A 40,911-nucleotide genomic window follows, 5' to 3' on the forward strand; every position below is an offset into this window, starting at 1 on the left:
AATGCGTGGCGGCGCGCAACCCTTCAAGCAACCCGGCCTGGGCCAGCAAAAATGTGCCGCTGCACACTGAAGCGGTGCGTTTGGCCCTGACCGCCGCCTGCCGCAGCCAGTCCACCAGCGCGACGCCGTCAATCATGGCCTGGCGAATGTTCGGCGCGCCCGGCACGATCAGCGTATCCACCTCGCTCTCGTTGAATTCGTGCAGGGACGTGGTGTGCACCGACAAACCTTCGGCGGTCGCGATCAACCCGCCATCAAGACTCGCGGTGTGCAATTCGTAGCCCGGCAGACCGCGCTCGGCCATGGCTTTGGACGCCGCCCAGAACACGGTTTGTGCACCGGTCAGGTCCAGCAACCCCATTTGCGGATATGCAAGAAACACCACGGTGCGCGGTTTAGAGAGCGCTTCGGTGGGGCGGTGGGTCTCGAAAACGATCGAATTCATGGGCGGTGTAAGGCTCGGTTAGCGCCAGGCGCTGGCGCTGTAAGGAGGGCACTGACGTAAGGTGGAATAAGCCCACATGAAAAGCTTGTCAAGTTGTCGCGACAGGCGTGTCAGCGGCAGGCCACGCAAAAGTAAGGGGTAATGTGGGAACCGTAATCGCTGGCGTACCCGCTGTCGGCAACGCGATTCTGTTTCAGGTGATCGGAACCGTCCGACGCCAGTTGCCGTTCTTTCAGACGATCAGCACCGCCTTCAGCGACGCGATTCTGTTTCAGGTGATCGGAACCGTCCGACGCCAGTTGCCGTTCTTTCAGGCGATCGGCACCGCCTTCGGCAACGCGATTCTGTTTCAGGTGATCGGAACCGTCCGACGCCAGTTGCCGTTCTTTCAGGCGATCAGCACCGCCTTCGGCGACGTGCTGGTCCTTGGGTTTATCGGAGGCGTGTTGCACCAGCGGCGCAGTGGCATCCCGATCGCCGTCTGCTCGACCGCCGCTACGCACCTCGGCGGCGTAAGCCGATGCGGTTGTAAAACTGATTGAAGTCATCAGGGCAATTCCGAGTACAAAGCAGGGCGTTTTCATCGCGTTCACCTTTTATGATCAGGGATGTTCAAACCTCAGTCCTGATCTTAAGGGAACCGTCAAGCACGTCACTTATGCCTAGGTTTTCTACGCGGATATATAGGTATGAGGGGCTTATCCTCAGGTATACCTTGCAAAAACCAGGCTTTCTGAAAAGCTGGCCCGCGCAAGACCATTCAAACCAGTCGCCTTCACTTTGCAACGGAATCAGCATGCGGTATCGACGTCTCGACCTTAACCTTTTGGTGGCCCTGGATGCCTTGCTGAGCGAGTGCAGCGTGAGCAGGGCAGCCGAACGTTTGTGCCTGGGCCAGTCTGCGACGAGTTCCGCGCTGGGTCGGTTGCGCGAGCATTTCAATGACCCACTGCTGGTTCAGGTCGGACGGCGTCTGGAGCCGACTGCCTTGGGCCTGGAGCTACTCCCCAAAGTGCGTGAAGCGTTGGATCTGACGCGGGAGATCGTCGATTCACCGGCGGGTTTCGAGCCGGCATCCTGTACCCGGCAATTCACCTTGGTGGCGTCGGATTACGTGGTCGGGGTGCTCATGCCGGCGGTCAGTCTGGAACTCGCTCGCGTCGCTCCCGGCGTGCGTTTGCGCCTGCGCGACATGCCTGCCTCGCGGGACGGTGAAGTCGTCAGCGAAGCGCTCGACTATCGTCGCAGTGATTGCGTGATCGTGCCGCAGCGTCGTCTGAACCCCGATTACCCCCACGTACCGTTATTCAGCGATCACTTGTGTTGCATCGTCTGCACCCAACAGACGCAATTTGCCGAGGGCTTGAGCCTCGCCAGTTACTGTGCGGCCGAGCATGTGGTACGCGAGTTCTCCGACGGTCGAAACCTGGCAATGGATGCCGTGCATCTGCTTGAATCGGGTATTCAACGGCGGGTGGCGGTGGCGGTTGAAAGCTTTGCGCTCATCCCCGAATTTATCGTCGACAGCGCGCGCGTCGCCACCGTGTTTCGCCGCCAGGCGCAGCGTTTTGCCCAGCGTTATCCGCTGCGCATTCACCCCGCACCCTTGGCATTTCCGGAGGCCGTTCAAGTGCTGCAATGGCATCCCTATCAAGAGCACGATCCGGCGATGCGATGGTTTCGCGGCCTCTTGCTGGAGCAGGCCGCAATGCTCGATCAGCCCGGCAGCTGATCACCGTTATCGGCCACCAGCCCAACCTGCTCGATGGCCTGCATGGCACAGCGTTCATCATTGTCGGAGGTGTCGCCGCTGATGCCGATGGCCCCGAGAATCTGCCCCCGCGCATTTCGAATCAGCACACCTCCCGCCACGGGAATCACTTCGCCGCCGGTCAGGCTGTTGATCGCGTCAAAAAACGCTGGCATCGCTTGCGCGCGCCGCGCCAGTTCACGTCCGCCGAAACCCATGCCCAGGCAGCCGCGGGCTTTGCCGGTGGCGATCTGCGGTCGCAGGAAACTGGCGTGTTCGTCGCGCAGGATGGCCAACGGATGACCCGCGGCATCGAGCACCGCAGCCGCCAGGGGTTTAGCGCCTGTATCCCGGGCGATTTGCAGAGCGCTGCTGGCGAGGGTAGTGGCGGTCAGGATATCGAGTGGCTGCATGGCGTCAGTCCTCACACAGACCACTTGCCCAGTTGGGCAACGCGGTCGCGGGTATAGAGGTCGGTCCATTTCAGCGAGTTGAAATCGGACACTTGCTTGGGGTTGTAGGGGCTGCGCTCCATGCGCACAGGCTGACCGGCCTTGTACACGGCTTTGAAGCGCGAGCGGTCTTGCAGCAGGCGGATGTCCTGCAACGGCGAGCCATCGAGTAACAGCAAGTCAGCTTGCTTGCCCACTTCCAGAGTGCCGAGGGTTTCACCGCGCGGCATGCAACGCGCGCCGACTGCAGTGGCGGCGTACAAGGCTTCGGCGGGAGTGAAGCCGAGGCGGGTGACCAGCAGTTCCAGCTCGCGGGCGTGCCACTCGCCGTAGGGCGTGACCGCAAAGCCGCTGTCACTGCCGCAGGCAAACGGCACGCCGGCGGCCTTGGCGCGTTTGAGGACCGCCGAACCGACGTCGAGCGTGCGTGCGCAATAGGCGGCGTAGCCGGTAGTGATGGCCGGATCGTGGGGTTGGCAGAAGTCCACGGTGTTTTGCGGAAAGGTCATGGTTGGCGCAAGAATACTGCCCGCTTCAAGCAAGGCTTCGATGCACGCGTCGTCCATGTAAAAGGCATGGAACACCAGATCTACGCCAGCCTGCGCCGCGTACATGACCGCTTCGCGACCATAGGCGTGGGTGGCTACTTTACAGCCCAGGCGATGGGCTTCTTCCACCATCTCGCGGGTTTCTTCGGCCGTGAACGCGGCGACTATTTCACCGTTGGGACGGCGGTGGGTGCCGTCCATGGCAATTTTGATCAAGTCGACGCCGTCCTTGGCTTGCTTGCGGATTTCCGCCAGGGCTTCGCTGCGGCTGGTGACGAGTTTCGCGGTGAAATACTCCGGGGCGCCGACGCGGCTCGGGAACCAGTCGTTGAGGCTTTGCCGATTGGTGATGACCCGACTGCTGGCGGCAATCCGCGGACCTTCGAACAGGCCGGCAGCGATGGCATTGCGTACGGCGATGCTGAGTTGGCCGCTGTCGCCGGGGCAGACCATGCTGGTCACACCCGCTGCCAGTACATGCTGTGCGAAGAACATGCCGCGCAAGGCGCGAAATTCGTCACTGGTCCAGATATCAATGTCTTCTTCGCTTTGTGCGTTGCCGAATGCCAGGTGGGTGTGCACGTCCACCAGACCTGGCATGACGAAGTTGTCGCCCGCGTCCACCTCGGTGTCACCCGGTTGAGGGCGGGGCGCTGATGCGGTGGGGCCGACATAAGTCAGGAGGCCGTTCTCGATCACCAGGGTTTGTTGTTGACGGGTTTCCAGGCCGGTGCCGTCGAACAGGGTTTGGCATTTCAAGTGCAGGGCATTCATGGCGATTTCGCTTTGGCTGATTGTTATGCGAAATGAGGTTAGGGGTTGGGGGTTGGTGCGACTAACAGATTGCATCGATGGCGGGGTATTGATGGTGTCGATGGTGTTTGGTTGGAATGCGATGTGTCGGGGGCGGGGTGTATATCCGTTTCTGCGGTAACGGCGGCTATTGGTTTCGCCCTTACGGCGAGTCACTTTGAAAAGCGCAAAGTAACCCAACGCTCTTGCCCCACCACTCGGCACCTCGCCTGGGCTCGGTGTGCCCTCACTCCGGCATTGCTCCGCGGGTCGCCGCGAAGGGCCATCCCTGGCCCTGCGCGGCTAAACCGGCATCCTTGCCGGTTTACCCGCTGCGCAATACCTGCGTTCGGCCAGCGTGGTTTTATGGGGCGCTCAGATCAAAATCAAAATCAAACCGCGGCGGCCTTCGGGCCGACCGTGGCATCAAGCGGGCGCGCTTCGCTGGTTTGATCATGCACAACCTCTGGGCCGAGCAAATTCCCTGTGGGAGCGAGCTTGCTCGCGATGGCGGCGTGTCAGTCGCCATCAATGTTGAATGTCAGTCCGCTATCGCGAGCAAGCTCGCTCCCACAGTGGGAAATTTGCTAGGCGTGGTATTGGAGTTCACTACCGATGACCTGATCGAACTCACCGTCAGGTCGGCTATCAGGCCGCCTCGGTTAGATTTTGATCTCAGGCGCCCCGTTAACCACGCTGCCCTCACTCCGGCATTGCTCCGCGGGTCGCCGCGATGGGCCATCCCTGGCCCAGCGCGGCTAAACCGGCATCCTTGCCGGTTTACCCGCTGCGCAATACCTGCGTTCGGCCAGCGTGGTTTAACGGGGCGCCTCAGATCAAAATCAAAATCAGAACCGCGGCGGCCTTCGGGCCGACCGTGGCATCAAGCGGGCGCGCTTCGCTGGTTTGATCATGCACAACCTCTGGGCCGAGCAAATTCCCTGTGGGAGCGAGCTTGCTCGCGATGGCGATTTATTATCCAGCATCGATGTCGGCTGACCCTCCGCTATCGCGAGCAAGCTCGCTCCCACAGGTGATTGTTGTTGGCCACGGTATTGGTGTTCAGCGCCGATGATTTGGTCGAACTACCCGTCAGGTCGGCCCGAAGGCCGCCTCGGTTTTGATTTTGATCCAGGCGCCCCGTTAACCACGCTGGCCGAACGCAGGCATTGCGTAGCGGGGAAACCGGCAAGGATGCCGGTTTAGCCGCGCTGGGCCAGGGATGGCCCATCGCGGCGACCCGCGGAGCAATGCCTGCGTTCGGGCACACCGAGCCAGAGCGAGGTGCCGAGTGGTGGGGCAAGAGCCCTTGGTTACTTGGGGCTTTTCCAAGTGACTCGCCGTAAGGGCGAAACCATTAGCGGCCGTGTCCGCAGGAATGGATATGTACGCCCTCAAAAAAACCACCGCCTGACACAAAGCCTTCGCGAGCAGGCTCGCTCCCACAAGAAGGTCGGGTTACATCCGCAAAATCAGCCCCGTGGTGAACGCCATCACGCCGTACGCCCACCCAGCGTTTCCGCAACCCAGTCGGCAATGTACTGGCCCGCATTGATGCTGTTATCAAAGCTGGAGTGCTGCACGCCGCCTTCGCGTTCAGTGAAAATTTTCAGCTCGCGCTGAGGGCTGTTGACCAGTTGCTCAAAGGTGCGATGCGCCCACTTCAGCGGGATCTGCGAATCCTTTTCACCGTGGGTCACCAGAAACGGCACCTTGATCCGGTCGAGCACGCCATCCAGATGCACGTTCTCGGCGATGCTCATAAACTCATCGACATCCTTTGCTCCCCACACCCAGCACACGTGCGCCCAATAATGCGGCACCGGGAAACTGCCTTCTTTTTCCAGTCGACGCTTTTGCACGTCACGCCAGTCATGGTTCGCACCCCATACCACACCGCAGGCAAAACGCGGCTCGAACGCCACTGCGCGCGGACAGTAATAGCCGCCGAGTGAAACGCCTTCCAGGCCGATACGCCTGGCATCCACATCGCTTCGGGTCTCCAACCAGTCGACCACACGACTCGCCCAGTGCTCGCTGTCATAACGGGCGATCAGGTCATGCAGACGCAACGCTTCACCCGTGCCCGGTTGATCGATAATCAACGATGAGATTCCGCGCCTGGCCAACCATGCCGGCAGGCCGACGCGGTATTTCATCTCCTTCGTCGAATCCAGTCCATTGACCTGCACCAGAATCGGCGCCGGCCCTGTCACGCCCTCGGCCCGTACCAGCAAGCCGGAAATGTGCTTGCCTTCGTAAGGGATTTCGACCCGCTCACAGTTCTCCTGCGACAGTTCGATGCCGCGCTTGAAGGTCTGCAAGAAACGCTGATACAGCTCGGTGCGGCCGGGTGCGCCATGGGCCTGGAGGCGCTCGCAGGTCAGGTAATACGTGGCGGCACGGTTGTACTTTTCGCCCGCGGACAAACGCCGGCCATTGCCTTCGTCTTCCTCGGCGAGGCCGCAGAGTTTGTCGGCCATTTTCGCCCAGGTCTCGCGGAACGCTTTGGTACCGGCAGCGTCAGGTTGTTTGGCCGCCTCTTGCAGTGGCGCGCACATCTCTTCGATTTCGCCGATGCGGGCACCCATCTCGATGGCCAGGTCGACAGAAAGATTCCACACGTAGTTGGTCGGGAAGTAGCGGAACATGATTATTGTTGTCCTTGTGGTTGCCTTGGCGATTGCAAGGCACGTTAAGGACGGCCCGCCTATTTGGCCAATCGCGACGCGGGATGGGAGGTATCGCGAGCGGCGATAGGAACCTGTTCCAGATGCTGGATGAATTCGCTGATACGCTCGCGCAGCCAGCGGTGCATGGGGTCGCCGTCGACGCTGCGGTGCCAGAGCATCACCTCGCGCATCACCGGGATTTTGACCGGCGGTGGCAGGATGCGCAGCGGCAGGTGTTCAGCGTACAGGCGCGCCAGGCGCTGGTGCATGGTCGCAATGCGCTGAGTGCCGACGATCAATTGCGGCAGGGTATTGAAGTCGTTGGTAATGACTTCGAGACGGCGATTGAAGCCGTACTGGGTCATGAACCATTCTTCAATGCTCATGTGCCGGCTGCGCCCGAAGCCGACGGAGACATGACCCATTTCCATGTACTGCTCAAGGGTCAGTGTGTCGCCGACTTGCGTGTTGCCTTGCCACACCACGCAGACGTGTTCCTCTTCGAACAGCAGTTTGGAGGGGTGACCTTCCAGGGTGTATCGCTCCGGAACGATCATCAGATCGACCTCGCCGCGAACCAGCAACTCGCCGGAATTATCGCTGGGGCCCAGCATCTCGAAGGTGATGTTGGGGGCTTCCTGGTGGATTTTCTGAATCACCTGGGCAAACAGCACACTGATCAGGTAGTCGGAGGTGACCAGCCGGAAGTGGCGCTTGCTGGTGGCGGGGTCGAACACCGGTTTGGCGGTGATCGATGACTGGATCGTCAGCAGCACTTCGCGCACTGGTTTCGCCAGCTCCAGGGCGTAATTGGTGGGCTGCATCTTGCGCCCGACCTGGACCAGCAATTCGTCTTCGAAGTAAGTGCGCAGTCGTGCCAATACGCCGCTGGTAGCGGATTGCGTCATGTGCAGGCGTTCGGCGGCGCGGGTGATGTTCTGCTCTTCAAGCAGCACGTCGAGCGCCACCAGCAGGTTCAAGTCCAGGTGATTGAAACGCATCAGGCAGGTCCATCGTTATATTTATTTTGGCGATACATTCGGACGAATACAGTGCCGCGTCAACCCCGCTCGATGACCGAATTCCGCCGACATCAGGTATCGCGTTTGCCGATAGGTCGCATCCCGACACGCGATTAGTCAACTGCTCAACGCCCGGTCAATCTTCGCCGCAGTCGGGCTTACTGCCGACACCACCACCGGGTTCACAGTCTGGCTGAGCCTCAAGTCGAGCGTTCAGCTGCGGTTCCCGGATCACAATTCTAATGGAGTGGTAGCCATGAACATCATTGGCCTTGATGCCCTGATCTTTGGCGTCGATGACATCCAAGCCTGTACCGATTGCCTGCGTGATTACGGCCTTGCGCCTGTTGCCGTCGACAGCAATGGCGGGCGTTTCGAAGCCCTGGACGGTACCGCCGTGATTATTCGCCGCGCCGACGATCCGAATCTGCCAGCGGCCATCGGCCCGGCGCCGTCGATTCGCGAAACCGTCTACGGCGTCGCCAGCACCGCTGACCTCGACGCGATCGAAGACGAACTGGCCCGGGATCGTCAGGTCAGCCGTGACCACGATGGCGTGCTGCACAGCGTCGACGACATGGGATTTGCGATCGCGTTCCAGGTCACGGTGCGCAGGGCCTACAGCGCACCGGACGACCTGACCAACGCCGCCGGCCACGCGCCGCAACGTCCGCTGAACCAGCCGGGGATCACCCTCGACATGAGCGCCACGCCCAGAACCCTGTCGCATGTGGTGTATTTCGTTCCGGACGCGGCCAGGGCCGAGGCGTTCTACGCCGGTCGGCTGGGTTTCAAAACCACCGACACGTTCGTTGGCGCCGGGCCTTTCATGCGCCCGGCGGGTTCCGATGATCACCACTGCCTGTTCATGATCCAGACCCCGCCGCACATGAAGGGCTGCGAGCATTTCACCTTCCACATGGGCAGCGGCACCGAAGTGCTGTTGGCTGGTACGCGCTTCGAGCAAAAAGGCTGGACCAGTTTCTGGGGGCCGGGCCGTCACCTGTTTGGCTCCAACTGGTTCTGGTACTTCAACAGCCCGTTGGGTTGCCACATCGAATACGACGCCGACATGGACAAGCACGATGACGCCTGGGAGGCGCGCCGTGCGCCGCTGTCGGCGGATAACTCGCAGTTGTTCCTGTTCACCTCGAAAGAGAAATGGGCCCCCGGCGGCCCGCCACCGAAGCTGGGTTGAGCCATGAGGGACAGCGAAGTCTTGCTGTGCAGGGCGGATCAACTGGTGGAAGGGCAGGCCCGCGGATTCGATCCTTCGCGGCGGGGAAAAGACACTGTGTTTGCCGTGCGGCACCAAGGTCAGGTGCGGGTTTATCGCAACAGTTGTCCGCACCTGGACGTGCGCATGGAGTATCGCAAAGACCGGTTTCTGTCTGCCGACGGCCAGTTGATCGTGTGTTACGCCCACGGTGCGCAATTTCTTCCAGACACCGGCGAATGCGTCTACGGGCCGTGTCTGGGCCAAAGGCTCGAGGCCTTGCCGTGGTGCCTGGAGGAGGGCTGGCTGGTGCTGAAAATGCCCGGCTCGATGCCGTTGCAGGGACAGATCGAGGTATCGCGAACGGCGATACATCGCATCCCTACTCGCGATTAGTCAAATCCCTGCTTTGCCGGGAAGCTGGACCCAACGACGCAGTGCCCGACGCTGCATCGAATCACAAGAATAAAAAGAGAGAATGCCATGAGTGCAGTGAACAACGTTCTGATCGTGGGCGGTGGGATTGGTGGTTTGTGTGCGGCCATCGCGCTGCGACGCAAAGGGATTAACGTCGATTTGATTGAACTCAAATCCGAGTGGACGGTGTACGGCGTCGGGATCATCCAGCAGAGCAACGTGGTCCGCGAGATGGCCAAACTGGGCGTGCTCGACGGTTACCTCGACGCCGCCTACGCCTTCGAGGACGTCGCTATCTATGGCCCGGCCGGGCAGCAACTGGCGCGTATTCCGGGTCAGCGACTGGCGGGGCCGGAGTACCCGGCGAACGTCGGTATCTCGCGTCTGGCACTGCATAAAGTCCTCAGTGAAACCGCCCTCGAACTCGGTGCTCATGTGCGCCTGGGACTGAGCGTCGAAGCCCTGGACGACCAGGGCGAGCATGTTGACGTGCTGTTTACCGATGGCAGCCGCGGGCAGTACGACCTGGTGGTCGGTGCCGATGGTTTGTTCTCCAAAGTGCGCGACCTGCTGTTCGGCGACACCTACACCCCGCACTTCACCGGCCAGTCAGTGTGGCGCTACAACTTTGCGCGCGATCCGCGGATCGATCATCTCGCCAACTACCAGAGCGCCGACGGCAACGCGGGGCTGGTGCCGCTGGCCGGCGACCTGATGTACCTGTTTCTGACCTCTCACGAGCCATCCAACCCCTGGATGGATCCCGCCACCATGGCCGAACAAATGCGCGAGCGCTTGCAGGGCTTTAGCGGCCTGATCGGCGAACTGCGCGAACAGATCACCGACAGCAGCCAGGTGGTTTACAAGCCCATGGAAGTGGTCTTCGTCAACGAGCCCTGGTATCGCGGTCGCGTGTTGCTGATCGGCGATGCCGCCCACGCGACCACACCGCACCTGGGCCAGGGTGCGGGCATGGCCATCGAAGATGCCATCGTTCTCAGTGAGGAACTGACCGGCCCCGCAGGCGTCGAGCAGCAGCTCCAGCGCTTTATGGAACGCCGTTTCGAACGCTGCAAATACATCAGTGAAAGCTCGGTGTTGGCCGGCGACAAAGAGATGCAGCACGACCGCGATTTCGATCGCATCGGACTGGTCAAGCAGATGCTCGCCCGCACGGCCGAGCCGATCTGATCGAGCCTGCAACTCTCCCACAGCAGTTACCACTATAAAAACAAGAGGTTAACGCGATGGTTAGCTCTACGACTGCGGCGCTCGCGCGCCGCCCGGTCAGCTCGTCTGCACCCTTTGCTTTCAGTCTTGCCGCGGTTTTGGTGCTGTGCAGTCAGGCAGCGCATGCTTTTCAGGTGGACACCGGCAACCCGGATTTCAAATTGCGTTGGGACAACACGGTCAAATACAGCGCCGCCTGGCGTACCCAGGATCCCAGCAGCAAACTGACCCAGGGGCAGGTGGCGCTCAATCAGGACGATGGCGACCGGGCGTTCAAAAAAGGCCTGATCTCCAATCGGACAGACATCCTTTCCGAACTGGATATGTCCTTCCAGAACGTCGGTGCGCGTTTGAGTGGCGCGGCGTGGTACGACACCGAATACCAGAATGACAACGATAACGACGACCCGACGCGCGCCAACCAGCGTTCGGTGGCCTACAACGAGTTCACCGACGACACGCGCCACTTGCACGGCGGTGACGGCGAATTGCTCGACGCATTTGTCTACTGGAACGGCGAGGTCGGCGAGCGCGCCACCTCCGTGCGCGCCGGCCGCCACGGTCTGATCTGGGGCGAAAGCCTGTTCTTTGGTGCCAACGGCATTGCCGGCGGTATGGCGCCGGTCGACGTGGTGAAAGCGCAGTCCGTCCCCAACACTCAGTTCAAGGAAATCACCCGCCCGGTCAATCAACTGTCGGGGACTTTCCAGCTGACCGACGACGTCTCGCTGGGCGCGTACTACCAGCTCGAATGGGAGGAGACGCGCCTGCCCGGCGCCGGCAGTTATTTCTCCACCAGCGACACGATTGGTGAAGGCAACGAACGGCTGATCGTCGGCGCACCGTTTCCGGCCTTTCTGGGCGGTAACCCGAGCAGTCCGGCGGCGTTCTACCACGGCAACGACAAGGAAGCGCGGAGTTCGGGGCAGGGCGGCCTGCAACTGAAATACAGCGCCGAGACCGTCGAATACGGGCTCTACGCCATTCAGTATCACGATAAAACACCGAAGCTTTATCTCAAGCCATCCAGCGGCGCGCCGAATTTCAGCACCGGACAAATCGGCGAGTACTACTGGGTCTATCCGGAAGATATCCGCGCCGTCGGGGCGAGTTTTTCCACCACGATGGACGAGTACAGTTTCGCCGGTGAAGCGTCGATGCGCTGGAACATGCCGCTGGTGTCCAACGGGCAAACCGTGTTGCCCGGCGTGGTCGCCGACAACGATGACGACGCGCTCTACGCTGTCGGCCGCACGGCTCACGTCAACCTCAACGTACTGGCGTCCTTCGGGCCGAACTTCCTGGCCAGAGAGTCGGGGTTTGTCGGGGAGATCGCCTGGAACCGTTTGCTCAATGTCACGAAAAACCGTGCCGCACTTGACCCGAATGCCACCGATGACGGCCTCGGTTTCAAGATGGTTTACACCCCCACCTACCGTCAGTTCTTTTCCGGGATCGACATCAGCATTCCGCTCGGCCTTAGCTATTTTCCGCTGGGCAAGTCGGCCGTGGTCAGCTCGTTTGGCCCGGACAACGGCGGCGATATCAACATCGGTATTACCGCCACCTACCTGGACCGTGTCACTGCGGGCCTGACCTACACGCACTACTACGGCGCCGAGGACACCAACCTCAACGCGCTGAGCCAGTTCAATTACAAGCAATCGCTGAAGGATCGGGATTACCTGGCCTTCTCCGTCAAGACCACGTTTTAAGAGGACTTGCGCATGACTCCCAATAAAAACAATCCGGCATTCAAGCTCAAGGCACTCTGCTTCGCGCTGCTCGGCACCCTGGCCATCGGCAGCCAGTGGGCAGTGGGCGCCACGGCTGATGAAGCCGCCAAACTGTCGACAAGCCTGACCCCTATGGGGGCTGAACGCGCCGGCAATGCCGACGGCACCATCCCGGCCTGGGACGGCGGTTACACCAAGGTCGATCCTTCGTTCAAACCTGGCGGAAAGCGCACCGATCCGTTTGCCGCGGACAAGCCAGTGTTCAGCATCACCTCGAAAAACCTCGCGCAATACGCCGGCAAACTCACCGACGGCACCCGGGAAATGTTCAAGCGTTTTCCGGATACCTACCGCATCGATGTCTACCCGACTCGCCGCTCGGCCGCAGCGCCGCAGTGGGTGTATGACAACACGCTGAAAAACGCCACCCGCGCCAAACTCGTGGACAGCAGCGCCGGCCCGGTGCCCGAAGGCGCGTATGGCGGGATCCCGTTTCCAGTTCCCCACAACGGCGCCGAAGCCATGTGGAATCACATCCTGAACTGGCGGGGCACGTCCCTGGCGATGCATTTTCGTCACTACTTGATGACGGCCGATGGCAAGCAGGTGATGACCACCGACGGCCAGGCGATCCAGGAGATGCCGTATTACTACCAGGACGGTTCACCGGAAACCTTTGCCGGAGACTATTGGCTGTTCCGACTGCTCAACGTCGGCCCGCCGTTGCGCGCTGGCGAGCAGATCATGGGCCGCACCAACATCAATGGCGACAAGTCCCAGGCCCACGTTTACCTGACCGGCCAACGACGGGTGCGCAAGCTGCCTAACGCCTGTTGCGATACGCCGACGCCAGCGACTGCCGGAGTGATGTCGTTCGATGAACTGAGCGTGTTTCAGGGCCGCATCGACCGCTTCGACTGGAAGCTGATCGGCAAGCAGGAGATGTACATCCCCTACAACACCAACAAAGTGCAAACCACCGGAAAACCCGAAGACCTGTTTCTCGCCCACCACATGAACCCCGACTACGTGCGCTGGGAATTGCACCGGGTGTGGGTGGTCGAGGCCGATCTGGCACCGGGTAAGCGTCACCAATTGCCCAAGGGTCGTTACTACCTCGACGAAGACACCTGGCAAGCGATGTTGGGCGACCGCTGGGATGCCAACGGCCAACTGGCCAAGACCTTGTGGTCGTTGCCGGCCGTGCTCCCGGACCTGCCGGCACAAGCGCAATTGTCCTCAGGCTTTTACGACCTGACCTCCGGCGCCTGGTTTATCCAGAACGTCTACACCGGACTGCCTGAGCAGTACGGCGTGGTGGATCGCTACAAGGCTTCCGAGTTTTCGCCAGCGGCGATGGCGGGTGCCGGGGTTCGCTGAGTCGGGCCGGATCACGGTGTGTTGAGCGTGATCCGGTTTCACAGGTTTTTCGAGGTCGCAAATGAACAGAATCTGTCGGCTGATAGGCCTTGCGGCACTGCCATGGATGGGGTGTTTGAGTCTGGCGCAGGCCGCTGCGGTGGGCGACACGCTGAGCACCCCGGCCGTGCGCGCGCCGCAAGCGCAACACGCGGTGTTGCTGGACCTGGCTCGGGCGGGGGCGCGATTGGTGGCGGTAGGTGAGCGCGGCATTGTGCTGCTCTCCGACGACAACGGCACAAACTGGCGTCAAGCCGAGGTGCCGGTATCGGTCAGCCTGACCGCAGTGCAGTTCGTCGATGCCAATAACGGTTGGGCGGTCGGGCATGCGGGTGTCGTGCTGGTGACGCATGACGGCGGTGAACACTGGGCCCTTCAACTGGATGGTCGCCGTGCTGCGCAACTCGAATTGCAAGCTGCCCGGGAACAGCAGCCTGCCGCGAGCGATAAGGACGCAGCGGCGGCGCGCGTGCAGACGGCTGAACGGATGGTCAGTGACGGTCCGGACAAGCCCTTCCTTGCACTCACGTTTGTCGATGATCGACACGGTCTGATCGTCGGCGCCTATGGCCTGGCCTTTGCGACCGACGATGGCGGTCGGAGCTGGCAGTCAGTGATGGGTCAGATCGACAATCCAATGGGTGCGCACCTTTACGCCATCGCGCGGCAGGGCGAGCACTGGTTTGTGGCCGGCGAGCAGGGATTCCTGGCTCGATCAGACGATGGCGGGCAATCATTCGCGGCGCTCGACAGTCCTTACCCCGGCAGTTTTTTCACCCTGCAAATGCGTGAAGATGGCACGTTGCTGGCGGCGGGTTTGAAGGGCAATGCGTTTGTCTCCACCGACCTGGGCAACAGCTTTCAGCCGGTACCCGTGCCGATGCCGATTTCCTTCAGCGATGCGATCCGCACCGATGACGGCCAGTTGCTGCTGGTGAACCAGGGCGGCGCGCTGTTTCGAACCGATCGTCAGTCCGGGGCGCGGCTCGAACCCTATGGCAAACCACTGGGCAAGCCCGTCGCCAGTGTGATTCAGGCGGTGGACGGCAGTCTGGTGCTGGCGGGTTTCACCGGTTTGACGCGCGTCTCGCCGCCAACCGCTATTGCTTCGGAGTGAGGTTATGAAGTCATTCGACAACGCCACGGCCAGCCTGGCGAATTTCGATCCACGCTCGGGCTCGGTGGTGGAGCGTACCCTGTTCAACCATCGGCTGTGGGTACTGCTGGTGTGCGTCTTGACCACTTTGGTGCTGGGGTATCAAGCGACGCGCATCGAGTTGAACGCCAGTTTCGAAAAGATGATCCCGACGCAGCAACCGTACATTGCCAATTATCTTCAACATCAGCAGCAGCTCAGCGGTTTGGGCAATGCCCTGCGCATTGTCGTGGCGAACCGGCAGGGCGATATCTACGATGCCGAGTATCTGAAAACCCTGCAGGCTATCAGCGACAAGCTTTACCTGCTGCCGGGTGTCGACCGCGCGTACATGAAGTCGTTGTGGACGCCGGCCACTCGTTGGGTTGCGGTCACCGAAGACGGCCTCGACGGTGGGCCGGTGATTCCCGATGACTACAGCGGCACCCAGGCCAACCTCGAAGCGTTGCGGCGCAATGTGCAGCGCTCCAACGAACTCGGGCAGTTGGTGGCGCTGGATCAGACGTCCAGCATCATTTACGTGCCCTTGCTGGCCAATACCACCGATGGACAAGCGCTGAATTACTCGACCCTGTCCGATCAACTGGAATCGCTGCGCAGCACCTATCAAAGCGACAGGGTCGACATTCACATCACCGGTTTCGCGAAAAAAGTCGGCGATCTGATTGCCGGTTTGAAACAGATTCTGCTGTTCTTCGCCGTGGCGATCCTGATCACCACGGCGGTGCTGTTCTGGTATACCCGCTGCCTGCGCAGCACCCTGCTGGTGGTGTTTTGTTCGCTGGTGGCGGTGGTGTGGCAGCTCGGTTTGTTGCCGTTGCTGAACTACCAGCTGGACCCGTATTCGGTGCTGGTGCCGTTCTTGGTGTTTGCCATCGGCATGAGCCACGGCGCGCAGAAAATGAACGGGATCATGCAGGACATCGGCCGCGGCATGCACCGGGAAGTCGCCGCGCGGTTCACCTTTCGACGCCTGTTCCTGGCCGGGCTGACGGCACTGCTGTGTGATGCCGTGGGTTTTGCGGTGCTGATGCTGATCGAGATTCAGGTGATCCAGGACCTCGCCGTGATCGCGAGTATCGGCGTGGCGGTGCTGATCTTTACCAACCTGATTCTGTTGCCGGTGCTGCTGTCCTATGTCGGGGTCACACCGCGGGCGGCGCAACTTAGCCTGAAGAGCGAACAAACCGAGCAGGCCGGGCAGCGCCGCCATGCCTTCTGGCGTTTTCTCGATCTGTTCACCCGGCGCCGCTGGGCCAGCTTGTGCATCGCCATCAGCCTGGCGCTGGCGGCACTCGGTTTTCTGGTCAGCCTGCAACTCAAAATCGGCGACCTCGACGCCGGTGCGCCGGAGCTGCGGGCGGATTCGCGCTACAACCAGGACGACGCCTTTCTCACCCGGCATTACGGGGCCAGTAGCGACCTGTTCGCCGTGATGGTGAAAACCCCCGGCGGCCAGTGTGCGCGCTACGACATCCTCGCCAAGGTCGATGCCCTGGACTGGCAACTGCGCGCGTTGCCGGGAGTGGATTCGACCAACTCGCTGGCACTGCTCAACCGCCGCATGCTGGTAGGTCTGAGCGAAGGCAGCCCGAAGTGGTACGAACTGCAAAATAACCAGGCGATGCTCAACATGATCACCGCCAGTGCGCCCCGCGGTTTGTATAACGAAGACTGCAGCCTGCTTACCTTGTACGCGTACCTCACTGATCACAAAGCCGAAACGCTGACTCGCCTGGTCGAACATGTGGAGACGTTTGCCGCCGCCAACAACACCGACGAGGTGCAGTTCTTGCTCGCGGCGGGTAACGCCGGTATCGAGGCCGCCACCAACATCGTGGTCAAACAGGCCAACCGCGAGATGCTGTTCTGGGTGTACGGCGCGGTGATCGTGTTGTGCCTGATTACCTTCCGGTCCTGGCGCGCAACGTTGTGCGCGGTGATTCCGCTGATGGTCACCTCGATTCTGTGTGAAGCGCTGATGGTCTGGCTGAACATCGGCGTGAAGGTCGCGACGCTGCCGGTCATCGCGTTGGGTGTCGGCATCGGCGTCGACTATGCGTTGTACGTGATGAGCATTCTGCTGGGCCATCTTCGTCAGGGCGCAAGCCTGTCCGAGGCCTATTACCGGGCGCTGGTGTCCACCGGCAAGGTGGTGATGCTGACCGGCATCACCCTGGCGATCGGCGTGGCGACGTGGATCTTTTCACCGATCAAGTTCCAGGCCGACATGGGCGTGCTGCTGGCCTTCATGTTCGTCTGGAACATGGTCGGCGCCCTGGTGCTGCTGCCGGCGCTGGCGCACTTCCTGTTACCCGCGCGCCGCCCCGTGGCAGACGTTGTCGCGTCGGTAGCGCCGGTTGTCCCAGCGGCCGTTACTGACGTCCATCACTTGCGCATCAAGGAGAGCTGCCATGGCCGCTGAAGCTTTTGTAGAGAACACCGGTCGACAGGCCGGCCTGGCGCAATCGCTATTGCTGCTGGTGGGCAGCTGTTTACCGGTGCTGGGCGCCGTGTTGCTGGCGCCGGTGTTGCCACGGATGCAGGCGCATTTTGCCGAGGTGCCGGGCAGCGCGGTGCTGGTGCCGATCGTGCTGACGTTGCCGGCGTTGGTCATCGCGCTGTTGGCGCCGTTCGCCGGATTGATTGCTGACCGTCTGGGGCGCAAGCCGTTGCTGTTGGCGAGCATGGCGTTGTACGTGCTATGCGGCGTGCTGCCGCTGTGGCTCGACTCGCTGCCCGCCATCGTCGCCAGCCGTGCCGGTATCGGTTTGGCCGAGGCGGGGATCATGACCTGCTGCACCACATTGATGGGCGACTATTACAGCGGCGCCAGGCGTGAACGTCTGTTCGCCTTGCAGATGGTCGCGACTTCACTGTCCGCTGCGGTGTTCATCGCGTTGGGCGGGTTTCTCGGGCAGAACGATTGGCGCACGCCGTTTGCGCTGTACGCCGTGGGTTTGATTTTCTTGCCGCTGATGGCCTGGAAACTCTGGGAACCGCAACCCCGTGCACGCAACGAGCAAGCAGTGCCGACCATTGCCGCCGGCAAATTCCCATGGCGTGCCCTGACTCCCATGTATGCGCTGGCGCTGCTGGCGGGCCTGAGCCTGTTTATCGTGCCGGTCCAGGCGGGTTATCTGCTCAATCTGCTGCACGTCGATGCCCCGCAACAGATCGGCATGACCATGGGCGCCAATCAACTGGGCGTGCTGGTCGGTGCCTTGAGTTTTCGTCTGTTCCGCGGGATGCGCGGCCAGCACATGCTGCTGATCGCTTACGTGCTGGCAGGCGCCGGCGGGTTGTTGATGGCTGACGCCGTCAGCCATGTGCAGGTGGTGGTCGCGGTGACGATCAATGGCCTGGGCATCGGACTGATGCTGCCGACGCTGATCACCTGGATCATGGCGCAAGTCGATTTTCAGCAGCGTGGGCGGGCGGCGGGGTGTTTTACCGCCGCCATCTTCGCTGGCGAATTTATCAGCCCCTTGGCGGTTCTCGGCATGACCAGTGGGGTTTCCACCGCGCTGCCCCATGCATTGGCCATCATCGGTGGGCTGCAATTACTGGTGGCGCTGTCTTGTCTGGCCGTGCCCCGGATCGGTGGTCTGTCGGCCCATGCGAATGTTGTTGTCGGTGGCACCACCATCGGCGACGGAAACTGAACGAGGATTGTCCATGCAAGCGCTTCCTGAATTCAAAAGAGTGGTCACTGGCCACAATTTCCAGGGCCAAGCCATCGTGGCCAGCAACGGACCAACACCCAATGTTTTTCCGTTACTGGCGGTGCCCGGTACCGTGTTTCATGAACTCTGGAACAGCAGCGCCAGCCCGGCGTTGCTGGATAACGCCAGCGATCCAACGAGCAAACCGTTGCAACTCAGCCCCGGCCCTCAGGGCAGTGTGATTCGCGTGGTGGATATCCCGCCGGACAGCGTGCAGAACCAGGTCAGCGCTGAGCAGGCCGCCGCGGTTTTCGCCGAAATCGGCGAATCCCGGGCCGGCACCGGCCAGGCCAACGCCCGGCACAAACTGATGCACCGCACCGAAACCCTCGACTACGGCATCGTCACCGAAGGCGAGGTGTGGCTGGTGCTCGATGAGGAAGAAGTGCACCTCAAACGCGGCGACGTGGTGGTGCAACGCGGTACTAACCATGCCTGGAGCAATCGCACCGATGCGATGGCACGCATGGTCTTCATTCTTCTCGACGGGCGCTTTGTTGCTGAGCCAGGAGCATTGACATGAAACTCGCAACCTTGAAAAACGGCAGCCGCGACGGCCGACTGATGGTGGTCTCGCGGGACCATCAATGGGCGCTGGACGCCAGCCCCGTAGCACTGACTTTGCAACAGGCGATCGAAAACTGGAGCACGGTCGAACCGCGTTTGCAGGCGCTGGCCAGCCGGCTCGACGGCGGCGATGTGGCCGACGCCATAGCCTTCGACCCGGGGCAGGCCATGGCACCGTTGCCGCGGGCTTTTCAATGGTGCGACGGCTCGGCGTTCCTCAGCCACGGCGCACTGATGCAGAAGGCGTTCAATCTTGATCCCATCGACGGCGCCGAACATACCCCGTTGATGTACCAGGGCGCCGGTGATGATTTTATCGGCGGGCGCGACGACATTCCCTTGCCAAGCGAAAGTCAGGGGATCGATTTCGAAGGCGAGTTCGTGGTGCTGGTGGACGACGTGCCAATGGGTTGCGGGGCCGAACAGGCGTTGCAGCACATCAAACTGATTCTGCAGATCAACGATGTCAGCCTGCGCGCCCTGGCGCCTCGGGAAATGCGCACCGGCTTTGGTTTCTTGCAGGCCAAACCTTCATCGAGCTTCGCGCCGCTCGCCATCACTCCGGATGAACTGGGCGATGCGTGGCGCGACGGCCGCGTGCACTTGCCCTTGCAGGTGCAGTGGAACGGCGAATGGTTTGGCCATCCCCACGGCGGGCAGATGAACTTCAACTTCGGCGAGTTGATCGCCCATGCCGCGCTGACACGCAGGCTGCGCGCCGGCACGCTGATCGGCTCCGGCACGGTATCGAATGCCGAGCGCAGTGCCGGTTCGGCGTGCATCGCTGAGCGTCGCGCCATCGAGATGATCGAGCACGGCGCCGCGCAAACCGCCTTCATGCGCTTCGGTGACCGCGTGCGCATGGACGTTCTGGGGCACGACGGACAGTCGTTGTTCGGCGCGATTGACCAACGTGTCGTTCAGGCTCAAGGCTGAGGGCGGGTCTATGCGTGTGTTGATTACCGGCGCCAATGGTTTTGTCGGAAGCGAGTTAGTGCGTTGCCTCTTGGCGCGGGGCAGTTTGCGCGGACGGGTCATCCGTTCGTTGTTGGTGCTGGATACCGATTTGCAGGGCGTGCCGGATGACCCGCGGATACGCCGGCATGTCGGCAACATCACCGATGCCGCATTGATGCGCCGCGTGCTCGCCGATGGCATCGACGTGGTGTTTCATTTGGTGAGCGTTCCCGGCGGGGCGGCGGAAGAACACTACGAGTTGGGTTATCAGGTGAACTTGCTGGCGAGCCTGGAATTGCTTGACCAGTTGCGCAATAAAACACAGCCGCCAGTGTTGGTGTACGCCAGCAGTGTGGCGGTGTACGGCGGCGAGTTGCCGGCGAAGATGAACGAGCAGGCCGAGTTGCGCCCGCAGCTGTCGTACGGCACGCACAAAGCGATGATCGAGCGCGTCGTTGTCGACCTTTGCCGGCGTGCCGAAGTCGACGGCCGAGTGCTGCGTCTGCCGGGCATTGTTGCCCGCCCGCGTGCGCCCAATGGCTTGCGTTCGGCGTTCATGAGCGACGTGTTGCACGCAGTGGCCGAAGGCATTGCCTATCGTTGCCCGGTTTCGCCAGAGGCCACCGCCTGGTGGATGTCGGTGCGTTGTTGTGTGAACAACCTGATCCACGCTGCAGAAATCGACGGCGCGCTGATGACACAACGGGTGTGGCAATTGCCAGTGTTGCATTTGTCCATTGCCCAGGTTGTCGACGCGCTGGCGGCGAGCTACGGGCAGGAACGCCGCCAGCTGATTACCTATGCCGCCGATGCCCGACTCGAAGCGTTGTTCGGGCGCATGCCGCCGCTGAAAACCCCACTTGCACGCGCTGCCGGGTTCAGCCATGACGGCAATGCCGCCGCGCTGGTCCGCAATTCCCTGAACCCCGCGCCCCCACGGCATTTGCCACTCACCGGAGAGACGATTCATGTCACAGCCAATCAAGTCTAAACGCCGTCTGGTGGACCTGTCGGTGACCCTCGACAACAATCCCTACACCGATCCGCCACCGCTGTTGCCGAAGATCGATTACATGGACCACCAGCAGGGTTGGCCGGAAATGGCCGCGATGTTCCCGGGGCTGCAACTGGAGCAAATGCCCGGCAACGAATCCTGGGCTGCCGAGCGGTTGCAGATCACCACCCACAGCGGCACCCATATGGACGCGCCCTGGCATTACGCGTCGACCACCGATGGCGGTCAGCCGGCGTTTGGCATTGATGAGTTGCCGCTGGACTGGTGCCTGCAACCGGGGGTGAAACTGGACTTTCGGCACATGGCGGACGGTCATGTGGTCACCGCCGATGAGGTCGAAGCCGAGTTGGCGCGTATCGAGCATGAGTTGCAGCCGCTGGATATCGTGCTGGTCAACACCCGCGCCGGTGCTTTGTTCGGTCAACCGGGGTACCTGGATGCAGGCGTCGGCATGGGCCGCGAAGCCACGTTGTATCTGCTGGAGCGCGGCGTGCGCGTGGTGGGCACCGATGCCTGGAGCTGGGACGCCCCGTTCAAGTACACCCGCGAGCGTTTTGCCGCCGACGGCGATGCGTCGATTATCTGGGAAGGGCACAAAGCCGGGCGCGATATCGGTTACGGGCAAATGGAAAAACTCGCCAACCTTGAAGCACTGCCCCCCAGCGGGTTTGTGGTGTCTTGCTTCCCTTACAAGATCAGGCACGCGTCGGCGGGGTTTGTCCGGGCGGTGGCGATTTTTGAAGAGTAATCACCGAGATATTGTTCTTCGGTTAATGACAATAAGAGAAAACCTATGCCTCTTCTGCGGATGCCGCTAACGGCACTGTTTTGTGCGCTGACATTGGGTAGCAGCCTGGCCGTGGCGGCCAGCGCTGATGCCAGGCAACCCAATATTCTGCTGATTCTGGCCGATGATCTCGGGTATTCCGACCTGGGCAGTTATGGTGGCGACATCCAGACACCCACGCTGGATGAACTCGCCAACCAAGGTGTGCAGTTCACCAGCATGTACGCCGCGCCCACCTGTTCGATCACCCGTTCCATGCTGATGTCCGGCACCGACAATCACCTCGCCGGCCTTGGCACCATGGCCGAAGCCTTGCAACCTTTTCAGCGGGGCAAACCGGGTTATGAGGGGTATCTGAACCAACGGGCCTATTCGATTGCCGAGTTGCTGAAGGCGGGCGGTTACCACACGCTGATGGTCGGCAAATGGCACCTCGGGCTGGAAGCGGATCAAGGGCCGGATCAGCGCGGGTTCGAGCAGTCGTTCACCTTGCTGGAGGGCGGGGCTGCGCACTTCAAACCTTCGACTACCCACCCGACGAAACTCGAGCAGGTTCACTACCGCGAGAACGGCAAAACGGTGGAGTTGCCGGACAATTTCTACTCCTCGGACTTCTACACCGACAAGCTGATCAGCTACCTGCAAAACAACAAAAAGGACGGCAAGCCGTTTTTTGCCTACGCCGCCTACACTTCGCCGCACTGGCCGTTGCAGGCGCCCAGGGAATACCTGGACAAATACCGCGGACGTTTTGACCAAGGCTATGACAGCGTGCGCCTGGCGCGTCTGGAGCGGATGAACAAACTCGGCCTCCTGAGCGACGACTTTCAGCCGGCGCAGCCATTACCGGTCAATCCGAAACTACCGGGTTGGGAGCAATTGAGCGCTGAACAGCGCAAGGTCGAAGCGCGGAAAATGGAAATCTACGCCGCCATGGTCGATAACCTCGACCACAACATTGGTCGGCTGGTTGACTACTTGCGCGAGAGCGGACAGTACGACAACACCTTGATTGTGTTCATGTCCGACAATGGCGCTGCGGCGGAAAACCATGCGCAGTTCTATCCGCCGGGTGTGCACACCGACAACAGCTACGCGAATCTGGGGCAGCCGGGTTCGCAGATTGACTACGGTCTGCGCTGGGCCGAGGTCAGCGCGGCACCGTTCCATTTATTCAAAGGCACCACGGCCGAAGGTGGCATCAGCGTGCCGGCGATCATTCAGCTGCCCAAGCGACTGCGTCGTCAGGGTGTGGAACGGGGTGTCGCGCGTGTTGACGATCTGGCGCCGACCTTTCTCGAGTTGGCAGGGATCGCATTGCCCAGCGAAGCGCCAACAGAGGGGGGCAAACACCCGATCACCGGAAAATCAATGTTGCCGATGCTCACCGGCAAGGGCAGCCCGCACCGCGAAGACAGCCTGGCCGGGGAACTGTTCGGCAATGCCTATTACCGCGAGGGCAACCTCAAACTTTTGGGCATGCGACCGCAGACAGGTTTCGGCGATAACCCCCAGCCGGTGCAATGGCAATTGTTCGATGTGGCCCATGACCGTGGCGAAACCCGGGATCTGGCGGCCACGCAGCCGGACACAGTGCAACGCCTCAAAACGGCGTGGTTGAACTACGCCGCGCGGGTGGGCGTGGTATCCGCTCCCCGCTGATGGTGTAAACCTACTTCCGGACTGGACACGAAAACACTGTGGGAGCGAGCTTGCTCGCGATGGTCGTGAACGATAACGCGTAAAACCAGATGCCCCGTCGCGACCTTGGCTTTTTCGCGAGCAAGCTCGCTCCTACAAAATAATGCCGTGTTCAGGGCTCGACACGAAAACACTGTAGGAGCGAGCTTGCTCGCGATGGTCGTGAACGGTAATGCGTAAAACCAGATGCCCCGTCGCGCCCTTGGCTTTTTCGCGAGCAAGCTCGCTCCTACAAAATAATGCCGTGTTCAGGGCTCGACACGAAACCACTGTAGGAGCGAGCCTGCTCGCGATAGTCGTGAACGATAACGCGTAAAACCAGATGCCCCGTCGCGCCCTTGGCTTTTTCGCGAGCAAGCTCGCTCCTGCAAAAGGAAATGATGCACGGATCAGTCAGGGCGGCGCAGTTGCTCGATGATCTTCCTCGCACGGTTTGCCCCAACGTCGACATGAATGTCGACCATCGGCCGGGCACCAAACGCGAGCATGTTCCTGTACTGAGCCTCGATCACAACTTTGTCCTCGTCAAAGGTCAGTGCGGTCTGCTCGATGACTTTAGCTTTGATTTCTTCAGGATGGCTTTTCGGGTTCGTGGCCATGGTCCAGAAGTAGTGACTGGTGGTTTCCGTCTCCGGGGTCACGCCATGGAAACCACGCATATGGAATCCACCCCGTTGCGGGTCCTCGAGTGAGTCTGTGCCCGCATCCACTGCGCCGGTCCAGATGCGCAGGTGGGTGACGAGAAACTCGATTTCCTGCCAACGATCGATGTTGCCCTGGAAGGGATAGGCCGCGGAGTAGGTCGGCGGTGGTAGCGAATCCGGCAGATGGCGGGTCACCTTCACGCCGGTGTCCGTGCTCTCGACGCGCATCTGCGCGTTCATGTGGATGTTCGCATTCCCGCCGATCGTGCGCAGGTGCACGTAGCCCAGATGACTCAGGTCCAACAGGTTGTCGTGGATGAGCTGGTACGGCGCGTCGTAATGGTAGACGTCCCCTTCGAAGAGATAGTCGCCACTGCTGTGGACCTCATACGCCGGCGGTTCACAGGTGGGTTCTGGTTGACTGGCACTCCCGAACCAGATCCAGATGATCTGGTCGCGCTCACGGACGTGATACGCGGGCACCCTGGCTTTGGAGGGGATCTTTGTTTGCCCCGGTACCTCCAGGCACTGCCCCGCGCCGTTGAACAGCAGGCCGTGATAACCACAGCGCACCCCGTGCTCTTCAAGCGTTCCATGCGACAGCGGCAATGCCCGATGGCAGCAGCGGTCCTCCAGCGCCGCCGGTTGACCGTCTGCGGTACGGAATAGAACCACGGGTTTGCACAGCAGGGTCCGGCCCACAGGCTTGTCTTTGAGTTCCCAGGCAAAGCCCGCCACGTACCATTGGTTCAAGGGGAATTTCGCTATTGGCTCTTCGGGAGCGCCAATTTCGTAGGCCAGCGATGATGTACTCATTGCGATCTCCAGCGATCAGGTTTTGTTTTTGTTGTGTGTGGCGAAGCGGGTCACAGGTCCAGCACCAGCCTGGAACTGCGGGAACGGGAACAGCAGGGGGCGAAGCAATCGTTTCGGGCGTGTTCCGCAGCGCTCATGTACTGATCCCGATGCTCAGGCTCACCCGCTAAAACTCGCGTAATGCAGGTGCCGCAGATCCCTTGCTCGCAGGAGCTTTCAATCTCCACGTCGTGCTCGAGCAACACCTCGAGTACGGTTTTCTGCGCCGGGATTTCGATGATGCGACCGGACCGGGACAGCTCGATTTCGAACCGCCGATCCCCCTCAAGAACCTGTACCTGCGCGGCGAAATCCTCTCGATGAATCTGCCCGTCGCGCCAGCCACAGGCCTTCGCGGCGGACTGGATGTGCGACATGAATCCCGTGGGGCCGCAGACATAGAGCTGGTCGTGCGGCGATGGCGACGAAAGAATCCGCACCGCACCCAGACGCTGCCCGGTTGCAGCCTCGTTGACGTGGAGATAAACGTGAGGGGTGAAGGGGGCGGCCTGGAGTAGTCCAAGAAATGCCAGGCGCTCGAGAGACCGGCCGCAGTAATGCAGTTCGAACGCTTTGCCCGCAGCCACCAGGCTATGGGCCATGGCAAGAATCGGGGTAATCCCGATGCCCCCGGCGAACAACACATAACGATCACCGCCAAGGTCCAGATCGAACAGATTCCGTGGGCTGCCGATGGTCAGTCTCGTGCCTTCCTGCACGTCGGCATGCATGCCGCTGGAGCCGCCTCGAGAAGCAGGCTCGTTGAGCACGGCGATGAGATATCGGCCGCGTTCATGGGGCGAATTGCACAGCGAATACTGCCGAACCACACCCTGTGCCACCTGCACATCGACGTGCGATCCGGCGGTGAAGGCGGGCAGTTCCGTGCCATCGGCTGCGGTTAATTCGAAGCTGCAAACACCGTCAGCTTCCGTGATTTTTCGTGACACACAAACTTCGAGCATGAGGGTGACCCCATCGCAATGATGCAATGTTGAAAAACGATTGGTTGTGTAGCCGCAATGACCGGCCTGGTGTGGCGGGAAATCAGATCAGGAAGGAGGGGCGACGAGCAGGCAAGTCATGACACGGACCTCGGAATTTTATTGTTGTATCGCGTGCGCTATGATGCGGACGCGAAATCTTCGTGTGATTCTCATCCTAGTCATTTTAGTTGTTGTGTCAACTAATTCAGCCTGATTTCAGGAACCGCCCGTCATGCCCCGCACCCCACTGAACCTCGATCGCTACGTCCCCGCGCTCCTTACGTCGCTGACCAACAATCTGTCCAGCGGGGCTTCGGCGTGCTATCGCAAGCACTTCGGGATCGGAATCGTCGAGTGGCGGGTATTGGCCATGCTGGCTGTGGAAAATCACATCAGCGCGAACCGCATTGTTCAGGTCATTGGCCTGGACAAAAGCGCGGTCAGCCGGGCCCTGCAGATGCTCGAGCGCGAAGCGTATGTGTCCACCGAAGTGGACTCCAAAGATGCCCGGCGCCATACCGTGTCGCTGACGCGCTCCGGGCGTCAGCTGCATGATCGTGTTCTGGTCACGGCACTGGAGAGAGAGCGCTTGCTCCTCGCGGACTTCACTGAAGATGAAGTTGATGTGCTTATCGGTTTTCTGCATCGCATGAGCGGACAATTGCAGAGCGTGAACGCGGTCGAACCCGAAGCCTAGCGACCGTCGCGCTCCCTGAATATTCGCAACGTATTCAAGCAATGGTCGCCGTGGCAACGGGCGCCCGCGAGCCGGCGCGACCCGCCAGGAACGCCAGAACGGCCGCCAGGCCGAGTAACGCGGCACTGAGCTCGAAGGTGGCTCGATAACCGCTTGCGTCGAAGACCAGCCCGCCAACCGTTGCGCCCAACGCAATCGCCAATTGAATGACCGCCACCATCAAGCCGCCTCCCGCTTCAGCGGCATCGGGCACCGTTTTCGCCAGCCATGTCCACCATCCCACCGGCGCCGCCGTCGCGACCAAACCCCACAGACCCAGCAAGACCATCGTGGTAGCCGCCGAACTGCCGAATGAAACGAGCGCCAGCGCGATCAACGCCATCAGGATCGGGATGACGATGAGGGTGCGATGCAGGCCATTTTTCAACAAACCTTCAATCAGAAAGGTTCCCGCGAGACCCGCCAGGCCCAGCACGAGCAACATCAGCGAGAGCATGGAAACGCTGACGCGGGTGACTGTCTCGAGAAACGGGCGCAGATAGGTAAACAACATGAACTGGCCCATGAAAAATACACTGACCGCCACCATGCCTAATGCGATCGGCGGGCTTTTCATCAACCTCAAGACATTGCCCGTGGCTGAACGGCTGTGTGCCTTCATCCGCGGAAGGCTGAACAACAGCCAGACACTGGCGCCTACCGCGACCGGAATGACGCACAGAAATGCCCCACGCCAGCCGATCAACGCGCCGAGAAAACTGCCCAGGGGCGCGGCAATCACTGTCGCCAAGGCGTTGCCGCCGTTGACGATGGCCATGGCACGAGTGATCTGGTCTTCAGGCACCAGGCGCATCGCCGTCGCCGCCGATAGCGACCAAAAGCCACCGATTGCGACGCCAATCAACGCGCGGCCGGCCATGAATACCCAGTAGTTCGGCGCAAACGCGACCATTGTTCCGGAAACGATCATCAGGAGCGTCAGTGCCAGCAACAGCGGCTTGCGGTCAACTCTGGCCGCCACAGAAGCGATCAACAGGCTGGCGAACAACGCGAAAAACCCCGAGACAGAAATGCCCTGGCCGGCTTGCCCTTCGCTGATGTGCAGGTCGGCGGCGATCGGTGTCAGCAGGGAAACGGGCATGAACTCTGATGCCACCAGGGCGAAGGCGGCGAGCGACATGGCGAACACGGCGCCCCATGAGTGTTCGGGTAGGCGCGGGGAAGGGCGAGCATGACGGGTCATTGGCGGGTTCGCAGGCATCTTTTTGTCGGCCAGCCGGGGTGGCTGTCTCGGATGTCCATTTTCCCGCTCCGGCCAGACGCTCAATAGTGCATTGCGCTGCATTACTTGCCTGATTCTATGAGTCTGCGTTGTTTTGCAGGACGGTCACGAGCCGCCGGGTTAGAGTTCAGCAAAGAGGTACGAGACGATCATGACGATGCCACACCCAGATGCCGCTCCACTTGAATTGCAGCAGCAAGCACTTGCCCGCGCCATTGGCTCGCGGGTGTCGCAACCCGGTGATTTCGGTACGTTGATTGGCGGTCTCGGCTTCTTTCGGCGTGAGCATCCGTCGCCGCCCGTCGTTTGCATGGTCGAGCCGAGCATCATTCTCGTCGCCCAGGGCAAGAAGCAGTTGTGGGTCGGCGGTGAAGGTTATCCGTATGACACCTCGCGTTTTCTGGTCACTTCACTGGATTTGCCGGCCAACTCGGAGGTGCTCGATGCGAGCCCGGAACAGCCCTGCCTGGGGCTGACCTTCAAGCTCGATTTGCGCATGCTGGTGGAGCTGATCGCCCAAGGTGACCTGCCGCCCACCCGTGAACGATCGACAGGGAAGAGCATCGGCATCGGCTCAGTGACGGCCGCCATGCTTGTGTCGTTCGAACGGTTGCTGGCGCTGCTCGACGAACCTCAGGCGATTCCTGTGCTGGCGCCGTTGATCCAGCGCGAAATTCACTACCGACTGTTGATGAGTGATCAGGCGGGCCGGCTGCGGCAAATCATGTCTGTCGATGGCCAGGGTTATCGAATCGCCAAAGCCATCGATTGGCTGAAATTGAACTACACCTCGGCGCTGCGCATTGACGAGCTGGCCGCCCGGGTGCAGATGAGTTCGCCGACCTTTCACCATCATTTCCGCCAGCTGACCGCGATGAGCCCGTTGCAATACCAGAAATGGCTGCGGTTAAACGAGGCGCGACGGTTGATGGTCAACGAGCATCAGGATGTTTCAAGCGCGGCCTTCAAGGTCGGCTATGAAAGCCCGTCGCAGTTCAGCCGCGAATACAGCCGTCTGTTTGGTGTCGCCCCGAAGCGGGATATCGCGGCGTTGCGCGGGCAGGTCGGCGAATCGTCGAAGCGCGGCAGTTGATCGGTCAGTGCGCGCCAACGGGTGCCGGTCGGGCATTTGGCGGCTACAATGCCTGCCTCGACCGTGACCAGCCCTATAAAAAATTATGTCTCTACCCAAGCATCACCTGGAACTGCTCAGCCCCGCCCGTGACGTAAGCATCGCCCGCGAGGCCATTCTGCATGGCGCCGACGCCGTGTATATCGGTGGCCCGAGCTTTGGCGCCCGCCACAACGCCTGCAACGAGGTGAGTGAAATCGCCGGGCTGGTAGAGTTCGCCCGTCGCTACCACGCCCGGGTGTTCACCACGATCAACACAATCCTGCATGACAATGAGCTGGAGCCGGCGCGCAAGCTGATCCACCAGCTGTACGATGCCGGGGTCGATGCGTTGATCGTCCAGGATTTGGGCGTGATGGAGCTGGATATCCCGCCCATCGAGTTGCACGCCAGCACCCAGACCGACATCCGCACCCTGGCGCGGGCGAAGTTCCTCGATCAGGCTGGTTTCTCTCAACTGGTACTCGCTCGCGAGCTGAATCTACAAGAGATTCGCGCCATCGCCGACGAGACCGATGCGGCGATTGAATTTTTCATCCACGGCGCGTTGTGTGTCGCGTTCTCCGGGCAGTGCAATATTTCCCACGCGCAGAACGGCCGCAGCGCCAACCGTGGCGATTGCTCCCAGGCCTGTCGTTTGCCGTACACCCTCAAGGACGACCAGGGCCGCGTTGTCGCCTACGAAAAGCACCTGCTGTCGATGAAGGACAACAACCAGAGCGCGAATATCCGCGCCTTGGTCGAAGCCGGCGTGCGCTCGTTCAAGATCGAAGGGCGCTACAAGGACATGGGCTATGTGAAAAACATCACGGCCTATTACCGCCAGCGCCTCGACGACGTTCTCGAAGATCGTCCGGACCTGGCCCGCGCGTCCAGCGGCCGCACCGCGCATTTTTTCCTGCCCGACCCGGACAAGACCTTCCACCGTGGCAGCACCGACTATTTTGTCAGCGAGCGCAAGGTCGACATCGGCGCCTTCGACTCTCCGACCTTCACCGGTCTGCTGGTGGGCGTGGTGGAGAAAGTCGGCAAGCGCGACTTGCAGGTGGTCACCGTTGAGCCGCTGTCCAATGGCGACGGTCTTAACGTGCAAATCAAACGCGAAGTGGTGGGTTTCCGCGCCAACATCGCCGAGCCCAAAGGTGAATTCCTCGAAGAGGGCCAGAAGCGCTATCGCTACCGCGTCGAGCCCAACGAGATGCCGGATAGCATGTACAAGCTGCGGCCTAATCATCCACTGAGCCGCAACCTCGACCATAACTGGCAGCAAGCCTTGCAGAAAACCTCTGCCGAACGGCGCATTGGTTTGGACTGGGTGGCGCGCCTCGACGAGCAGCAACTGCAACTGACCGCCACCAGCGAGGAGGGCATCAGCGTCAGCCTGTCCCTGGACGGCCCTTTCGGTGTGGCGAACAAACCGGAGCAGGCCCTGGAGCAACTGCGTGATCTGCTCGGTCAACTCGGCACCACTGACTACCACGCGACGTCCATCGAGCTCGACGCCCCGCAAGCGTTCTTCATCCCCAATTCGCAACTCAAAGCCTTGCGCCGCGAAGTCATCGAAGCGTTGACCGCAGCCCGTCTGTTGGCCCATCCGCGTGGGGGTCGCAAGGCCGAAACCAACCCGCCGCCGGTGTACCCGGAGTCGCACCTGTCGTTCCTGGCCAACGTCTACAACCAGAAGGCGCGGGATTTCTATCACCGTCACGGGGTCAAGCTGATCGACGCCGCGTTCGAGGCCCACGAGGAAACCGGCGAAGTACCGGTGATGATCACCAAACACTGCCTGCGCTTCTCCTTCAACCTCTGCCCCAAGCAAGCCAAAGGCGTCACCGGTGTGCGCACCAAAGTCGCGCCGATGCAACTGGTGCACGGGGACGAAGTGCTGACATTGAAGTTCGATTGCAAGCCTTGCGAAATGCACGTGATCGGCAAGATCAAGGGTCACATCCTCGACCTGCCGCTACCGGGCAGCGCCGCCGAGCCGGTGGTCGGTTACATCAGCCCGGCAGACCTGCTGAAGACGATCCCTCGCGCGCCGCATTGATTGTCATTTATCGCTAGAAGGTGAGAGGGCAACCGTGTCGATCAGTATCGATAGGTTGCCTGCACCGAGAACCCATTCGCGCTGTTTTCATAATTGGCGCTGTATTCCGGTTGAAGCCCCGAGTTGTTCGACTGGTTTACCGAGACTTTCGAGTCCCAGAGATAACCGTAAGCGAAGTCTATCGTCAGGTCGGCGCTCGGTGAATAAGCGCCGCCCAAGGTCACGGCCTGGCGGTTGCCCACCGGAACGCGCACGCTGCGATTGTCATTGCCCACTGGCGAGGGATCGTAGGCGTAACCTGCGCGGAGCAGCCATTGCGGGTTCAATTGATACGAGGCACCCACCGCGCTGCTCCAGGTGTCGTGCCAGTTCATGAGTTCGGTCACAGTCCCCATGCCCACCGCCTGGCCCAGGGGGGGAACACCGCTGTTGATTGCCTGCACCTGCTGGATCCGGCTCCAGCGTGTCCAGGTGGTGCCCAGGTATCCGGTCCAGCGACTATTGAATCGATGGGTGATGGACGTATCCACTGACTCGGGCATCGTGATGTCTATTGTGTTGTCATAATTCCCGTCCAGCGGAACAGCGCTCGGGGAGCCGGACACTTGAGTATGTCCTTTGAGGTGATAGCTCACCTTCGAGTGGTAAGTAATCCCCCAGCGGGTTGCCTCACTGATGTCCACCAACAGGCCGAGGTTGTAGCCAATTGCCGTGTCATCGCCTTTGACCGTGACCTGTGTGTCCTGGCCATTGTTCAGCGCGCCGGTGGCCATGTCATTTTGAAGCTTTGCATCGAAACGATTCAGGGTCGGTCCGCCACCAACGGATACGTAATCATTGATCCGATAGGCAAGGGTGGGCTGCAGGGTTATCTCTTTGGTCGTGCTATAGGAACCGTGGTAGCGGCCCTGAAAACTGCTCTCGTAATCATTGATCAGGCCACTCGGAGCATAGAGGCCCACACCAATGGAAAAACGATCGTCCAGTGGCGTCGACATATAAGCGAAGGGCACCACCCCCAGGGGAACGGAGTCGCCCTTGTTGGTTCCCGCGACATTGCTCTGCGCATCGCTGATGTCGTTGCTCACGGAGATGATCGCTGCACCGCCCGAAATCTCACTGCGCTGCAACTTGGTCAGGCCCGCCGGGTTTCCATAAAGGGTGCTGGCGTCCAGTGCCGAAGAAGACCTCCCCGCATAAGCCGTTCCGGCGCTGCTTGCACTTTGTTCGTTCAACCCAATGCCATTGGCGCCCGCGGTGGTTGATGCGCCAAGTATGGCCACGGCGCCGATTAACTTGATCCAGCGAGCCAACGCTGATTGAACACAGGGGCGCAGGACTGCACGGTTATTCACGTTCATTTTCCACCTCTTATTTTTTTTGTCGGTTGTACGCAGGCAAGGCTTTGCCGTGCCGTGCACCTTTCAGTGCCGGCTGGAGTGGGTTGTGAAAAGGGCCCTGACCGCTCAAGACAGGGCTGGTTTGCTGGACTTACGGAGGCGCGTGGGCGCTCATCAAAGCCACTCGACCTGAAAGCTGTATCGTCCCAACAGCGGCGCCAGCACTTCCTGGCGGGTGCCGGCCTTGATGCGGGCGACATGCCCACGACGACTGTCCTGCACGACCTCCACGGCAATATCGCAAAGGCCCAGGCGGTCCACTTCCTGCTGGACGACTCTGCCTATCTCGCGCTGCTGCAAGGCCGGTTTGAAAATCTTGCCCACGGCGGTGAGTGGCAGCGCTTCGACAATTTCAATGCGCTTGGGAACGGCTGCCCGCTCGCTGATGTGGAGCTGAGCGAACACCTGAAGGTCTTGCGCGTTGCAGGTCTGCCCGGGCCGCAGTTGCACGTAGCCGACCGGCACTTCACCCGAGTAAGCGTCGGGGCTGCCGATTGCAGCGGCCAGGGCAACCGCCGGATGCCTCTGCAATGCCTCTTCGATTTGCTTCGGATCGATATTGTGGCCGCCTCGAATAATCAGCTCTTTCTTGCGCCCGGTCAGCCAAAAGTAACCCTGCGCATCCTGGCGACCCAGATCGCCCGTATTGAGCCAGCGCTGCACGTCGATGTCGATCCACAGGCCTTGGTTGTGACTGTGTTCCAGATAACCCTCGAACAGGTTGGGGCCGCTGATCGTGATCAGGCCGATCTCGTCCACGTCGGCGTCGCGCACGTATTCTCCCGCCTCATTGAGCAAGACAGCGCGCATGGCCTGATAGGCAATTCGTATCCCGATTGAGCCGACATGACGTTCGCCATGGGGCGGATTGACCGAGGACACGCAGGCGCCTTCCGTGAGGCCATAACCTTCGAGAATCTTCACCCCGGTCTGGTCCTCGAACTCCCGAAACAGCTCAACCGGCAACGGTGCGGCACCGCACAATGCGTAGCGCAGACTGGCCAGGTCGCGGCCCTGCGACTCATGCTGCAAAAGCGCGGCATAGACGGTGGGCACGCCGGAGAAGAAGTTGATGCCGAAGTGCTCCACCATCTCCCAGAAGCGGGCGATCACACCCTCGCCGCGAAAGCCCTGAGGCGTGCCGAGGATGACGTGATCACCCTGGGTCCAGGGCATCAAGCCTGTGACCAGCTGTCCGTTGACATGGAACAGTGGCAGCCCGCAAAAAATTACTTGGGCACTGTGGCGTGGCTGCAAGTGCGTGGCCATGGCCCAGGCGTTGAAAACCTCCGACCCGTGGCTGCGCACCGCAATCTTGGGCAGCCCGGTGGTGCCACCGGTGCAGAAATAAGAAGAGCGTTCAGCCGGAAGAATTTGCCGGGCGCTCTTGAGGTGCGTGCCAGGCTGAGTGTCCATCAGGGCTCGCAAACCGTGAATTGTGGCACCGCTGTGCAGTTCGCGTTCCTCGCGTGCCAGGGATACAAGGGCTTCACCCTGTGCGACCCCCACATAAGGTGCCATATCGACCCACACTACGTGCTTGATCGCGGGCAGTTGATTCAGCTGCGAGGCCAGTTTGGGCCACAAGTCGCTGCCCGGAGCCGGTGCGAGCGTGACCACTACGCTCGCGTTGGCGGCCTGCAGCAAACCCGCCATTTGCCTGGCCTCCAGCAGTGGATTGATCGCCATGACGATACCCGCCGCTTCGCCGCCCCAGATGGTGAAGTGGGTTTCCGGCAGGTTGGGCAGGATGAAGGCAATCACATCCCCCGAAGCGATTCCCAGGTCGTGGAAGGCATTCGCGGCGCGGGTGATATCGGCGAAGAGCTCGCCATAGCTCCAGTGGTGGGTGCGCCTGAAATCCGAGGCATCGGCGAAGTAACTCAGCGCCGGCGCATTCGGCGTGCGCTCGGCCGTGCGTCTCAGGGCTTCATAAGTGCTGGACGCCAGGCCACGATCCGACAAGGGGACTCGTTCGAGATGCTCGATGTCGCTCAAGGATTTGATGGTCATCAGGCTTCTTCTCCCACGACCCGATTGCGTTGCACGCCAAGGTCTATCACCCCATCGGCGCTGCGAATGCGCGCTTCGACCACGTCGCCCGGCTTGAGATATTGCGTCCGGCTCTCCTGGGCCTTGAGGAACAGTTTCCACTTGGTGGCTTCCGGCATCAGGGCGGCGATACGCTGTTTGGCGGGGGAGGGAATGGTCAGCGCGCAACCCGCCGGCGTGCCGGTGGCGATCAGGTCGCCGATGGCCAGGTCTTGCACACCGGACAGCTCGGTGAGGGTTTCGGCGGGGCCGAAAACCAGGTTGGCGGTGCTGTCGCTCTGGCGCACCTCGTCGTTCACCGTCAGGCGCAGCTGCAGTGCCTTGAGGTAATGCATGTCTTTGGCACCCAGAAGGCAGAGGTAAGGACCGACCGGGCCAAACGTGCGGAAGCTCTTGCCCTTGTAGAACTGCATTTGAGGAATCTGAATGTCGCGGGCTGAGTAGTCGTTGACGATGACAACGCCGGCGATGAACTCATGCAGGTTGGCGTCGGTGACCGACACGGAACCGTTGATGGCGCGTTTAATTACCAGCCCCAGCTCGATCTCGTAGTCAAGAAAGCGCACGGTGCGCGGCTTGATCAGGTCGCTGTCAGCGGCCACCAGGCAACTGGTTGCCTTGGTGAAGATCATGTTGAATTTCTTCGCGTCGGGGTCCATGCCCGACTCGATCATGTGCTGACGGTAGTTGGCGCCCTGGCAGACGAACTGCTGGTTGCGGGTCACCGGCGACAGCAGTTTCACGTCGCGCTCATCCAGTTCCGGACCTTGCAGTTGGGCGAGGTCGTCGAGCGTGTTCTGGCGAATGAAATCACCGGTGGTTTCAAATGTACCGGGGACCACCGTGATGCGACCTTGGCGCAACACGCCCCAGTGAATACCGTTCTCAAATTCAAAGCGGACGACGTGTACAGCAGACATTGAAGGTACTCCTGGAGCAATGTTTGTCCCGCGCTCGATGGCGCGAGAACCGGTTTGTTGTTCAGAGGGTGGGCTGGCATTTCCGTAGATCAACGCGCCGCCGGCGAGCAGGGCACCGGCTTTCAGCACGTCCCGCCGGCCATATCGGACTCGATTGCGTGACATGACGGCGGCCCTAGCCAAACATCCGCATTAGCGTAATCAACTTGCGAAGGGTCACGTCCGGGCTGTGCCGCAGGTTGCTGATCAACGCACGCAGATGAGCGAAGCTCATTTTCGGTTTGGTAAAGCGCTTGGGCATGCGCTGCCCCCACTGCGCCATGGCCTCGGGGCTCACGGCATGAATGCCGGTAGGCTGAGCGGCCGTGAAGATGTCCCCGTCGCAGTAATGCTCGTGTTTATCGCCCCAGGGGTCTTGCCAGTAATCGAAGATCTGACTGCCGAGAATGTGCCGGCCGATGCCCCATGAGTGATCCCATCCGCGTTCTCGCAGGACGCGCTGGCCCATTCCCACGGCGTCGGCATCGACGACCTCGTAGGCGCTATGGCTGTAGGTCGCCATGAACCCTTGCGCTATCGCGAGGGTGTGGTGCGCCGTGGCCGTTTCGCCGAGGTCAAGACGCAGGAAGGTGACGATGGGGCTGCCATCGGGCAGGACCTGCACATCGCTGGGAATAAACCCGAAGTGCCGCGTATACCAGGCACAAGTCGCCTGGTAGTCGGCCACTTCAATCACGATATGGCCCAGTCTGAGGACGTCGGGTGCGGTGGTCGGCGGGCGTTGCGTGGCGTTGATTCGCGGTTGCTCCAGCGCCAGGTTCCAGCGCAAGGGTGCTCGGTGTGGAAGCGCCTTGCCGGGTGTCTGAGCGCAAACGGCTTCAACGATAAATCCGGAAGGATCGGTCAGCCTGACGCAAAACCCTCCACCGGGATGTTCGGATTTTTCGAGCGATGACGAACCCGGGATTCGAGCCAGCTTTTCCAGGTCGGCGATGGACTGCACGGCCAGCCCGAACCCGACAAAACGTGCACGCTCGGCACGTTCGACCCGGTAGCAATAGGCCGTGGCTTCGGTGGCGCGCAGGTAGAGCGTCTCGGCATCCTGCCGACTGACCTTCAGGCCGAAGTCGGTCAGGAAGCGCGCCGCCTCATTCAAGTCCGGCCTTTGAAAGATCAGGTGAGTCAAGCCTTGAGCCTTGACTGTTGGCTGCGGATGCCGGGCAGGTTGGGGTGTGGTCAACCGGCGGAACTCGGTTCTGTTGTTCATTGTTGTTGTTTTCCGGATTTTTGGGCAAAGCTGTCCCGAACCCCTGAAAAACAGGGGCGTTATCGGGTTGAATCAGTGACTAATTCAGTCGAGCGGCGGAAGTGTCGGCAGCTCGGAGGTCGCCAACGCACGCGCTTCATCGGGCGGCACACCCAGTGCCCGCAACACCAGCTCGGCGGTGTCGGAGCCCGATTCGCGCCACGTTCTGTGACCTTCCAGTACGAGGAAAATCGAGCCGAGGACACTGCTCGAAATCATCGTCAGCACCGGGAGCAATTGCGCCTGCTGAAAGCTGTACCGACCACTTGAAAGGCCCTGCAGGAGATCCGTGGTCGCCTGGCTGCTGAACATTTCGCGCAGCGCAGAATTGCTCATGGCGAACTTGTGAATGAACGCCCCCCACTGGGATTCCTCGTGAGCTCGACGAATGAACAGACGAATGCCATTGGCCAGGCGCTGAGCCGGATCGGACACCGAATCGAAGCTCTTGCTGACGCGCTCATGCATCTCTTTTGCGAGATGACTGGCAACGGCTTCGAACAGGTTCTCGATGCTCTCGATATTGCTATAGACCGTTCCGCGCGCCACACCGGCCGCTTGTGCGAGGTCGAGGATGTTCACTTGCGAGGTGCCTCTTTCAGCGAACAGGCGAAAGGCGGCTTGATGGATACGGCGCTGTGTCGGGTTTAGGGATTCCACGGGTGCTCTCTCCAGGATTACCTTGTGAACTCATTGAACACGCGTGTTCAATTTGCGTCAAGCAGGTTTTTTTGAATTGAGCGGGTGTTTGATGAGCGGCAAGAGATGGGGCCGCAAAAGTGAAGGCTGCGGGGGAGTTATAAATGAACACGTATGTTCACTTATCTAGTGGTTCCGGGTCTTCGTCAGCGCTATTGCGATTGGACGGGCAGCGGTTTGCCTGCGATTTTCCTGGCTTTGGCGGGTGATACCCCCAGCGCCTTGAGAATGATTTCAGCGACCTTCAGGTCGTGCTCCGCCACTGCACGCCCCTCGATCACCGAGCGCATGGCACCGGTGGTACAGGAAAGGACCATGTCGAGGGCGATTCCTTCGTCCTCGTAAGCGAGCGTACCCGCGCGCAGCCCTTCACGCAGGTCGGCGAGGACGTGGGCGGCCAACCGCGAGCGCATGGCCTGATCGAAATGGATGATGCGCAGCAGGGCGTTGGCCCATGCGTGGTCGTCGGCAGCCCGACAGACAAACATGCGCACGCCGATCGACAGCCGCTGCGCGCCGCAGCGCACGTCCGTGCTGAGGGCTGCAATGGCATCGGAGAATTCCGCGGCCATGGCAATGCCGACCGCTTCGAGCACTTCATCGCGCGTTCGAAAGTAGTTGTAGATGGTGCCATTGGAGACCGCCGCTTCGGCAGCCACTTCGAGCAGCGCAATCTCCCCGACCTCCTTGCGTGCGACGAGACGCAATGCCGCGTCCACCAGGCCGCGACGGGTGCGTTCACGTTTCTTGTGACCTCTGGTGAGAGATTCCGGCGCGGTCACTTCTGAAGGAGGTGTGGAGGGGGGCATGTTCAGGCTCGAAGTCGAGGGGGCTCGCTGATGGTAATGGAAACGGGCTCGGAAGTGGCGTCGGCGCTCGCGAGCAGGTGCTGACATTCCCGGATCAGACGGCCTGCTTCCGTGGCGGGGACGTGGTGCATGATGATCCGGTCCGGGCGAACCGCGACCAGCGTGCCTTTGGCCGCCAGCGGCAGGATGTCATGGTTCAGGTCTTCGATGAAGTCGCATCGGCCGCTTTCGCGCTGGCCGTACGTCTTGATCTGCAGGAAGTGGCCGCCGGTTTTTTCCCAGGAGACGATTTGCGCAGGTGTCAGCACGGACAGCGGGTCAATTCCGAACCCGACCAGAGTCAGGTCGTTGCCAAGGGCATCGTCGCTCAGTCTGATCTGCTGTTGCATGTTACGAACCCACGCCTGAGGAAACAGACCGCCGCGAACCAGTTTGTCGCCACGCTGATGCGGCATGAAAAGGCCGTGTTTGAAGGTGTTCTTTGGCTTGATGTCCAGCTGCTCGAAATAACGCCTGGTCGCGGGAGTCAGTGCGAGTATGCGCATCAGGCCGTGAACGAAAAATGCGCCGATCCTGTTTCTGGGCATCACCAGACGACCCATGAGTTTCGCCAGATCAATCATCGCCTGGGCGTGGGGGCGCCGCTCTGCATCGTAAGTGTCGAGCACCGAAGGCGCGGCATAACCGCGAAGGACCCAGGCCAGTTTCCAGGCCAGGTTGGCGCCATCTCGGAGCCCTGCGACAAGACCTTGTCCGACAAAGGGCGGGGTGATGTGCGCGGCATCGCCGGCGAGGAAAGTGCGTCCCTTGCTGAAGGTGTTGCAGCAACGCGCGTGGAATCGATAAACCGCTTTGCGCTCGATTTCCAGCTCCTGCGGGTCAATCCAGGGAGCGATCAGGCGGGCGATGCTTTCCGGGCTTTCCAGTTCCTCGCGCGATTCGCCGGGCTGGAGCATGAACTCCCAACGTTCCCTGCCGCCCGGGGCGGGCATGTGCGGCGTTGGACGCTGTGGATCACAGATAAACTCGATGTGATCAATCGCTGTTTGATGGCGGTTCTTGATATCGACAATGAGCCAGTCTTCCGCGTAGGTCTGTCCTTCGAATTCCTCGCCAATCAGTGCCCTGACCCTGGAGCTTGCGCCGTCCGCACCTACCAGATAACGGGCGCGGACGGAATGCATCTGGCCATTCTGATCGCGCAGGGTGGCAACCACACCGTCTGCCTCCTCGAGCAGGTTCTCGAGCTCGAAGCCCCCCAGGCTGTTCACTGATTTCAACCGGGAAACCTGGCTGCGCATCGCGTGTTCGAGGTCGGGTTGATAGAAGGTCACCAGTTTCGGATGGCCGTCGATACAGCCCGCCGTGTCGGCCCGACCGAATTGCCCGAGGACCGGGGAGTGCATCTTCACCTCAGGGATGGCGATCTTCTCGAATGCGTCGTCCGATAATCCTGCCAGTTGCAGGATGCGCAGCGCCTCGTTGTCCAGCGCAATGGCGCGGGGCATCAGCAACACCTCGTGGCTTTTGTCCAGCACCAGTGTCTCTATCCCATAGCGGCCGAGCAGCGCCGCGATGGTCGCACCGACCGGACCGTTGCCGACGATCAGCACATCGACGGTGGCAGGCGGCAGTTCGGAAAGGTTCTTGTTGTTGTTCATCTCGAGCCCTTGTTGTGATTGAAGTCGTGAGGCGCGCAGGTCTCATCGTCAGGCAGGGTCAAGATATGTAAAACTGAGACAAGTTTCAATATTGAATTATTTGTCATTAATCTTTCAGATCAATGACAGGTTTTGACGGAGCAAGTCGAGGCTGTTATCCAGCGCCTGGAGTTCAGCCTCGACCAAGGTGACGTTCGCGCCGTCAGTTTCGATCACCGAACCGCATCAGCAACCCTGTGGTGTTTCCCCCCTTGCCAGACGGGCGTTGATGTCTTCGATGATCGCCGGCAACTCGACGATGGTGTCGATCAAGTAGTGCGGACGAGAGCCTTCGAAAACCTTGACGATGCGGGCGCGTTCGGCGGCGAGTTTGTCGGCGGGCAGGGCCTTGTACTGATCGTAGGTCAAGCCCAGTGCGTTGCCGGAGCAGGTCAGCGCGACCGTCCACATTCCGGCACTGCGGCCTTCAAGGATTCCCGGCCAGGTGTCGTCAACCTTTACACAAGCGGCGACATCGCTGATGCCCAGCGCAATCACGTTGGCCAATGCCTGAGCCGGGTACGGGCGCCCATTGGGCACTTCATCGGTGGCCACCACATGGTCGGCGACGTAGCCGTTTTGCCGCGCCAGCTCGACCACTTTTGCCATGACGACCGCCGGATAACCCGAGCAGGAGCCGATTTTCAGGCCCTTGTCGCGCAAGGCATCGATGGCATCCAGGGCTCCGGGAATCAGCGCCGAATGCAGTGCGATCTTCTCGATCTGTAGCGGCATGAAGCGCTCGTAGAGCGCGGTCACGTCTTCATCCGTCGGC

34 protein-coding genes (1 of these 34 only partly in view) are annotated in these 40,911 nt (G+C 60.8%); 17 read left to right on the plus strand and 17 right to left on the minus strand.

What is annotated here, in order from left to right:
* Together F8N62_RS25475 and F8N62_RS25480 are read right to left on the minus strand one after the other, a co-directional pair.
* Positions 1-445: the beginning of a GlxA family transcriptional regulator gene (locus tag F8N62_RS25475; RefSeq protein ID WP_150713265.1), read on the minus strand. Its footprint begins 575 nt before the window's first position; only the first 445 of its 1,020 coding nucleotides appear in the window; the start codon lies at positions 443-445; its stop codon lies beyond the left edge, outside the window.
* Positions 446-555: 110 nt separating this feature from the next.
* Positions 556-993, minus strand: coding sequence for a hypothetical protein (locus F8N62_RS25480; RefSeq protein WP_224791412.1), 438 nt, complete (start codon positions 991-993; stop codon positions 556-558).
* A 248-nt stretch (positions 994-1,241) separates the two neighbouring features.
* On the opposite strand from F8N62_RS25480, the gene F8N62_RS25485 reads away from it, so the two are divergent.
* Positions 1,242-2,177 carry a LysR family transcriptional regulator gene (locus F8N62_RS25485; protein WP_150713266.1) on the plus strand — a complete coding sequence of 312 codons (936 nt, stop codon included), beginning with the start codon at positions 1,242-1,244 and terminating at the stop codon, positions 2,175-2,177.
* Here F8N62_RS25485 and F8N62_RS25490 read toward each other — a convergent pair.
* The 4 genes from F8N62_RS25490 to F8N62_RS25505 all read right to left on the minus strand — a co-directional run bounded on the left by F8N62_RS25490 (position 2,162) and on the right by F8N62_RS25505 (position 7,660).
* Positions 2,162-2,608: a GlcG/HbpS family heme-binding protein gene (locus F8N62_RS25490; protein WP_150713267.1), complete on the minus strand. Its 447-nt coding sequence runs from the start codon at positions 2,606-2,608 to the stop codon at positions 2,162-2,164. The genes F8N62_RS25485 and F8N62_RS25490 overlap by 16 nt on opposite strands.
* Positions 2,609-2,619: 11 nt before the next feature.
* On the minus strand, positions 2,620-3,969 hold the full coding sequence (locus F8N62_RS25495; protein ID WP_150713268.1) for a metal-dependent hydrolase family protein: 1,350 nt from the start codon (positions 3,967-3,969) through the stop codon (positions 2,620-2,622).
* A 1,511-nt stretch (positions 3,970-5,480) separates the two neighbouring features.
* The gene (locus F8N62_RS25500) at positions 5,481-6,638 is read right to left on the minus strand and encodes an alpha/beta hydrolase family protein (RefSeq protein WP_150713269.1); all 1,158 of its coding nucleotides are present in this window, start codon (positions 6,636-6,638) and stop codon (positions 5,481-5,483) included.
* A 59-nt stretch (positions 6,639-6,697) separates the two neighbouring features.
* The gene (locus F8N62_RS25505; protein WP_150713270.1) at positions 6,698-7,660 is read right to left on the minus strand and encodes a LysR family transcriptional regulator; all 963 of its coding nucleotides are present in this window, start codon (positions 7,658-7,660) and stop codon (positions 6,698-6,700) included.
* A gap of 277 nt (positions 7,661-7,937) precedes the next feature.
* Here F8N62_RS25505 and F8N62_RS25510 point away from each other — a divergent pair, with 277 nt between their 5' ends.
* From F8N62_RS25510 to F8N62_RS25570, 13 genes are all read left to right on the plus strand, one after another.
* Entirely contained in the window at positions 7,938-8,879 is a 942-nt protein-coding gene (locus F8N62_RS25510; RefSeq protein WP_150713271.1) for a VOC family protein, read from the plus strand.
* Between the two features lie 3 nt (positions 8,880-8,882).
* Positions 8,883-9,293, plus strand: coding sequence for a Rieske (2Fe-2S) protein (locus F8N62_RS25515; RefSeq protein WP_150713272.1), 411 nt, complete (start codon positions 8,883-8,885; stop codon positions 9,291-9,293).
* A gap of 87 nt (positions 9,294-9,380) precedes the next feature.
* Complete coding sequence (locus F8N62_RS25520) at positions 9,381-10,505, plus strand: FAD-dependent oxidoreductase (RefSeq protein ID WP_150713273.1); 1,125 nt, start codon at positions 9,381-9,383, stop codon at positions 10,503-10,505.
* Positions 10,506-10,561: 56 nt separating this feature from the next.
* The gene (locus F8N62_RS25525; RefSeq protein WP_150713274.1) at positions 10,562-12,259 is read left to right on the plus strand and encodes a DUF1302 domain-containing protein; all 1,698 of its coding nucleotides are present in this window, start codon (positions 10,562-10,564) and stop codon (positions 12,257-12,259) included.
* Positions 12,260-12,271: 12 nt separating this feature from the next.
* Entirely contained in the window at positions 12,272-13,660 is a 1,389-nt protein-coding gene (locus tag F8N62_RS25530) for a DUF1329 domain-containing protein (protein ID WP_150713275.1), read from the plus strand.
* A 61-nt stretch (positions 13,661-13,721) separates the two neighbouring features.
* A complete protein-coding gene (locus F8N62_RS25535; protein ID WP_150713276.1) occupies positions 13,722-14,816 on the plus strand; it encodes a WD40/YVTN/BNR-like repeat-containing protein in 1,095 nt (364 codons plus the stop codon).
* Positions 14,817-14,820: 4 nt separating this feature from the next.
* Positions 14,821-17,280, plus strand: a complete 2,460-nt coding sequence (locus F8N62_RS25540; protein WP_150713277.1) for an efflux RND transporter permease subunit — start codon at positions 14,821-14,823, stop codon at positions 17,278-17,280.
* A complete protein-coding gene (locus tag F8N62_RS25545; RefSeq protein WP_150713278.1) occupies positions 17,270-18,520 on the plus strand; it encodes an MFS transporter in 1,251 nt (416 codons plus the stop codon). Before F8N62_RS25540 ends, F8N62_RS25545 begins: the two co-directional genes overlap by 11 nt.
* Before the next feature lie 13 nt (positions 18,521-18,533).
* Positions 18,534-19,103, plus strand: a complete 570-nt coding sequence (locus tag F8N62_RS25550) for a cupin domain-containing protein (protein ID WP_150713279.1) — start codon at positions 18,534-18,536, stop codon at positions 19,101-19,103.
* Complete coding sequence (locus F8N62_RS25555; RefSeq protein ID WP_150713280.1) at positions 19,100-20,083, plus strand: fumarylacetoacetate hydrolase family protein; 984 nt, start codon at positions 19,100-19,102, stop codon at positions 20,081-20,083. Before F8N62_RS25550 ends, F8N62_RS25555 begins: the two co-directional genes overlap by 4 nt.
* A 10-nt stretch (positions 20,084-20,093) precedes the next feature.
* Positions 20,094-21,095, plus strand: a complete 1,002-nt coding sequence (locus tag F8N62_RS25560; protein ID WP_150713281.1) for an NAD-dependent epimerase/dehydratase family protein — start codon at positions 20,094-20,096, stop codon at positions 21,093-21,095.
* Positions 21,073-21,867, plus strand: a complete 795-nt coding sequence (locus tag F8N62_RS25565) for a cyclase family protein (RefSeq protein ID WP_150713282.1) — start codon at positions 21,073-21,075, stop codon at positions 21,865-21,867. Before F8N62_RS25560 ends, F8N62_RS25565 begins: the two co-directional genes overlap by 23 nt.
* Before the next feature lie 45 nt (positions 21,868-21,912).
* Positions 21,913-23,568 carry an arylsulfatase gene (locus F8N62_RS25570; protein ID WP_150713283.1) on the plus strand — a complete coding sequence of 552 codons (1,656 nt, stop codon included), beginning with the start codon at positions 21,913-21,915 and terminating at the stop codon, positions 23,566-23,568.
* 428 nt (positions 23,569-23,996) lie between these two features.
* Here the strand turns inward: F8N62_RS25570 and F8N62_RS25575 are convergent, their stop codons facing one another.
* Together F8N62_RS25575 and F8N62_RS25580 are read right to left on the minus strand one after the other, a co-directional pair.
* The gene (locus F8N62_RS25575; protein WP_150713284.1) at positions 23,997-25,067 is read right to left on the minus strand and encodes an aromatic ring-hydroxylating dioxygenase subunit alpha; all 1,071 of its coding nucleotides are present in this window, start codon (positions 25,065-25,067) and stop codon (positions 23,997-23,999) included.
* A 50-nt stretch (positions 25,068-25,117) separates the two neighbouring features.
* A complete protein-coding gene (locus F8N62_RS25580; protein WP_150713285.1) occupies positions 25,118-26,071 on the minus strand; it encodes a PDR/VanB family oxidoreductase in 954 nt (317 codons plus the stop codon).
* 253 nt (positions 26,072-26,324) lie between these two features.
* Here F8N62_RS25580 and F8N62_RS25585 point away from each other — a divergent pair, with 253 nt between their 5' ends.
* On the plus strand, positions 26,325-26,789 hold the full coding sequence (locus F8N62_RS25585; protein WP_150713286.1) for a MarR family winged helix-turn-helix transcriptional regulator: 465 nt from the start codon (positions 26,325-26,327) through the stop codon (positions 26,787-26,789).
* A 34-nt stretch (positions 26,790-26,823) separates the two neighbouring features.
* On the opposite strand, the gene F8N62_RS25590 is transcribed toward F8N62_RS25585, so the two are convergent.
* Positions 26,824-27,969, minus strand: coding sequence for an MFS transporter (locus F8N62_RS25590; protein ID WP_150713287.1), 1,146 nt, complete (start codon positions 27,967-27,969; stop codon positions 26,824-26,826).
* Positions 27,970-28,222: 253 nt separating this feature from the next.
* Here F8N62_RS25590 and F8N62_RS25595 point away from each other — a divergent pair, with 253 nt between their 5' ends.
* Both F8N62_RS25595 and F8N62_RS25600 read left to right on the plus strand, forming a co-directional pair.
* The gene (locus tag F8N62_RS25595) at positions 28,223-29,164 is read left to right on the plus strand and encodes an AraC family transcriptional regulator (protein WP_224791413.1); all 942 of its coding nucleotides are present in this window, start codon (positions 28,223-28,225) and stop codon (positions 29,162-29,164) included.
* Positions 29,165-29,249: 85 nt separating this feature from the next.
* On the plus strand, positions 29,250-31,250 hold the full coding sequence (locus F8N62_RS25600) for a peptidase U32 family protein (protein ID WP_150713288.1): 2,001 nt from the start codon (positions 29,250-29,252) through the stop codon (positions 31,248-31,250).
* A gap of 41 nt (positions 31,251-31,291) precedes the next feature.
* On the opposite strand, the gene F8N62_RS25605 is transcribed toward F8N62_RS25600, so the two are convergent.
* From F8N62_RS25605 to F8N62_RS25640, 8 genes are all read right to left on the minus strand, one after another.
* Positions 31,292-32,611, minus strand: coding sequence for an OmpP1/FadL family transporter (locus tag F8N62_RS25605; protein ID WP_150713289.1), 1,320 nt, complete (start codon positions 32,609-32,611; stop codon positions 31,292-31,294).
* Positions 32,612-32,764: 153 nt separating this feature from the next.
* A complete protein-coding gene (locus F8N62_RS25610) occupies positions 32,765-34,663 on the minus strand; it encodes an acyl-CoA synthetase (RefSeq protein WP_150713290.1) in 1,899 nt (632 codons plus the stop codon).
* Positions 34,663-35,622, minus strand: a complete 960-nt coding sequence (locus F8N62_RS25615; protein WP_150713291.1) for a fumarylacetoacetate hydrolase family protein — start codon at positions 35,620-35,622, stop codon at positions 34,663-34,665. Before F8N62_RS25615 ends, F8N62_RS25610 begins: the two co-directional genes overlap by 1 nt.
* A 175-nt stretch (positions 35,623-35,797) precedes the next feature.
* Positions 35,798-36,889 (minus strand): VOC family protein, encoded by a 1,092-nt coding sequence (locus F8N62_RS25620; RefSeq protein WP_150713292.1) that lies wholly within the window; start codon positions 36,887-36,889, stop codon positions 35,798-35,800.
* 84 nt (positions 36,890-36,973) lie between these two features.
* Entirely contained in the window at positions 36,974-37,588 is a 615-nt protein-coding gene (locus tag F8N62_RS25625; protein WP_150713293.1) for a TetR/AcrR family transcriptional regulator, read from the minus strand.
* A gap of 191 nt (positions 37,589-37,779) precedes the next feature.
* A complete protein-coding gene (locus tag F8N62_RS25630; RefSeq protein ID WP_150713294.1) occupies positions 37,780-38,436 on the minus strand; it encodes a TetR/AcrR family transcriptional regulator in 657 nt (218 codons plus the stop codon).
* A 2-nt stretch (positions 38,437-38,438) separates the two neighbouring features.
* Positions 38,439-40,097 carry a bifunctional 3-(3-hydroxy-phenyl)propionate/3-hydroxycinnamic acid hydroxylase gene (locus F8N62_RS25635; protein ID WP_150713295.1) on the minus strand — a complete coding sequence of 553 codons (1,659 nt, stop codon included), beginning with the start codon at positions 40,095-40,097 and terminating at the stop codon, positions 38,439-38,441.
* 225 nt (positions 40,098-40,322) lie between these two features.
* A partial coding sequence (locus F8N62_RS25640) for an HAD-IA family hydrolase (RefSeq protein ID WP_150713296.1) occupies positions 40,323-40,911 on the minus strand: 589 nt, incomplete at its 5' end.

The organism is Pseudomonas fluorescens, assembly GCF_902497785.1.
GTDB lineage: Bacteria > Pseudomonadota > Gammaproteobacteria > Pseudomonadales > Pseudomonadaceae > Aquipseudomonas > Aquipseudomonas fluorescens_BO.

Coding starts and splice junctions, on each gene's coding strand:
- F8N62_RS25500 (WP_150713269.1), bottom strand. CDS start 6,638: ATGTTCCGCTACTTCCCGACCAACTACGTGTGGAATCTTTCTGTCGAC.
- F8N62_RS25490 (WP_150713267.1), bottom strand. CDS start 2,608: ATGCAGCCACTCGATATCCTGACCGCCACTACCCTCGCCAGCAGCGCT.
- F8N62_RS25525 (WP_150713274.1), top strand. CDS start 10,562: ATGGTTAGCTCTACGACTGCGGCGCTCGCGCGCCGCCCGGTCAGCTCG.
- F8N62_RS25585 (WP_150713286.1), top strand. CDS start 26,325: ATGCCCCGCACCCCACTGAACCTCGATCGCTACGTCCCCGCGCTCCTT.
- F8N62_RS25495 (WP_150713268.1), bottom strand. CDS start 3,969: ATGAATGCCCTGCACTTGAAATGCCAAACCCTGTTCGACGGCACCGGC.
- F8N62_RS25530 (WP_150713275.1), top strand. CDS start 12,272: ATGACTCCCAATAAAAACAATCCGGCATTCAAGCTCAAGGCACTCTGC.
- F8N62_RS25535 (WP_150713276.1), top strand. CDS start 13,722: ATGAACAGAATCTGTCGGCTGATAGGCCTTGCGGCACTGCCATGGATG.
- F8N62_RS25610 (WP_150713290.1), bottom strand. CDS start 34,663: ATGACCATCAAATCCTTGAGCGACATCGAGCATCTCGAACGAGTCCCC.
- F8N62_RS25595 (WP_224791413.1), top strand. CDS start 28,223: ATGACGATGCCACACCCAGATGCCGCTCCACTTGAATTGCAGCAGCAA.
- F8N62_RS25590 (WP_150713287.1), bottom strand. CDS start 27,969: ATGTCGCTCGCCGCCTTCGCCCTGGTGGCATCAGAGTTCATGCCCGTT.
- F8N62_RS25605 (WP_150713289.1), bottom strand. CDS start 32,611: ATGAACGTGAATAACCGTGCAGTCCTGCGCCCCTGTGTTCAATCAGCG.
- F8N62_RS25620 (WP_150713292.1), bottom strand. CDS start 36,889: ATGAACAACAGAACCGAGTTCCGCCGGTTGACCACACCCCAACCTGCC.
- F8N62_RS25575 (WP_150713284.1), bottom strand. CDS start 25,067: ATGAGTACATCATCGCTGGCCTACGAAATTGGCGCTCCCGAAGAGCCA.
- F8N62_RS25630 (WP_150713294.1), bottom strand. CDS start 38,436: ATGCCCCCCTCCACACCTCCTTCAGAAGTGACCGCGCCGGAATCTCTC.
- F8N62_RS25510 (WP_150713271.1), top strand. CDS start 7,938: ATGAACATCATTGGCCTTGATGCCCTGATCTTTGGCGTCGATGACATC.
- F8N62_RS25480 (WP_224791412.1), bottom strand. CDS start 993: ATGACTTCAATCAGTTTTACAACCGCATCGGCTTACGCCGCCGAGGTG.
- F8N62_RS25540 (WP_150713277.1), top strand. CDS start 14,821: ATGAAGTCATTCGACAACGCCACGGCCAGCCTGGCGAATTTCGATCCA.
- F8N62_RS25545 (WP_150713278.1), top strand. CDS start 17,270: ATGGCCGCTGAAGCTTTTGTAGAGAACACCGGTCGACAGGCCGGCCTG.
- F8N62_RS25485 (WP_150713266.1), top strand. CDS start 1,242: ATGCGGTATCGACGTCTCGACCTTAACCTTTTGGTGGCCCTGGATGCC.
- F8N62_RS25550 (WP_150713279.1), top strand. CDS start 18,534: ATGCAAGCGCTTCCTGAATTCAAAAGAGTGGTCACTGGCCACAATTTC.
- F8N62_RS25635 (WP_150713295.1), bottom strand. CDS start 40,097: ATGAACAACAACAAGAACCTTTCCGAACTGCCGCCTGCCACCGTCGAT.
- F8N62_RS25505 (WP_150713270.1), bottom strand. CDS start 7,660: ATGCGTTTCAATCACCTGGACTTGAACCTGCTGGTGGCGCTCGACGTG.
- F8N62_RS25560 (WP_150713281.1), top strand. CDS start 20,094: ATGCGTGTGTTGATTACCGGCGCCAATGGTTTTGTCGGAAGCGAGTTA.
- F8N62_RS25570 (WP_150713283.1), top strand. CDS start 21,913: ATGCCTCTTCTGCGGATGCCGCTAACGGCACTGTTTTGTGCGCTGACA.
- F8N62_RS25555 (WP_150713280.1), top strand. CDS start 19,100: ATGAAACTCGCAACCTTGAAAAACGGCAGCCGCGACGGCCGACTGATG.
- F8N62_RS25600 (WP_150713288.1), top strand. CDS start 29,250: ATGTCTCTACCCAAGCATCACCTGGAACTGCTCAGCCCCGCCCGTGAC.
- F8N62_RS25515 (WP_150713272.1), top strand. CDS start 8,883: ATGAGGGACAGCGAAGTCTTGCTGTGCAGGGCGGATCAACTGGTGGAA.
- F8N62_RS25520 (WP_150713273.1), top strand. CDS start 9,381: ATGAGTGCAGTGAACAACGTTCTGATCGTGGGCGGTGGGATTGGTGGT.
- F8N62_RS25580 (WP_150713285.1), bottom strand. CDS start 26,071: ATGCTCGAAGTTTGTGTGTCACGAAAAATCACGGAAGCTGACGGTGTT.
- F8N62_RS25565 (WP_150713282.1), top strand. CDS start 21,073: ATGTCACAGCCAATCAAGTCTAAACGCCGTCTGGTGGACCTGTCGGTG.
- F8N62_RS25615 (WP_150713291.1), bottom strand. CDS start 35,622: ATGTCTGCTGTACACGTCGTCCGCTTTGAATTTGAGAACGGTATTCAC.